The 51,486-nt window shown below is 61.9% G+C and carries 48 protein-coding genes and 3 tRNA genes (1 of these 51 only partly in view); 15 read left to right on the top strand and 36 right to left on the bottom strand.

The features are described from left to right. Window positions 1-247: 247 nt before the first annotated feature. The 4 genes from NKJ84_RS06875 to tig all read right to left on the bottom strand — a co-directional run bounded on the left by NKJ84_RS06875 (window position 248) and on the right by tig (window position 4,052). Window positions 248-1,180, bottom strand: a complete 933-nt coding sequence (locus tag NKJ84_RS06875; RefSeq protein WP_352505863.1) for a heme o synthase — start codon at window positions 1,178-1,180, stop codon at window positions 248-250. A 147-nt stretch (window positions 1,181-1,327) separates the two neighbouring features. After that, window positions 1,328-1,681, bottom strand: a complete 354-nt coding sequence (locus NKJ84_RS06870; RefSeq protein WP_502904012.1) for a c-type cytochrome — start codon at window positions 1,679-1,681, stop codon at window positions 1,328-1,330. Window positions 1,682-1,893: 212 nt separating this feature from the next. Beyond that, entirely contained in the window at window positions 1,894-2,415 is a 522-nt protein-coding gene (locus NKJ84_RS06865) for a hypothetical protein (RefSeq protein ID WP_352505861.1), read from the bottom strand. Between the two features lie 161 nt (window positions 2,416-2,576). After that, window positions 2,577-4,052: a trigger factor gene (gene tig / locus NKJ84_RS06860; RefSeq protein ID WP_352505870.1), complete on the bottom strand. Its 1,476-nt coding sequence runs from the start codon at window positions 4,050-4,052 to the stop codon at window positions 2,577-2,579. 343 nt (window positions 4,053-4,395) lie between these two features. On the opposite strand from tig, the gene NKJ84_RS06855 reads away from it, so the two are divergent. After that, window positions 4,396-4,480 (top strand) — tRNA-Leu (locus NKJ84_RS06855). A gap of 91 nt (window positions 4,481-4,571) precedes the next feature. Here the strand turns inward: NKJ84_RS06855 and NKJ84_RS06850 are convergent. After that, complete coding sequence (locus NKJ84_RS06850; protein ID WP_352505860.1) at window positions 4,572-5,156, bottom strand: GDYXXLXY domain-containing protein; 585 nt, start codon at window positions 5,154-5,156, stop codon at window positions 4,572-4,574. Next, complete coding sequence (locus tag NKJ84_RS06845) at window positions 5,153-6,271, bottom strand: DUF2157 domain-containing protein (RefSeq protein ID WP_352505859.1); 1,119 nt, start codon at window positions 6,269-6,271, stop codon at window positions 5,153-5,155. The genes NKJ84_RS06850 and NKJ84_RS06845 overlap by 4 nt, the downstream gene beginning before the upstream one ends. 223 nt (window positions 6,272-6,494) lie before the next feature. Between NKJ84_RS06845 and NKJ84_RS06840 the strand changes: the two genes are divergently transcribed. The 5 genes from NKJ84_RS06840 to NKJ84_RS06820 all read left to right on the top strand — a co-directional run bounded on the left by NKJ84_RS06840 (window position 6,495) and on the right by NKJ84_RS06820 (window position 9,283). Beyond that, window positions 6,495-6,635: a DUF1127 domain-containing protein gene (locus NKJ84_RS06840; protein ID WP_254818335.1), complete on the top strand. Its 141-nt coding sequence runs from the start codon at window positions 6,495-6,497 to the stop codon at window positions 6,633-6,635. Between the two features lie 47 nt (window positions 6,636-6,682). Beyond that, window positions 6,683-6,823 carry a DUF1127 domain-containing protein gene (locus NKJ84_RS06835; RefSeq protein ID WP_254818334.1) on the top strand — a complete coding sequence of 47 codons (141 nt, stop codon included), beginning with the start codon at window positions 6,683-6,685 and terminating at the stop codon, window positions 6,821-6,823. 372 nt (window positions 6,824-7,195) lie between these two features. Further along, window positions 7,196-8,605 (top strand): methylenetetrahydrofolate--tRNA-(uracil(54)-C(5))-methyltransferase (FADH(2)-oxidizing) TrmFO, encoded by a 1,410-nt coding sequence (gene trmFO / locus NKJ84_RS06830; protein WP_352505858.1) that lies wholly within the window; start codon window positions 7,196-7,198, stop codon window positions 8,603-8,605. Between the two features lie 71 nt (window positions 8,606-8,676). Beyond that, on the top strand, window positions 8,677-8,967 hold the full coding sequence (locus NKJ84_RS06825) for a type II toxin-antitoxin system ParD family antitoxin (RefSeq protein WP_352505857.1): 291 nt from the start codon (window positions 8,677-8,679) through the stop codon (window positions 8,965-8,967). After that, window positions 8,951-9,283 (top strand): type II toxin-antitoxin system RelE/ParE family toxin, encoded by a 333-nt coding sequence (locus tag NKJ84_RS06820; RefSeq protein WP_352505856.1) that lies wholly within the window; start codon window positions 8,951-8,953, stop codon window positions 9,281-9,283. Before NKJ84_RS06825 ends, NKJ84_RS06820 begins: the two co-directional genes overlap by 17 nt. A gap of 63 nt (window positions 9,284-9,346) precedes the next feature. On the opposite strand, the gene NKJ84_RS06815 is transcribed toward NKJ84_RS06820, so the two are convergent. The 5 genes from NKJ84_RS06815 to yajC form a co-directional block, all read right to left on the bottom strand. Then, a complete protein-coding gene (locus NKJ84_RS06815; RefSeq protein ID WP_502896052.1) occupies window positions 9,347-10,174 on the bottom strand; it encodes a phytoene/squalene synthase family protein in 828 nt (275 codons plus the stop codon). A gap of 25 nt (window positions 10,175-10,199) precedes the next feature. Next, complete coding sequence (locus NKJ84_RS06810; RefSeq protein WP_352505854.1) at window positions 10,200-10,589, bottom strand: Mth938-like domain-containing protein; 390 nt, start codon at window positions 10,587-10,589, stop codon at window positions 10,200-10,202. Window positions 10,590-10,604: 15 nt separating this feature from the next. Further along, window positions 10,605-13,157 carry a protein translocase subunit SecDF gene (secDF, locus tag NKJ84_RS06805; protein WP_352505853.1) on the bottom strand — a complete coding sequence of 851 codons (2,553 nt, stop codon included), beginning with the start codon at window positions 13,155-13,157 and terminating at the stop codon, window positions 10,605-10,607. Between the two features lie 88 nt (window positions 13,158-13,245). Next, window positions 13,246-14,292, bottom strand: a complete 1,047-nt coding sequence (locus NKJ84_RS06800; RefSeq protein ID WP_254818329.1) for a SecDF P1 head subdomain-containing protein — start codon at window positions 14,290-14,292, stop codon at window positions 13,246-13,248. A 76-nt stretch (window positions 14,293-14,368) separates the two neighbouring features. After that, window positions 14,369-14,710 carry a preprotein translocase subunit YajC gene (yajC, locus tag NKJ84_RS06795; protein ID WP_254818328.1) on the bottom strand — a complete coding sequence of 114 codons (342 nt, stop codon included), beginning with the start codon at window positions 14,708-14,710 and terminating at the stop codon, window positions 14,369-14,371. Window positions 14,711-14,999: 289 nt separating this feature from the next. Between yajC and NKJ84_RS06790 the strand changes: the two genes are divergently transcribed. Further along, window positions 15,000-15,875, top strand: a complete 876-nt coding sequence (locus NKJ84_RS06790; protein WP_254818327.1) for an ATP-binding protein — start codon at window positions 15,000-15,002, stop codon at window positions 15,873-15,875. A 97-nt stretch (window positions 15,876-15,972) separates the two neighbouring features. Here the strand turns inward: NKJ84_RS06790 and NKJ84_RS06785 are convergent, their stop codons facing one another. The 13 genes from NKJ84_RS06785 to NKJ84_RS06725 form a co-directional block, all read right to left on the bottom strand. Next, a complete protein-coding gene (locus tag NKJ84_RS06785; RefSeq protein ID WP_352505852.1) occupies window positions 15,973-17,505 on the bottom strand; it encodes a peptidoglycan DD-metalloendopeptidase family protein in 1,533 nt (510 codons plus the stop codon). Window positions 17,506-17,768: 263 nt separating this feature from the next. Beyond that, the gene (locus NKJ84_RS06780) at window positions 17,769-18,434 is read right to left on the bottom strand and encodes a protein-L-isoaspartate(D-aspartate) O-methyltransferase (protein WP_352505851.1); all 666 of its coding nucleotides are present in this window, start codon (window positions 18,432-18,434) and stop codon (window positions 17,769-17,771) included. Beyond that, window positions 18,431-19,189, bottom strand: a complete 759-nt coding sequence (gene surE, locus NKJ84_RS06775; RefSeq protein WP_352505850.1) for a 5'/3'-nucleotidase SurE — start codon at window positions 19,187-19,189, stop codon at window positions 18,431-18,433. Before surE ends, NKJ84_RS06780 begins: the two co-directional genes overlap by 4 nt. Beyond that, window positions 19,189-20,493 (bottom strand): serine--tRNA ligase, encoded by a 1,305-nt coding sequence (gene serS / locus NKJ84_RS06770; protein ID WP_352505849.1) that lies wholly within the window; start codon window positions 20,491-20,493, stop codon window positions 19,189-19,191. The genes surE and serS overlap by 1 nt, the downstream gene beginning before the upstream one ends. A 414-nt stretch (window positions 20,494-20,907) precedes the next feature. Beyond that, on the bottom strand, window positions 20,908-21,771 hold the full coding sequence (gene tatC / locus NKJ84_RS06765; protein ID WP_254818322.1) for a twin-arginine translocase subunit TatC: 864 nt from the start codon (window positions 21,769-21,771) through the stop codon (window positions 20,908-20,910). Continuing rightward, complete coding sequence (tatB, locus tag NKJ84_RS06760; RefSeq protein ID WP_352505848.1) at window positions 21,768-22,454, bottom strand: Sec-independent protein translocase protein TatB; 687 nt, start codon at window positions 22,452-22,454, stop codon at window positions 21,768-21,770. Before tatB ends, tatC begins: the two co-directional genes overlap by 4 nt. A gap of 28 nt (window positions 22,455-22,482) precedes the next feature. Continuing rightward, window positions 22,483-22,704, bottom strand: a complete 222-nt coding sequence (locus NKJ84_RS06755) for a twin-arginine translocase TatA/TatE family subunit (RefSeq protein ID WP_352505846.1) — start codon at window positions 22,702-22,704, stop codon at window positions 22,483-22,485. A 178-nt stretch (window positions 22,705-22,882) separates the two neighbouring features. Beyond that, complete coding sequence (gene scpB, locus NKJ84_RS06750; protein ID WP_352451389.1) at window positions 22,883-23,662, bottom strand: SMC-Scp complex subunit ScpB; 780 nt, start codon at window positions 23,660-23,662, stop codon at window positions 22,883-22,885. Then, window positions 23,659-24,459: a segregation and condensation protein A gene (locus NKJ84_RS06745; protein ID WP_352505869.1), complete on the bottom strand. Its 801-nt coding sequence runs from the start codon at window positions 24,457-24,459 to the stop codon at window positions 23,659-23,661. Before NKJ84_RS06745 ends, scpB begins: the two co-directional genes overlap by 4 nt. A gap of 58 nt (window positions 24,460-24,517) precedes the next feature. After that, a complete protein-coding gene (gene nagZ / locus NKJ84_RS06740; RefSeq protein WP_352505845.1) occupies window positions 24,518-25,537 on the bottom strand; it encodes a beta-N-acetylhexosaminidase in 1,020 nt (339 codons plus the stop codon). Between the two features lie 117 nt (window positions 25,538-25,654). Continuing rightward, window positions 25,655-29,332, bottom strand: coding sequence for an SPOR domain-containing protein (locus NKJ84_RS06735; RefSeq protein WP_352505844.1), 3,678 nt, complete (start codon window positions 29,330-29,332; stop codon window positions 25,655-25,657). A 103-nt stretch (window positions 29,333-29,435) separates the two neighbouring features. Next, window positions 29,436-31,193 (bottom strand): arginine--tRNA ligase, encoded by a 1,758-nt coding sequence (argS, locus tag NKJ84_RS06730; protein WP_352505843.1) that lies wholly within the window; start codon window positions 31,191-31,193, stop codon window positions 29,436-29,438. 61 nt (window positions 31,194-31,254) lie between these two features. Next, window positions 31,255-32,469, bottom strand: a complete 1,215-nt coding sequence (locus NKJ84_RS06725; RefSeq protein WP_352505842.1) for a deoxyguanosinetriphosphate triphosphohydrolase — start codon at window positions 32,467-32,469, stop codon at window positions 31,255-31,257. A 73-nt stretch (window positions 32,470-32,542) separates the two neighbouring features. On the opposite strand from NKJ84_RS06725, the gene erpA reads away from it, so the two are divergent. The 5 genes from erpA (at window position 32,543) to NKJ84_RS06700 (ending at window position 35,019) form a co-directional block, all read left to right on the top strand. After that, window positions 32,543-32,890, top strand: a complete 348-nt coding sequence (erpA, locus tag NKJ84_RS06720) for an iron-sulfur cluster insertion protein ErpA (RefSeq protein ID WP_254818314.1) — start codon at window positions 32,543-32,545, stop codon at window positions 32,888-32,890. Between the two features lie 37 nt (window positions 32,891-32,927). Next, the gene (locus NKJ84_RS06715) at window positions 32,928-33,407 is read left to right on the top strand and encodes a hypothetical protein (RefSeq protein WP_352505841.1); all 480 of its coding nucleotides are present in this window, start codon (window positions 32,928-32,930) and stop codon (window positions 33,405-33,407) included. Between the two features lie 2 nt (window positions 33,408-33,409). Then, a complete protein-coding gene (locus NKJ84_RS06710; protein WP_352505840.1) occupies window positions 33,410-33,799 on the top strand; it encodes a VOC family protein in 390 nt (129 codons plus the stop codon). A gap of 30 nt (window positions 33,800-33,829) precedes the next feature. Then, window positions 33,830-34,624 (top strand): exodeoxyribonuclease III, encoded by a 795-nt coding sequence (gene xth, locus NKJ84_RS06705; protein WP_352505839.1) that lies wholly within the window; start codon window positions 33,830-33,832, stop codon window positions 34,622-34,624. A gap of 77 nt (window positions 34,625-34,701) precedes the next feature. Next, complete coding sequence (locus tag NKJ84_RS06700) at window positions 34,702-35,019, top strand: hypothetical protein (protein ID WP_254818311.1); 318 nt, start codon at window positions 34,702-34,704, stop codon at window positions 35,017-35,019. A gap of 24 nt (window positions 35,020-35,043) precedes the next feature. On the opposite strand, the gene NKJ84_RS06695 is transcribed toward NKJ84_RS06700, so the two are convergent. From NKJ84_RS06695 to NKJ84_RS06660, 8 genes are all read right to left on the bottom strand, one after another. Next, window positions 35,044-35,880, bottom strand: coding sequence for a tetratricopeptide repeat protein (locus tag NKJ84_RS06695; protein ID WP_352505838.1), 837 nt, complete (start codon window positions 35,878-35,880; stop codon window positions 35,044-35,046). Next, entirely contained in the window at window positions 35,867-37,591 is a 1,725-nt protein-coding gene (ilvD, locus tag NKJ84_RS06690; protein WP_352505837.1) for a dihydroxy-acid dehydratase, read from the bottom strand. Before ilvD ends, NKJ84_RS06695 begins: the two co-directional genes overlap by 14 nt. Before the next feature lie 276 nt (window positions 37,592-37,867). Continuing rightward, window positions 37,868-39,088 carry an OmpP1/FadL family transporter gene (locus tag NKJ84_RS06685; protein WP_352505836.1) on the bottom strand — a complete coding sequence of 407 codons (1,221 nt, stop codon included), beginning with the start codon at window positions 39,086-39,088 and terminating at the stop codon, window positions 37,868-37,870. 381 nt (window positions 39,089-39,469) lie between these two features. Continuing rightward, the gene (locus NKJ84_RS06680) at window positions 39,470-42,253 is read right to left on the bottom strand and encodes a valine--tRNA ligase (RefSeq protein ID WP_352505835.1); all 2,784 of its coding nucleotides are present in this window, start codon (window positions 42,251-42,253) and stop codon (window positions 39,470-39,472) included. A gap of 392 nt (window positions 42,254-42,645) precedes the next feature. Then, window positions 42,646-43,557 carry a DUF2497 domain-containing protein gene (locus NKJ84_RS06675; RefSeq protein ID WP_352505834.1) on the bottom strand — a complete coding sequence of 304 codons (912 nt, stop codon included), beginning with the start codon at window positions 43,555-43,557 and terminating at the stop codon, window positions 42,646-42,648. A gap of 198 nt (window positions 43,558-43,755) precedes the next feature. Then, window positions 43,756-45,147: a TolC family outer membrane protein gene (locus NKJ84_RS06670; protein WP_352505833.1), complete on the bottom strand. Its 1,392-nt coding sequence runs from the start codon at window positions 45,145-45,147 to the stop codon at window positions 43,756-43,758. Between the two features lie 185 nt (window positions 45,148-45,332). Further along, window positions 45,333-46,001, bottom strand: coding sequence for a protein-L-isoaspartate O-methyltransferase family protein (locus NKJ84_RS06665; protein ID WP_352505832.1), 669 nt, complete (start codon window positions 45,999-46,001; stop codon window positions 45,333-45,335). An 89-nt stretch (window positions 46,002-46,090) separates the two neighbouring features. Further along, window positions 46,091-46,164: transfer RNA gene (locus NKJ84_RS06660), tRNA-Cys, on the bottom strand. A gap of 216 nt (window positions 46,165-46,380) precedes the next feature. On the opposite strand from NKJ84_RS06660, the gene NKJ84_RS06655 reads away from it, so the two are divergent. Beyond that, a complete protein-coding gene (locus NKJ84_RS06655; protein ID WP_352505831.1) occupies window positions 46,381-46,581 on the top strand; it encodes a hypothetical protein in 201 nt (66 codons plus the stop codon). A 64-nt stretch (window positions 46,582-46,645) separates the two neighbouring features. On the opposite strand, the gene NKJ84_RS06650 is transcribed toward NKJ84_RS06655, so the two are convergent. After that, entirely contained in the window at window positions 46,646-46,906 is a 261-nt protein-coding gene (locus NKJ84_RS06650; RefSeq protein ID WP_023676401.1) for a hypothetical protein, read from the bottom strand. A 220-nt stretch (window positions 46,907-47,126) separates the two neighbouring features. Between NKJ84_RS06650 and NKJ84_RS06645 the strand changes: the two genes are divergently transcribed. Further along, window positions 47,127-47,201, top strand: a tRNA-Asn gene (locus NKJ84_RS06645). A gap of 93 nt (window positions 47,202-47,294) precedes the next feature. Then, on the top strand, window positions 47,295-48,671 hold the full coding sequence (locus NKJ84_RS06640) for a tyrosine-type recombinase/integrase (protein WP_352505830.1): 1,377 nt from the start codon (window positions 47,295-47,297) through the stop codon (window positions 48,669-48,671). Window positions 48,672-49,276: 605 nt separating this feature from the next. On the opposite strand, the gene NKJ84_RS06635 is transcribed toward NKJ84_RS06640, so the two are convergent. The 3 genes from NKJ84_RS06635 to NKJ84_RS06625 all read right to left on the bottom strand — a co-directional run. Continuing rightward, window positions 49,277-50,110 (bottom strand): trypsin-like peptidase domain-containing protein, encoded by an 834-nt coding sequence (locus tag NKJ84_RS06635; RefSeq protein ID WP_352505829.1) that lies wholly within the window; start codon window positions 50,108-50,110, stop codon window positions 49,277-49,279. 290 nt (window positions 50,111-50,400) lie between these two features. After that, a complete protein-coding gene (locus NKJ84_RS06630; protein WP_352505828.1) occupies window positions 50,401-51,330 on the bottom strand; it encodes a hypothetical protein in 930 nt (309 codons plus the stop codon). 68 nt (window positions 51,331-51,398) lie between these two features. After that, window positions 51,399-51,486 carry the 3' portion of a DUF982 domain-containing protein gene (locus NKJ84_RS06625; RefSeq protein ID WP_352505826.1) on the bottom strand. Its footprint extends 113 nt past the window's final position, so the window shows 88 of its 201 coding nt (coding positions 114-201); its start codon lies off the right edge, out of view; the stop codon is at window positions 51,399-51,401.

Genomic DNA, 51,486 nt, shown 5'->3' with positions numbered 1-51,486 from the left:
GCGACGCATCCACACCAGATACGACCGATGTGCTCACACCTTCCTGTCGGCGATCGCCTTCGCTGCAGCCTTCATCTTCTGGATCAATGAGTCCTGACCCTAGCTACGGACGTGGTTCTTCGATATGCTCTTCTAGTCGAAGGTGAAGGTCATGGACGGAAGGACAGTTCTCATACTCGGCCTTGGCGTCGTTATTCTGCTGTTGCTGGGATTTTGTGCTCTGCCAACGTGATTTTTTGAGCCGGGGTCAATAGCCGGCTGAAGCGATCACTCGCATTGCAATGGTGTCGGCAAGCAACGCCGCAAATATTGCGAAAAGATAAACAATCGAATACGCAAACAGCGCCTTTGCCGGCTTCATCTCCTTGTCGGCGACGAGAACCTTCCAGGCCTGCCAAATGAAACCTGCACCCAACGCGGCTGAAGCAGTGCCGAAATATCCGCTCGCGAAGCCGAAGCCCCAAGGGAGCACGCCGATTGGCGCCAAGAGCAACGAATAGGCGAAGATTTGTTTTCTGGTCGAGTGCTGGCCGGCCACATTCGGCATCATCGGGATGCCGGCCGCGGCATAGTCGCCGACCTTGAAAAGGGCCAGCGCCCAGAAATGAGGCGGCGTCCAGAGGAAAATAATCAGAAACAGAATGAGACTTTCAATGCCGATTGCGCCTGTTGCGGCCGCCCATCCGATCACCGGAGGAAGGGCGCCTGCCGCGCCGCCTATGACGATATTCTGTGGCGTCGAGCGCTTCAGCCACATTGTGTAGATAACGACATAGAAAAAGATGGTGAACGCCAACAACGATGCGGCGAGCCACCCCACCAACACGCCGAGCGTCATGACCGACAGTGCGGAAAGCACCAGACCGAAGCCGAGAGCTTCGCCAGGCGTGACGCGACCGGACGGAATTGGTCGCTTGGACGTGCGAGACATCAAGGCGTCTATGTCTGCGTCGTACCACATATTGAGCGCGCCGGCGGCTCCCGCTCCAACCGCGATTGCGCCGATGGCGATTACGGCGATAACTGGATTCATCACGCCGGGCGCCATCATCAGGCCGACGAAGGCAGTAAACACTGCAAGCGCCATGACCCGTGGTTTCAAGAGCGCAATGAAATCACCCGCCGTCGCCTCCGAGAGGCGGATGCCGGTATCCTTGAGACGGCTTTCTTCAGTCGACATTCAGACGACCACCGATGGGAACGGCAGCCTAGCCGGCCAATGTCTTTTTTGCAACGAGCCGCCCTCCCCACCGACACTGCCGACAGATTGCGGCCGAGGCTATGCCTCGACCTGTTTGCGATACCAAGATCCGGCGGAAGAGCCGCGTTATTTGGAGAATTGCTTCAGGTAGGCAATGACATTGGCGATGTCCTCGTCTTTCTTGAGGCCGGGAAACGCCATCTTCGTTCCTTTGACCATCGCCTTGGGATCGCGAAGATAGGTCGTCAGCGTGGCTTCGTCCCATTTGACGCCCGACTTGCCGGCCTCGGTCATCGCCTTGGAATAGCTGAACCCCGGATGAGTCCCGGCCGTTCGGCCGATGACGCCGTTCAACGACGGACCGACCTTGTTCTGGTCCTTGTCTGCGACGTGGCAGACCTTGCATTTGGCGAAGACCTTCTCACCCGCCGCCGCATCCTGTGCCCGCGAGGGGCCGGCAATGACGGTGGCGACGGACATTACGATAAAAAACACAATGGCACGCATGGCATTTCCTCCCTGATCGCCAATTTGCCCTGGCTGACCTGCGCAGGCCCACCTTTAGTCCGCTGGCATGCGCTCTTGAATGGCAGAACGGATATCCACTGCCTGGAGTTGCGGCACCTACATACCACGGAACCCGGCCGGCAGGTAGAGTTCGATCATGCAATGGATTAATGCGGACAATCCGCTCAAGGCAATTTGGTGTTGCAGGTGGCGGCGATCCGGCCGACCGCCTCTTCAACTCCGGCGAGGTCAAACTCGGCTTTGCCGCGCCCCGACAGCAGCCCGAACCGCCAGGACAGCAGCAGCCGGTCCGCGGAAATCAGTCGCCTGATGCCGTCAGCACCGTCGCGGACCAGCATCCTGCTGTGCGGCCCGACCAACCAGCTTTCGTTGAGCTTGGCGGATTGATCGACAGTCACCGACATGGCGATGGTTCGGCTGGCGGAAACGGTGTCGCTCAGCTGCAGCCATTCGCTCCAACGCGGTTCGCCGGCTGTCCGGCAGGCGATCGTCAAAACCGGGCTGTAGCTCAATGCGCCGCCGCCGGTGATGAGCTTGTTGGTCGCGTAAAGCGAGGCGGTGACAAGGCCATCGCTGCTCTTGTCGAACCGCCAGTTGGCGAGAACCGTATCAGCCTGGGCACTGCCGCAGACCGACGCAAGCAGGAACGCCGCCGCCACGCTTCCGATACCGAAGAACTGTCTCAACGATGCCTCCAACAACCGCTGCGATTCCGCAACCCAGCGCAGATAATCATCAAAGTTTCGTATCGCTACCTCGACCGCCAGATACGTGAAATCCGTTGCGTCTGCGCCACAACGAAAAAGGCCGCCTCGAGAAGGCGGCCTTTCGGAATACAACAGGGACGTTATTCAGGGTCCTTGGCGGCCTTCTTCTTCGGCGCGGCCTTTTTCTTCGGCTCTTCGGCGTCGTCGTCGGCCTTCTTTGCGTCCGCTTTTTTCGCAGCCGCCTTCTTCGCCGGCTTGGCCTTGGTTGTCTCCGTATCCTCGTCGTCGGCCAGCAGCTCTTCCTTGCCGACCTTGACATCGGTGACCGAAATCTGGCCGAGCAGATGGTCGACCACCTTCTCTTCGAACATCGGCGCGCGCAACGTGTTCAGCGCTTCGGGATTGTTGCGATAGAATTCGAAGGCTTCCTGCTGCTGGTTGGCCGGATAGCGGCGTACCTGCTCGAACAGGCCGCGCTGCAGTTCCTCGTCCGTCACCGTGACGCCGGCCTTCTCGCCGATTTCGGCGAGAACCAGGCCGAGACGCACGCGGCGCTCGGCAAGCCGCATATATTCAGCACGCGCTTCTTCTTCCGTCGTCTCTTCGTCGGCAAAGGTGCGCCCGGCAGCTTCGAGATCGCGATTGACCTGATTCCAGATGTTGTTGAATTCGGCCTCGACGAGCTTGGACGGCGCCTCGAACGAGTAGGCAGCGTCGAGCTGGTCGAGCAACTGCCGCTTGACTTTCTGGCGCGTTATCGAGCCGAACTGGTTCTCGATCTGACCGCGCACCACCTCGCGCAGGCGCTCCAGCGATTCCAGGCCGAGATTCTTGGCCATCTCGTCGTTGATCTCAAGCGCGCCGGGCTTCGACACTTCCTTGACCGTCACGTCAAAAGTGGCTTCCTTGCCGGCCAGATGCGCCGCCTGGTAGTTTTCCGGGAAGGTAACCGTGACCTGCTTCTCGTCGCCGGCCTTGCTGCCGACCAGCTGGTCCTCGAAGCCGGGGATGAATTCCTTCGAGCCGAGCACCAGCGGCTGATCGGTGCCGGCGCCGCCGTTGAAGGCTTCGCCGTCGATCTTGCCGACGTAATCGATGGTCACGCGGTCGCCCTCGGCGGCCTTGCCGGTCTTCGGCTCGTAAGTGCGGGCAGATTCAGCGACACGCTTGACCTGCTCATCGATCTCTTCATCCGGCACGTCGAACACCTGGCGCGTCACCTTGATGTCGGAGAAATCCTTGATCTCGATCGGCGGAATGACCTCATAGTTCAGGCGGAACTCGAAGTCGGCACCGCCTGCCAGGATCTTCTCGGCTTCCTTCTCGTCCTCGGTCATGATCACTTCGGGCTGCATGGCAGCCTTTTCGCCGCGCCCAGTGATAATCGAACGGGTCGAGTCATTGAGGATCTCGTTGACCACTTCGGCCATGAACGATTTGCCGTAGACCTTGCGCAGATGCTGCACCGGCACCTTGCCGGGGCGGAAGCCGTTGATGCGGACCTTGTTCCTGGCATCGGAGAGCCGCGCCATCAGCTTGGCTTCCATGTCACCAGCCGGCACAGTGATCTTGATCTCGCGCTTGAGACCGGAGTTGAGCGTTTCGGTGACCTGCATCATAAAACCTTTGTTTCCACCAATGAGGCTGTCAAACGGCCCCTGCCGCTTACAGCCTGCCGGTATGATCTTGCCGGGAATGGCTTTTGGTGCGGGACTTGGCGATCTGTCCGCTCAACGCGGCACAAATCCTCCAGAAATACGCTCCAAAATGTGAATAAGTCTTTGTTTTTCCTACTTCTTATCACATTCTGCAGAAGCGGATCGTCGCGTCCCGTCACATTCGACACGCCTTTTGTCACAGGCGACGCCGATTTTCAACCATCTTTGCATTCCGGCCAATGATGCCGATGTGGGCTCTGACATTGACAGAATGATGGCTACATGGGATTGGCCGGGCAATGCGGATGTGGCGGAATTGGTAGACGCCCTGGATTTAGGTTCCAGTGCCGAAAGGCGTGGGGGTTCGAGTCCCTTCATCCGCACCATCCTTCGCTCTTCGAGCTTCGGGTGGCAGGCCACTCGAAGCTCCTCCGAAGCCCTGGCGAAGGAGGGTCATTGGCAAGGCAGTAGCGCGATCTAATAAAGCGGCTCCTCGAACAGTGTCTTGTCGCCGTCCACCAGCGCCTTGATCTGCGCCGTGCCGTTGGCCGCGATCGCCACGCGGATGCCGAACGGCCGCACCCGCATATCGTTCTGGATCGTTATCCCCTCGCCTTCCGGCAGATAGAAGCGCTCGATGCCGTACTCCGGCGCGATCGTCGTTGCTCCCTGGCTGATATCCCAGCCCTCGGAGACGTGTCCGACGATATCGGCTTCGCCGGATGCTGCCGGCGCCGGCGCTTGCCCGAACCAAGCCGCGGTCGGCCCCCAATAGCCATCACCGCCCTGCTTCAGCCTGACCACGATCGACGTTTCCTCGCTGGAAAGCTTGCCGGCCGGAATGTTGCCGATCAGTTTCACCGGTATGCGCGAAATATCGTAGCCGAGCAGAATGTAGTCACCGCGCAAGAGATCGCGCGGATCGATCGGCTCGACCCTGAGCAGGACCTGCTTGCCATCGCGCAGGATCGCCGCGCGTCCGGCGATGATCCAGCTCAGAAAGCCGATCTGGACGAGCGCCAGGACCAGCGCCGAGATGATCAGTCTTTTGCCGGTCATCATGCCGCCGCTCCTGTCATGTTCGAGGCGTTCATGCGCTTTTCTATGCGGATAATAATGAAAGCAAGAACGGCGAGAAGCACCGCCGCCGCAAGGAAGAAGCCTGCCGTGTCGAGCATTGATTGCAGCATCACCACATAGATGACGGCGAGTTCGAAGGCGAAGCCGGCATAGGCAACCCAGCGCAGTCCCCGGCTCTCGCGGCCGCCCAGCACGATCGCCGCGACGATGCCGGCCAGCGCAACAGCCGAGGCAATGGCGAAGCCGCTATTGTAGCTGCTTTCATCCGCCAGTTCGAATTGGATCATCGCCAGGCCGGTGAGAAAGCCGATCAGCGCGTGCAAGGGTAACCTGCCGCCGAGTTGCAAAACCCTCTCGACCGGCCCGGCAGCAAAGATCGCAGCGGTAAAAAGCAGCACCGACGCGGCAACGAGCGGGATGGCGACTTGCAGCGTGTCGTATTCCATGGCCAACAGCACGAGGTAGAAAAGGACCGACAGGATGATCAGGTGGCGCGCCGCCTGGCTGCGCGTCCAGAACGAAACGGCGAACAGAATTAGCGCCATGACCACGAAGAGATGCGGAAATTCCGTGCGCCAGAAGTAGTCGAACCCTCTCAGGAACAGCCAGGCATCGGCGATGCCGACGGCAGCGACGGTCAGCGGGTTTGAGCGCAGCGCCACCGCCGCCAGCGCCGTGCCGGCGCCCCAGGTGATCAAGGCCGAGGCCTCGTCGCCCGACAAATGATACATCTGGCCGATCAGCGCGATCGATCCGCCGAACGCTGCTGCCGCGACGATCCACAGCGCCTCGCCGATCGCCGCATGGTCGCGCATCTTCAGCACCGCCCCGCCGACATAGCCGGCAAGGATAACCGCAAAAAGTGCCGCGACCCGCACCAACCGCGGGATGACTTCCCAGTTGGCGGCGATGAAGATCAGGATAGCGGCGCCGAACAGCAGCGCCGCCATCATCGCCAGGATCGAGCCGAAACTCAGCGATTTGCGTTCGTTTGCCTCGACGTCGCGCGTCAGCGCAACGGCTGTCGGCGCGTCGATCAGGCCGGCCTGTTGCCATCGTGCGATATCCGACCTGACCCGTGACGAATAGCTCGCCATGCCCCTCCCCCTCTGCTTGGTTCCTTTTAGCTTGTCCGGCCAAGCGTTTGACCTAACGGCATTTTCCGATCTGGGCGGAAAACCGGACGCGCGTTAATGTTGCATTGCACAAATTGCATTGCTGCCATGCACCAATAGCGCTTTTAAATCGATATGACCCCACCTATTTTCACGGTGCACACAAAGACGGAATGATCCGAAAGAAAGACGAAACGAGACTACCATGAACCTGATCCGCAACTATCGCAACTGGCGCCGCTATAGGGACACCGTGTCCGAGCTGAGCCGCCTGAGCACCCGTGAACTGACCGATCTCGGCATCAGCCGCAGCGACATTCACTACGTCGCCCGCAAGTCGGTCTAATCCTTCGGGCCGCAAATGGTCCGAACCAGTTTGAAAAGAGAACGACAATGAACCTGATCCGCAACTACCGTAACTGGCGCGTCTACCGCGAGACGGTTACCGAGCTGGGTCGCCTGTCGAACCGCCAGCTCAACGATCTCGGCATCGTCCGCGACGAAATCAAGATGATCGCTCGCAAGGCGATCTAACCACAAGAATTTCGCCAGGGTCGACCTCCTCCCCGACCCTGACGGATACGGTCAGCCTTCACCTCCTCCCGAGGGTTGACCACAAAAACGGCGCCCGCCGGACCTCCTCCCCCGGCGGGCGCTGTTTCCAGGTTGTTTCTAAAAGGGTTTCGCGCCCTTCAAATGGCGAAAAGAATTTCGTCAAAGCCGACCTCCTCCCCGGCAATGACGAATACGGTCGATCTTCACCTCCTCCCGAGGATCGACCAACAAAACGACACCCGCCGGACCTCCTCCCCCGGCGGGTGTTGTTGTTTTGAGGCGGCTTCCCCCGTCAGCCATTCTCCCGCGTGGCAATTGCAATCCTTGCGCCAAGCGACTATTTCGGCGCTCATGAGCAACAATCCCATTCACGTCATCGGCGGCGGTCTCGCCGGCTCCGAAGCCGCCTGGCAGGCGGCCGAAGCCGGCGTTCCCGTTGTCCTGCATGAAATGCGTCCCGTCCGCGGTACCGACGCGCACAAGACCGACGGACTGGCCGAGCTCGTCTGTTCCAATTCCTTCCGCTCCGACGATGCGCAAACCAATGCCGTCGGCCTGCTGCACGCCGAAATGCGGCTGGCCGGTTCACTGATCATGAGCGCCGGCGATGCTCACAAGGTGCCGGCCGGCGGTGCGCTTGCCGTCGACCGCGACGGGTTTTCTGACGCGGTGACCAGAACGCTCGAAACCCATCCGCTCATCACCATCCAGCGTGAGGAAGTGCCCGGCCTGCCGCCGACGGAGTGGGACCAGGCGATCGTTGCCACCGGACCGTTGACAGCGCCGTCGCTCGCCCAGTCGATCGCGGAAGCAACCGGCGCCGACGCGCTCGCCTTCTTCGACGCCATCGCGCCGATCGTCCATTTCGACACGATTGACATGGACATCTGCTGGTTCCAGTCGCGCTACGACAAGGTCGGCCCCGGCGGCACCGGCAAGGACTACATCAACTGCCCGATGGATAAGGAGCAGTACCTTGCCTTCGTGCAGGCGCTGGTCCACGGCCAGAAAACCGAATTCAAGCAATGGGAAGGCACGCCCTATTTCGACGGCTGCCTGCCGATCGAAGTGATGGCCGAGCGCGGCGTCGAGACATTGCGCTACGGGCCGATGAAGCCGATGGGACTGACCAATGCGCATAATTCGTCTGTAAAGGCGTATGCCGTCGTTCAGCTTCGCCAGGACAATGCGCTGGGCACGCTCTATAACATGGTCGGCTTTCAGACCAAGCTGAAGCACGCCGAGCAGGTGCGCATATTCCGCACCATCCCCGGGCTGGAAAACGCCGAGTTCGCCCGCCTCGGCGGCCTGCACCGAAACACCTATATCAATTCGCCGACGCTGCTCGACGCTTCGCTGCAGTTGAAGTCGCGGCCCGGCTTGCGTTTTGCCGGCCAGATCACCGGCTGTGAGGGCTATGTCGAGAGTGCCGCCATCGGCCTGCTCGCCGGGCGTTTCGCCGCCGCCGAAAGGCTTGGCCATGCGCCGTCCCTGCCGCCCTTGACCACCGCTTTCGGCGCGCTGCTCAACCACATCACTGGTGGCCATATTGTCTCTGACGACGAGCCGGGAAAGCGCTCTTTCCAGCCAATGAATGTCAATTTCGGCCTGTTCCCGCCCGTGGAGGCGCCAAAGATCGAAGGCAAGCGGCTGCGCGGCAAGGACAAGACGGTCGCCAAGCGGCACGCGGTGACATCGCGCGCGCTCGCCGACTGCCGCGAATGGCTGGGGCTGCCTGCAACAGCGCAAGCTGCGGAATAGATCTCGGTTTTTGCGGATTTCGCGGCGGAGAAGTAGGATAATATCCTACTTTGTATCGCGAGCCAAATCCCATGGAATCCGCTGAGAAACTGTCCGTCACCGTAACACCCGCCATGGCGCGAATGATCCGCGAAAAGGTCGAGGACGGCTCCTACGGATCGGCGAGCGAGGTCGTCCGCGCGGCTCTTCGCGCCTTCCAGCGCGAAGAGGAAGAACATGCCGAGCGCATGGCCTCGATCCGGGCGCGCGTGAAGGCCTCGATCGAGGACACAAGGCCAAACCTTTCAGGCGAAGAAGTTCGTGCCCGTCTTAGGGAATTCGTCGCGCAGTATTCGAGCCGCGCCGATGATTCGGCGCCTTGAGGTCGAATATCGCGAAGACGCCCAAAATAATTTGGCCGATATTTTCCGGCATATTGTTGAGACTGGTGGAAATCCTGACGTTGCATTGAAATCGTCCTGCGCATCGAAGATCGATGTCAAAACATCGGCAATGCACCGCGTGGCGGCCAGCCGCGCGGCGACATTGCGCCAGGATTGCGAACGGTGCCGTTCGAGCACTCGGCTATCACCCGCCTATGTTGTCGACGATGATGTCGTCCGCATCGTCAACATCTTCTATGGCGGTCGCGACTATGAAATGCTGATGCGCGATGGCGGATCAAGTGATCCATCATGATGGAAACTACTCAGCCGGGCCGATGCTCGCCGCAGGCCGGATTTCCTCATTAGCAATCAGCCTTCACACAGCCGGCCAGCCTTGCGTCGCACGCCGGAACAAGAGCCAATGCCGGCGCAAGGCCGAAAGCCGTACCGCGCCATCAAGCGGTGAATGGCGGGAGCCGTCCATCTGGTCGAGATAGGCGCGCGTCAGAGCCAGCGGCAGAAAGGCCGGGCGCAGTGAAACCGGCAGAGCGAACGCCCCCTGCTCGAAAGCGGAAAGATGCTCGCGTGCCAGCGCGATCATCGCGGCGACCGCGCGTTCCGCGCCCGGCCCGCCGTCACCTGTAACGAACTCTTGCGGCGACGATCCCGCCGCAGCCAAAATATCGGCCGGGACAAAGCACTGTCCCCGCTTGCGATGCAGCGGCAGCAGAAGCAGGAGACCGGTCATCGCCTGCGCACAACCTGCCCTGCCGGCAAGATCGGCAAAGCGCGGCGCTTGGACCGGATCGAGCACCATCGCCGCAAGCTGGATGAGTGCTGCGGCAGTCTCGCCGCAATAGCCTTCGAGGTCGGTGCGTGACGGCATCGGATCGTCATAGAGATCGAAGATGCGCGCTTCGAGCATATTGTCGAAAGCGGCCTTAGGCAGGCGGTGAGCGGAAATCGCCGTCCTCAGCGCGTCCGCCACGGGATGGCCGATCTGAGTCCGATCCTCTTCGGCGGCGATGACGTCGCGCCACCATTGCAGCCGCACCTCGCCCGGCAGCGCCTCGTGGATGCGATCGCGTACGCCGGCGATTTCGGCGTTGAAGGCATAGAGCGAAAACAGCGCGTCACGCTTGTTCTCGGGCGCATAGAGCACGCTGAGATAGCGGTCATGGTCGGCGGCACGCACCGTCTCCATGACGAGTTTGGTGTTTTCGGCCACGTCAGTCGACGGCGATGAGCGCTGCGGCCACGGCGCGATCTTCCGCCAGCAGCACATTATAGGTCCGCACCGCCGCCCCCGTCGACATCGGATCGGCGGAAATGCCCGCTTCTTTCAGTGCCGTACGCAGCGCGGCAGGCAATGGTCTCAGATCCTTGCCGCTGCCAACCAGCAGGATCTCAACCTTGGCGGCCTCGTTGAACAGCTTGGCGAAATCCGCTGCCGTCAGCGCCAACGGATCGGCCGGCTCCCAGCCATAGATGCCCGAAGGCAGGCACAGCAGCGAGCCGCGATGCGACATGTCGGCAAAGCGGAAACCGCCATTGCCGTAAGCCTCGATCGGTGCGCGGCCCGGGAAATGCGCCTCGCGGATGACGATGCCCTTGGCCACTTTTGAGGCAAGCCGTCAGGTAGCTATGGCTTTGCCGCCGCCCACCGGCTTTTCCTCATCGGACGCTGTGGCCTGCGGCCGCAGCTTGAACAGGATAAGCAGTGGCGCGGCGATAAAGATCGACGAATAGGTGCCGAACACGACGCCGAACAGCATCGCCATGGTGAACGAGCGGATCACCTCGCCGCCGAACAGCACCAGCGCCAGCAACGCCAGGATCGTCGTCACCGAGGTCAGCGTCGTCCTCGACAGCGTCTCGTTGATGGCGTTGTTCAGCAGTTGCGGCAGCGGCATTCGCTTGTATTTTCGCAGATCCTCGCGAACGCGGTCATAGACGACGATGGTGTCGTTGAGCGAATAACCGATGATGGTAAGGATCGCCGCCAGCGACGACTGGTTGAATTCCAGGCCGGTGATAACGAAGAAGCCGATCGTCATGACCACGTCGTGCACGGTCGCAACGATGGCGCCGACCGCGAACTGCCATTCGAAGCGGAACCAGACATAGATCAGGATGCCGAGCAGCGCGATAAGCATGGCGATGGTGCCTTGCTTGGCAAGCTCGCCCGAGACCGTCGGCCCCACCACTTCGACGCGGCGGAAATCATACTGATCCTGCAGCTCGCCGCGCACCTTGTCGATGACGGTCTGCTCAGCGTTCTCGCCGCCCGCCTGCGTGCCGACGCGGATCAGCACGTCGTTCGGTTCGCCGAACTGCTGAACCTGCACCTCGCCGATATTAAGTTCCGTCAGCCTGCCGCGGATGTCGGCCAGATCGGCATTGCCGACCTTGGACTGCACCTCGATCAGTGAGCCGCCCTTGAAATCGATGCCGTAATTTATGTCGATGGTCATGAAGCCGATGACCGACAGCACCGAAAGCACGCTGGACAGTGTGAACGTCCAGCGCCGGATACCCATGAACGGAATTTTCGTGCCTGGTGGAATGAACGTCACAGGCGCCCGCGGCAACTCCTTCGGACGGGCGCGGCGAAGCCAGATCGACACGAGCAGGCGTGTGAAGGTGAAGGCGGTGAAGACCGTGGTCAGGATGCCGATGGCATAGGTGACGGCAAAGCCCTTCACCGGCCCGGTTCCGAGCCAGAACAGCACCACGGTCGCGATCAGTGAGGTCACGTTGGAATCGACGATGGTCGCCAGCGCCTTGCTGAAACCGGTATCGATTGCCTGAATGACCGAGCGGCCGGCACGTCGCTCCTCGCGGATGCGTTCATAGATGAGAACGTTCGAATCGACCGCCATGCCGATGGTCAGCACGATACCGGCGATACCGGGTAGGGTCAGTGTCGCTCCAAGCAGCGACAGCAGCCCGACGATCATCGCCACATGCACCGCCAGCGCGATGTTGGCGAGGAAGCCGAGGAAACCGTAGGCGACGAACATGAATGCCACCACCAGGATCGACCCGATGATGCCGGCGACCTTGCCGGCATGGATGGAGTCCTGGCCAAGTCCCGGCCCCACCGTCCGCTCTTCGATTACCGTCAGCGTCGCTGGCAAGGCGCCGGCGCGCAGCAGCACGGCGAGATCGTTGGCGCTCTCGGCGGTGAAATTCCCCGATATCTGTCCGGTGCCGCCCGGGATCGGTTCACGGATCTGCGGCGCCGAAATCACCTGATTGTCGAGGATGATGGCAAACAGCTTGCCAACATTCTGTGCCGTCGCCTGGCCGAACCGCTGCGCCCCTTTCGAATCGAACCGGAACGAAACAACCGGCTCGTTGGTCTGGGAATTGAACGTCGCCTGGGCATCGACCAGGTTTTCGCCGGAAACGATGACGCGGTTCTCGATCAGGTACGGAACCGGCGGGTCGTCCTGCGAATACAGCACCGAGGATCCCGGCGGCGGGCGGCCGTTCAGCGCATCCTGCACCGGCATCGACTGGTCGACCATCTGGAAGGTCAGCTTGGCAGTCTGGCCAAGAATTTCCTTCAGCCGTTGCGGATCCTGCAGACCAGGCACCTGCACCAGGATACGGTCGTCGCCTTGGCGCTGCACGATCGGCTCGGTGGTGCCGAGTTCGTTGACACGACGCTCGACAACCTGGATCGCCTGCGTCAGCGCCGTCGAGGTGCGATATTTGATTCCCGCATCGGTGACGGAGAATTTGAGCAGGCCGGGCTCGGAATCATCCAGCGTCATCTCCTGGATGGAGCCGCCGCTGAACAGGCCTGCGGCCACCGGATTGGTCAATGGTTTCAAGGCTGTCTTGGCAGCGTCGATCTGTGCGGGATCGGTGATGCGGACCTGCACCGTGCGGCCCGTTCCGGAAAGGCCGGTATAGCCGATCTTGGCATCGCGCAGCAGCGTCCTGATTTCGTCGCGCGTCGTCTCCAGCCGATCCTTGATCAGATCGTTCGGATCCATCCTGAGCAGGATGTGCGAGCCGCCCTGCAAGTCGAGGCCGAGCGTCATCTGCCGCTTCGGCACCCAGTCGGGCAACTTGGCCAGCGTGCTGGCGGAAAAAAGGTTGGGCGCAGCGAGGACCACTGTGGCGGCCACGGCCAGCCAGATCAGGATCATCTTGAAGCGCGAAAAATAAAGCATCAGTTCTTATCCGTTCAGGCGTACAAGCGGCAGCATTCCGCCATCGGTCGGTTTGCGGGCATATTTCTAATTCTGACCACGGCCGGCCCTATCGTGCTTCCTCGGCGATTGTCAATCTTGCTGGCAAGGGGCCGGTGCGCAGCAGCAGGGCGAGGTCATTGGCGCTTTCAGCGGTGAAATTTCCCGATATCTGACCGGTGCCGCCTTCAATGGGCTCTCGGATAACAGGCGCCGAAATAACCTTATCGTCTAATATAACCGCAAACGGCTTGCCGATATATTGCGTCGTAGCCCATTTGAAACGCGCCGTACCCCGGGAATCAAGCCGGAATGAGACGACGCGTTCATCGGTCGCCAAATTGCGGGTTGCTTGCGCATCCAGCACATTTTTACCTGAAAGGATAACCCGATTTTCGATCAAGTAGGGAACCGGAGGATCGTCCATCGAATAAAAAACCGCCGAGCCGACGGGCGGGCGGCCGCTGATTGCCTCGTCGACTGGCATCGACAGATCAACGAGTTGGAAGCTCAGGTGACCGGGCCGGGTGAGAATTTGTCCTAGCCTTTGCGGATCGGCAACGCCCGACGTGCGGACCAATATGCCGTCTTCATTCGTTGACCGAACCACCGGGTGGGTGGCGCCCAGGTCGCGGATACGATCTTTGATGACTTCAACCGACTGTGCAAGCGCGGCCGAAGTTCGATACTTCAAACCTGCATCCGTTACGGTGAATTTGAGCAGGCCGGGCTCACTGTCGTCCAGGGTCATTTCCTGGACGCCGCTGTCCGCGACAGGATCGGTCACCGTTTTGATTGCCGCCTTGGCGAGGTCAAGCTGAGCCGGATCTGTTATGTGCACCTGAACGGTCCGAGCCGAACTGGCAAGGCCGGTATAGCCGATCCTTGCTTCGCGTAGCAGCGACCGGACCTCGTCGCGTGTCGCTTTCAGCCGGCCCTCGATCACGTCGGTCACATCCAACCTGAGCAGGATGTGTGGACCATCTTGCTGGCTTGCTTCAACTATTGACTGGCTTTCGGCAAGCCATTCGGGTCGCGTGGTATGCAAACCGGCGGCGAAGATATTAGTCGCGTGGAAGACAACCGTGCCGGCCAAGGCAAGCCACTTCAGGATCATCTTCAGGCGCCAAAGGTGGAACATATGCCGTCGTTCGTCAGAGCCCTGCCCGCGGATCGTTCCGCCGACAATTCGGTTATTTCTTGGCGTTCTGGTTCGCCACCGGCTCGCCCTTGACGCGCACGTCGGCGATCGTCGATCGCAGCGCCGTCACCTTGGTGCCACCGCCGAGATCGATCTCGAGCTCGTTGTCGTCGATGACCTTGGTCACCTTGCCGACAAAGCCGCCGCCGGTGACGACGGTGTCGCCACGGCGAACCGCCGCCAGCATCTCGCCGCGCTTCTTCAGCTGCGTGCGCTGCGGCCGGATGATCAGAAAATACATGATCACGAAAATCAGAGCAAACGGCACGATCTGGATAAACATTGCGGACGAGTCCCCGCCGATGCCTTGGGCGTATGCCGGCGTCACGAACATCGAGGTACTCCTGAATTTTAAAAACAGCCGCAAACCGTTCTGGGAATTTGACGGCCCCGCCAAATTTGGCCGGAATATAGTCGGTAACGTTGCCAATGCAACTGCGCGGCCGGGCAAATCGGCTGCTTTTCCGGCCTGGTGAGCCGTGTTAGAGGGTGATCCCGAAAAGCGACGCTCGGTTTTCGCAAAAGATGATGCCCGAACAAATGCTTGGGACGAGTTTCGAAACCGCTGAAATCAGGTAGGTTGGCCTGCCGCACCGTCCCGAATGCGAACAAAAAGACAAGAGATGACCGACAGCACCATCGATATCCTGAGCCAGAAGCTCGACCGTCTGATCGAGGCGATCGCCCGCCTCGCGCCGCCGCCGGTGCCGCAAACCGACCTCGGCGACGCCGATTGCTTCGTCTGGCAGGCCGATCCCGGCTATCTGGAGCCGGTGCTCAAGGTCAACCGCGTCGACATCGGCCTGATCCGCGGGGTCGACCGCGTCCGCGACATATTGGTCGACAACACCGAGCGCTTCGCCTCCGGCTATGCCGCCAACAACGTGCTGTTGTGGGGCGCGCGCGGCATGGGCAAATCGTCGCTGGTCAAGGCCGTGCACGCCGCGGTCAACGCTTCGACCAAGCTCGACCTGCCGCTCAAGCTCATCGAGATCCATCGCGAAGACATCGACACGCTTCCGAAGCTGATGAGCCTGCTGAAGGCAGCGCCCTTCCGCTTTATCCTGTTTTGCGACGACCTGTCATTCGACCATGACGACACGTCCTATAAATCGCTGAAGGCAGCGCTTGAAGGCGGCGTCGAGGGCCGCCCGGCCAACGTCATCTTCTACGCCACCTCGAACCGGCGGCATTTGTTGCCGCGCGACATGATCGACAATGAGCGCTCGACGGCGATCAATCCGTCCGAAGCGGTCGAGGAGAAGGTTTCGCTGTCGGACCGCTTCGGCCTGTGGCTTGGCTTCCACAAATGTTCGCAGGACGAATATCTCGACATGATCGACGGCTATGTCCGCCATCACGATCTCGCCATCGATCCCGAGACGCTGCGCGCCGAGGCGCTGGAATGGGCGACGACGCGCGGCAGCCGTTCGGGCCGCGTCGCCTGGCAGTTCACCCAGGACCTGGCTGGCAGGCTCGGCAAGCCGCTGAAGGATTAGCCGCTCAAGGGCTAACAGCAGAAGAAGCCCGCACCTTGCGAAGCGGACTTCCTCGGCGGGCTGAAGGTCAGGTGGCCCGCAAATCGCTTTTCGTCGTCTATTCGAGATAGGTCGAAGGATCGACCGGCGCCGAGTTCTTGCGCACTTCGAAATGCAGTTTCGGCGAGTCGGTGGTGCCGCTCATGCCGGACAGGGCGATTTCCTGGCCGCGCTTGACCTTCTGGCCGCGCTGCACCTCGATCGAGCTGGCGTGGCCGTAGACAGTGACCAGACCGTTTTCGTGCCGCACCAGCACCGTGTTGCCGAATTCCTTGAGGCCGTCACCGGCATAGATGACGACACCGTTTTCAGCCGCCTTGACCGGCGTCCCCTCGGGCACGGCAATGTCGACGCCGTCCTTGCCGCCGCCGAAGCTTGAGATCACGCGGCCGCGCACCGGCCAACGCATCTTGCCGATGCCGGTCGCGTCCGGCGCCACCGCATCGTCGTCCTCGGCCTGCTGGATGACTTTCGCATCCTTCTTCGGCGGCGTGTAGGAGGCGAGCGTCTGCGTCGGCGTGGCCTTGGCCGGCGGCTGGGTGGTAGCCGTCGTCACCGGATCGACCTTTGCCGGCTTCACGCCGGCGACGACAGCGGTTCCGCCTGCCGGCACTTTCAGGGTCTGGCCGATCTTGAGCAGTCCATCCTGCATGCCGTTCGCCTGCTTCAGCGCAACGACGCCGACGCCGGTCTTTCTGGCAATGGCGGACAGCGTATCGCCTTGCTGAACCGTGTAAGTGCCGCCGGTACCGGCCGGTTTGGCCGTCGCCGAAGCCACCTTCGCCGCAGTCTTTCCATCCTTCGGCTGGCTCGCGGCAGCCGAGGCGTCCACCTGCGCGGCAGACTTGCCTTCCCTGAGCTTCGGTTGCTGCGGCAGCACGGCCACCTTCGCCGGCGCCTCGGCCGGCTGGTCGTGCCTGGTGCCGTTCGCGGGCTTGGCGTCGGCGACTTTCGGCGCGGCGCCGTTGCTCGAATACGCATAGGCCGGGATGACGAGCTTCTGGCCGGTCTTCAGCCCCTTGGTCGCGCTCAGCCCGTTGACTTTCATGATGGCATCGGCCGGCACGCCGTAGCGCCGTGACAGGCCGGAAATGGTCTCGCCGTCCTTGACGACGATCTCGGTTGCATGCGGCGCGCCGGCGGCCGTCGCCATGCGCGGCGCGTCGGGCTCGGCGTTCTTGAACGGCCTTGCCGCCGGAGCGACGGTGCCGGTTGCCGTCCTGTCGACACGAGGAGCGGCAGGCGCCAGGGCCGGCGCGGCAGCGGTACGCACCGGCCGGGCGGCAGGTGCCAGGGCGGGAGCCGGCGGTGGCAATTGCTGCGCCGTGACCGGTTCGAGGCTTGAGCGGCTGACCGACTGGGTGTGGCTGCCGTCGATCGGCGCGGCCGCAACATCGCCCGGATAGGGCTGGGCAGCATCCTGCTTGTCGATGATGGCGCGCTGGTTGTTGGTCGAGGCGGTGAACACGTCGTCGACGCTGTTGAACCGCGCCACCTGGGAACTACACCCCGTCGCAGCGCCTGCGATCATGAGGACGGCGCAGCCACGCGCCAGATTGCGTCCGTTTGCCTTCAAAACACTGAATTGCATCGCACTAACCCGCACAGACCCGGTACAACTGAGTGTGATTAAAGCGCGTTAATGTTACCGGTCGGTTAAACCTGTAGAATCAGGCGCAAATTTTCTTAAAATATTCCAGGATCCGGGCGCCGGGTGTGCCGAGATTCAGGTCAGGCCGAGCCGAAAATGGTAGGTTCCGAGAACCGGAGCGGAGCGTACTTTTGGGTACATGAGCACCGGAAGCGGAGCAAACCGCCATTTGCAGGCCGACCTCACCTGAATATCGACACAGCCTAGATCACTGCGGCGACACCGTGCAGGATCGGCTGCAGGCGCACCAGGCCGATATCCTCGCGTTCGAAGCGGCTGCCGACCTTGGTAAGCTTGGCCAGCACCTGCTCGCCCTCGTCGGGTCCGATCGGCGCGATGACGATGCCGCCGCTCGACAATTGATCGAGGAGAAAGCGCGGCAGGCTGTCGAAGGCCGCCCAGGCAACGATGCGGTCGAACGGCGCTTCGTTGGCCAGTCCGTTGGAACCGTCCGCCTGACGCACGATGACATTGCCGATGGCGAGTGCCTCAAGGCGCTGCCGGGCCTGTTCGGCCAGCGTCTTGTAACGGTCGATGGTGACGATCCGCGCGGCAAGCCGCGACATCACCGCCGCCGTGTAGCCCGACCCGGTGCCGATCTCGAGCACGCGGTTGCCCGGCTCGATCGCAAGTGCCGCGATCACCGCCGCCTGCAGGTCGGCGCCTTCGATGGCCTCGCCGCATTCGATCGGCAGCATACGGTCCGACCAGGCTATGGAGTGAAAATGCGGAGACAGAAAGCCGCGCCGCGGCGTCGCCTCAAAGGCGGCGATCAGCGCCTTCGGCGCCGTGCCCCTGCCGCGCAGGCGAAGCAGGAAGGCAGCGAAACCTTCGCGCTCGTCGACCGTTGCAGCGTGGTTTGAGTTCATGCGAGCGCCTTGGCCAGTTGATCGCGGATTTCATGCGCGGTGAGATCGAGCTGCAGCGGCGTCACCGACACCAGCCGATTGCGCAAGGCATGGAGGTCGGTGCCTTGCTTGCCCTCGACCGGCTCGCGGCCGAAGCGCAGCCAGTAGTAAGGCAAGCCGCGCCCGTCGCGCCGCTCGTCGACCCACAGGCTGTGGACCAGCTTGCCCTGCGAAGTAACCACAGTTCCGGCGATCTCTTCCGGCGTACAATTCGGAAAATTGACGTTGAGCAGCACGCCGTCCGGCAACGGCATGGCGACGAGCTTTTCGAGCAGCGCCGGCGCCAGCGCTTCGGCGGTCTCGTAGGGAACGACGCGGTCCTCGCCGACATAGGAATAGGCCTGGCTGATGGCGATCGAGCGCACGCCGAGCAGCGCGCCTTCCATGGCGCCGGCGACCGTGCCCGAATAGGTGACGTCGTCGGCGATGTTGGCCCCGGAATTGACGCCGGACAGGATCAGGTCAGGCGCTTCGGGCAGGATCTTCTTCACGCCCATGATGACGCAGTCGGTCGGCGTGCCGCGCACCGCAAAGTGCTTTTCGCCGATTTTCCTGAGCCGCAGCGGCTCCGAGATCGACAGCGAATGCGCATAGCCGGACTGATCCTGTTCCGGTGCCACCACCCAGACGTCGTCCGACAGCGTGTGCGCGATGCGTTCGAGTGATGCAAGGCCCTCGGCATGGATGCCGTCGTCGTTGGTCAGAAGGATGCGCATTATGTCGATTCGATCTTTTCCAGACCGCCCATGTAAGGCCGAAGCGCTTCAGGAATGGTTACGCTGCCGTCCTCGTTCTGGTAATTTTCGATGACGGCAATGAGAGCGCGGCCGACGGCGGTGCCCGAACCGTTCAGCGTGTGGACGAAGCGGTTGCCCTTGCCGTCCTTGTCCTTGTAGCGGGCGTCCATGCGCCGCGCCTGGAAATCGCCGCATACCGAGCACGACGATATCTCGCGATAGGCATTCTGGCCGGGCAGCCAGACCTCGATGTCGTAGGTCTTGCGCGCACCAAAGCCCATGTCGCCGGTGCACAGCGTCACGGTGCGGAACGGCAGGCCGAGCCGCTTCAGCACCTCCTCGGCGCATTCGGTCATGCGCTCATGCTCGGCAACCGAAGTCTCCTGGTCGGTGATCGACACCAGTTCGACCTTGTAGAACTGGTGCTGGCGCAGCATGCCGCGCGTGTCGCGCCCGGCCGAGCCCGCCTCGGAGCGGAAGCACGGCGTCAGCGCCGTATAGCGCAGCGGCAGTTTTTCGTGCGGCGTGATCTCGTCGCGAACGAGATTGGTGAGCGGCACTTCGGCGGTTGGGATCAGGCCAAGCCTGCCGTCCCCGTGCCGAACGAAGAATAAATCCTCCTCGAATTTCGGCAGTTGCCCGGTTCCGAAAAGCACCTCGTCGCGCACCATCAACGGCGGCTGGATCTCTACATAGCCGTGCTCGGTGGTGTGCAGATCCAGCATGAACTGGCCGAGCGCGCGTTCCATCCGCGCCAGGCCGCTTTTGAGTACGGTGAAGCGCGAGCCGGAAAGCCGTGCTGCCCGCTCGAAATCCATCATGCCGAGCGCTTCGCCGATCTCGAAATGCTCCTTCACCCAGTTCGGCCGCGTCGGCACCTCGCCGACGACGCGCTTGACGACGTTGTCGTGCTCGTCCTTGCCGACCGGCACGTCGTCGAACGGCACGTTTGGCAGCACAGCCAACACATCGTTCAGCGCCTTGTCGAGCTCGCGCTCGCGCGCCTCGCCATTCTGGATGAAGGCCTTGATCTCGCCGACCTCGGCCTTCAGCCTTTCGGCAAGAGCGGCGTCGCCCGAGCGCATGGCATTGCCGATCTCCTTCGAGGCGGCGTTGCGGCGTTCTTGTCTGGCCTGCAGCTCGGTCAGATGCTCGCGCCGCGCCTCATCCGCCGCGATCAAGTCGTCGACCGTGGACCGCGCATCCTCAGCCGACCACGAGCGCTTCTGGAGCGCTTCGACAAGGGCCTTCGGGTTGTCGCGAATCCATTTGATGTCAAGCATGGTCTGTTCGTCCTTGAGTAGGCCAGAGGGGGTAAACCGCATCGATGCAAGGCGTCAAGGCAGAGTTCCTTCGCGCCCCCCTCTGTCCTGCCGGACATCTCCCCCACGGGTGGGGAGATCGGCCGTCACTGCGGCTTTCGCCAATCTCCGGCGCTGAAAAAGCAAGCCATCGGCGAAGTTGCCATCTCCCCCCAAGTGGGGGAGATGTCCGGCAGGACAGAGGGGGGCGCTGTCCCGCCGACCTCAGGCGGCAACACCGGAACTTCAAAAGGAAGAAACAAAAAAACCCGCCCTGAGTGGGCGGGTTTTTGGAGCCAATTGGCACCATAGCCAAATTAGTAGCATAGCTGCCGGCACAAAGCAAGAACAAAGTTGCAGCGGCCGGAAGAAAGATGCTGTCCGCTTCAACCGAACCTACGTCGAAGACGCGTCCGCCGGCTTGTCGGCCACCTCTTCCGTGGCGTCCTGTTTTTCGCGAGCCACACGGTCGCGCTCCTTGCTGCGTTCGATCAGCCGGGCCGACCAGATCGAGACCTCGTAGAGCAGGATCGTCGGAATGGCGAGGCCGATCTGGCTCATCGGGTCGGGCGGCGTCAGCACCGCCGCCACGACGAAGGCGATGACGATGGCCCATTTGCGCTTCTCGGCAAGGGCCGTGGACGACAGCATGCCGACCCGCGTCATCAGGCTTGTCACTACCGGCAACTGGAACACCAGGCCGAAGGAGAAGATCAGCGTCATGATCAGACTGAGATATTCGGACACTTTCGGCAGCAGCGAAATCTGCACCTGGTCATTGGTGCCGGTCTGCTGCATTGCGAGGAAGAACCACATCACCATCGGCGTGAAGAAGAAATAGACCAGCGACGCGCCCATCAGGAACAGGATCGGCGAGGCGATCAGGAACGGCAGGAAGGCATTGCGTTCGTTCTTGTAGAGGCCGGGCGCGATGAATTTGTAGATCTGCGTGGCGATCAGCGGAAAGGCTATGACCATGCCGCCGAACATGGCGAGCTTGACCTGGGTAAAGAAGAATTCCTGTGGCGCCGTATAGATCAGCTCGACCTTGTGCGGGTCGAGCCCAGCCCATTGCGTGGCCCATTTGAACGGAATGACCAGAAGGTTGAACAGCCGCTTGGCGAAAAAGAAGCAGACCAGGAAGGCAACAAAAAAACCGCCGATCGACCAGATCAGGCGCCGGCGCAGCTCGATCAGGTGCTCCATCAGCGGAGCCGACGATTTTTCGATCTCGTCCTTTTCCTTGTCCGAAACGCTCACTTGGCGGCTCCCGCCGTTTTCCTGGCGGCCGGCTTCTTCGCTGCTGACGCCGGCTTCTTCGCTGCTGGCGACTGCGGTTTCGGCTCAGCTTTTGCGGCGGCCTTTGGCGCAGCGGTCTTTGCCGGCTTGGCCGGCGCGGCGGCCGCGGCTTTCGCGGGCGCCGGCTTCTTCCTTGCCGTAGATGCTTTTTGCGGCACTGCCGCCGCAGCCGTTTGCGCCTGCACGGCCGGCGCCACGACGGACTCGTCCGTCATCGCCGGAAAGATCGGCGTGGCCGGCGTCGGCTCCGGCGGGCTGACGCCCGGCATCGTCGTTGCGCCGTTGTTCAGCGGCTCGGCTGCCTGCTCCGTCGAAGCGGCGGCATCGACGGCCGGCTTGGGTTTCATCACGGCGTCGACGCCGGAACGGACGTCGGCGGCGGCCTGTTCGAATGGATTGAGCTGCTTCCTGATCTCGGCTGCCGGATTGAGACTTCTCAGCGAATCGACCGACTTCTTGACGTCGTCGAGTTCGGCTTCCTTCAACGCGTCGTTGAACTGCCGCTGGAAATCGGACGCCATGGCGCGCAGCTTCGCCGTCGTGCGACCGAAGGTGCGCAGCATGTTGGGCAAATCCTTGGGCCCGACGACCACGATCATGACGATCGCGATCACCAGCATCTCGGTCCAGCCGACTTCGAACATGGCTATACGTTCCGACTAAAGTTTGGGCTCAGCCTTTGCTGGCCTTTTCCTTCGGTACCGAAACGGTTTCGTCGGCACGGTGTTCGACGGTACGCTTGTCGTCGGCAGCGTCGTCGTCCGCCATGCCCTTCTTGAAGCTCTTGATGCCCTTGGCCATGTCGCCCATCAGCTCGGGGATCTTGCCGCGGCCGAAGACCAGCAGCACGATCACCAGAACGATCATCCAGTGCCAAATCGAAAATGAACCCATAGCAAATCTCTCTCGAACGGTTTCCCAGACGCTGATCTATGCGCTTTCGGGTTCGGATTCAAACAGAACTGCGACAGAGTTCATGAATGAGTGGCCGAAGTCACGCACTTTCGGCACAGCGGCCCGCTACCAATCGGCGCAGTTCCATCCTGCCTGTGGCTTTAAGATGGCGCTTGGCTCAATCTTCCGTGACGCGCGGCGTCAAAAGGCCGAGTTCCTCGAGGTCGATATCGGTCAGCGGATCCTCGTCGTCGGTGAGCGCATCGGGGTCGGCCGGCGGCAGCGGCACCGAGAAATTCGACGGCATACGGCCGGACAGCAGCCCCGCACCCTTCAATTCCTCCATGCCGGGGAGATCGCGTATCTCCTCCAGTGCGAAATGGTCGAGGAAAATATCGGTCGTGCCATAGGTGACGGGACGGCCGGGCGTGCGGCGCCGGCCGCGCATCCTCACCCATTCGGTCTCCATCAGCGTGTCGAGCGTCCCCTTTGACGTTTCGACGCCGCGGATGTCCTCGATCTCGGCGCGCGTTACCGGCTGGTGGTAGGCGATGATCGCCAGCACTTCGAGGGCAGCGCGGGACAGTTTGCGCTGCTGCACCGTGTCGCGGCTCATCAGGAAGGCGAGGTCGCCGGCGGTGCGAAACGCCCAGGCATCGCCGACGCGCACCAGATTGACGCCGCGCCGCGCATAGATCTGCTGCAGTTCGGCCATTGCCGCGGCAATGTTGATGCCGTCGGGCAGCCGCGAAGTGAGCTGTTTTTCGCTGACCGGCTCGGCGCTGGCGAATACGATCGCCTCGGCCATCCGTACGGCCTCCGCCATATGCAGCCGCTCGCCAGGATTCCGCGACAAATTTTGCCCCTGATTTTGTGCCGGGTTCTCGGCGACCGCGCCTTGCTCGGCGTCGTCGTCGACCTTGAACGGAATGACCGAAGCGTTGGCGCGTTCGCTCATGATGTCACCTCGACTATCTTGATGGCCTGGGCGCGGCCGCGCAGATAAAGCGGCGCGAAAACCTGGTCCTGCCGCATTTCCATCTTGCCTTCGCGCACCAGTTCCAGTGTCGCCGCAAACGAGCTGGCAACCGCGGTGCGCCGGTCTTCCGGGCCGGCCAGATATTCGACCAGGAAACTGTCGAGCGCCGTCCAGTCGCGCAGCGACCCGATCAGCCTGGTCAGCACGTCGCGCGCATCCTTGAGCGACCACACGCCGCGCCTGGCAATCGTCACATTGGTGATCGCCTGCTTCTGGCGCTGCTGGGCATAGGCGGTCAACAGGTCATAGAGCGAGGCCGAATAGGCATTGCGCTTCTCGACGATCACCATCTCCGGCATGCCGCGTGCAAACACGTCGCGTCCGAGCCGGTTGCGGTTGACCAGCCGTGCCGCCGCGTCGCGCATGGCCTCCAGCCGCTTCAGCCGGAACTGCAGTACCGCCGCCAGTTCCTCGCCGCTTTCGCCTTCGTCGCCGGGCTGCTTGGGGATCAGGAGCTTCGACTTGAGAAACGCCAGCCACGCTGCCATCACCAGATAGTCGGCGGCAAGCTCCAGCCTCAGCGCCCTCACCTTCTCGACGAACGCCAGATACTGTTCGGCCAGCGCCAGGATCGAGATGCGCGACAGGTCGACCTTCTGATTGCGGGCAAGATGCAGCAGAAGATCGAGCGGACCTTCGAAACCGGCCACATCGACGACCAACGCCGGATCGCCGGTCAGCCGGGAATCGTCGTTCTCGGCCCACAAGCGGTCCATCGGTGCGGCCTTGCCGGCCTTCAGGTCCAATGCTTCCGCCACTTCGCTTCCTTCGATGCTAGGCTACCGCGTCGAAATAACTGGCAAATTCGGCCCGAATCTCGGTCTCGTCCGCAACGTCACGGTTCCTGATATAGGTCAGCGCCCGCTCCGCGCGCTCAAACGACTTGCCTTCAAGCCCGGTCGTTCGCGATGCAATGCCGGCCATCTCCTCGAACACGCCGTTGCAGTGAAGGACCAGATCGCAGCCCGCCGCAAGGATAGCGGCCGCCTTTGACGGGAAATCCCCAGAAAGTGCCTTCATCGAAGTGTCGTCGCTCATCAACAGACCGTCGAAGCCGATTTCGCCGCGGATGATCTTTTCGATGACCTTGCCGGATGTGGTGGCCGGGTTCTTCGGGTCGATCGCGCTATAGACGACATGCGCCGTCATCGCCATCGGCAAATGGTTGAGCTCCCTGAATGGCGCAAAATCATGCCGCTGCAGGTCGCCGATCGAGGCGTCGACGGTCGGCAGTTCGAAATGCGTATCGGCGAAGGCCCTTCCATGACCGGGAATATGCTTCATCACCGGCAGCACGCCGCCCGCCATCAGGCCTTCCGCCGCGGCGCGACCCAATTCGATGACGGCGCGCGGCTCCTTGCCATAGGCGCGCGCGCCGATGACGTCGCTGGCGCCCTCGATCGGCACGTCGAGCACCGGCAGGCAATCCGCCGTGATGCCGTAGCGCAGTAGGTCGAAGGCATGCAGCCGCGCCATCAGCCATGCGGCACGGGTGCCGGCGTCATGGTCGTCGCGCCACAAGGCGCCGAGTGCACCGGCAGCCGGATAGTTTGGCGCCAGCGGCGGCCGCAGGCGCTGCACGCGGCCGCCCTCCTGGTCGATGAATACCGGCGCGTCCGCACGCCCGACGCAGTCGCGCATGGCGGCGACCAGATCGCGGATCTGCTCGGTCTCGCCGATATTGCGCGCAAACAGGATGAAACCCCACGGGCATTCGTTGCGGTAGAAACGGATCTCGTCGCGGCTCAGTGATTTCCCGGCGCAGCCGAGGATCATGGATTTTGATTCGGTCATGCGGAACAGTTTAGAGCTTCGCGACGACAAAGGGAATCGCCCGCGATTGCCTCCAAAGGTTTCCTTTCACGCAAAAAAGCCGGCGCGGGCGCCGGCTTTTCGAGGGCTTTGGTGCCGCTAGTGGGACACGAAGCAATTGCCGCCGGCAGCCTTGTAGCTGGTGCACAGTTTGATCGCCTCGTTGCGAGACTGCGCCGGAACGCGGACGCGGTAGAAGGTGCCCTTGCCGGCAATCTCGGCCTTGACGATGTTGGCGGTGCGGCCGGAAAGCACGCTGCCGTAGCGGCGCTGCAGATCCTGGTAAGTCGCCTGGGCGCTTTCGACTGTCGGCTGCGAAGCGATCTGTATCGACCAAGAACCAGCGCCGGCCGCGGCCGGATCGATGGAAGCAACCTGATCGGGCTTGACCTCGCCGACCACGTCGACCGGCTGGTCGGACGGGCGCTGCGGCGCCACCGGAACCGTGGCCGGGGTGGTGGCCGACTGCTTGCTGGCTGACGCCTGGGCCTTGGCTTCAGCCTTTGTGTCGGGCTTGGGCGCCGGCTGCAGCTTGGAGGTTTCGGCCTGATCGCCGCTCGCCCGATCGCCGCTCGCCTGATCGCCACTCGGCTGGTCGCCAATCTTCGGGTCGCCAATCTTCGGATCGCTTGTCATTTGGTCGATCAGGGGCACGGTGCCGGTCTGCGCGGCGGCGTCGGCCTGGGCGGCCGGAGCCACGTGCTGCGGCGCCGGATCGGCCGGCTCGGCAGCAGCCATCTGCGGGGCGGCTGGCGCCGGATCTTCGCGCGCCACCAGCGAGCCGTCAGGTTTCACGACCATGGTCCGTACCTTGCGCGGCGCAACGGCGACGGTCTCGGCACCCTTCTCGGCCTCCTGCAGAACCTGCGCGATGCGATCCTCGGACTTGGGCGCCGGTGCGGCGGCTACGGTATCGCCAGCCGCGGTGCCAAGCGCATTGGTGTCAGGCGCGCTGGTGTCACGCGCGTTGGTGCCAGACGCATTGCTATCAGACGCCTCGGTGCCGAGCGCGTCGATATCGTCTGCGGCATCGGGGTCATTGGGCGAAAGATCGACGACGCGGCTCTCCGGTTCGTTGGCCTTCAGGTCGACAGGCTCTTCGGTGTTGGTGACCAGCTTCTGCTGAACCGGCTCGGCGGGCTTGGCGCCCTTGGCCACAGCGTCATAAACCTTGTTGTCCTGGTTCGGCACGACAGTGCCGCCTGGATTTTCCGGCTTGATCTTGATCGGCCTGTTGTCGGCTTTGACGATGACCGGCGCATCGCCGCCGCTCTTGCCGCCGAGGGTCAACGCAAAGGCGCCAAGGCCGCCGGCGATCGCAACGGCGCCGACCACCGCACCTATCAGCAGCCCGCGCCTGCGCGGCTGCCTTTCGGCCTCGCGTTCGGCGAGGCCGGGAACCGACATCTCCTCGTCCAGTTCGGGATCGTAGTCGAGCTCATCGAAGGTGAAATCGTCGGCTTGCGAAACCGGCTGGCCGCCGGGCAACGAGCCCAGATCGAAACCGTCCGCTGCATCCGCATAGGAAGCGGCTGCCGGGCTGACAGGGGCTTCCGCAGGCTTGGTGCCATAGGCGCGCGTCTCGCCGCGATCTTGCTTGTAGCCAGACGCGAGGCCGGCATCGTATTCATCGTCATAGCCAGCACTGCGCACCGGGGCCGGCGCTATATCCGTGGCATTCATTTCGGTGAGAAGGCTGGCAAAATCGGCATCGAGATCGTCGTAGGCGGGCGCCACCGGCTCGTCATCGTCGAAGTTGAGCTCCGGAATGTCGAGATCGTCCGCCAGCGCCACGACGCGCTCGGGCACGTCGACCGTCTCGACATCGGGCATCTCGTCATAGGCGGAAGGCTGTTGATGCGAGCTTGGCGCAGCTTCCATGCGGGCGGGCCGACCTTCATACGATGACCTATCTTCACGGGATGCCTGGCCTTCATAGGACGGCCTCTCTTCGACCGGTGCGGCCCGATAGGACGGCGTTGCAGCCGGTTGCGGTGGTGGTGCCGGACGCGCCACCGGCTGGCTTGCAAAGGCGGGTTGAGGCTGTGCAACCGGTGTCACGCGGCTCCACGAGCGGGCCGGCTCGGGCGGCGTGGCGCGTGTCGTCAGCCAGTTCAGCGCATCGAGCGGGTCTTCGTCGGCAGCAGCTGCCGCACTCTTGTCGGCCGAGTCGTGATCCAGGCCGATGTTCCTGGCGAAGTCGGCATCGAGCGCATCGTTGTCTAGATCACCCGCAGGTCCGGCAGCGGCTTCAATACCGAAATCCTCGCCTTCAAGCTCATCGAGGAGGACACTGCCAAGATCGGCGTCATCGGCGGCACTGGACTGCGGCGGCTCAGCGGGCTCGCGCTCGTCGAGTTCCCAATCCAGCTCGTCGACAGCATGCACCGGGTCGTTGGCGACGTCTTTGACCGCCGCCATTGGCTGTTCAGCAGCCACTGCTGGCTTCTGAATTACCGGCGCGATGGGCTGCTGAACAGCCATCACGGGCTTCTGGGCAGGCTGCTGGCTTGTCTGACGTTCCTGCTGGCTTGTCTGAGGTTCGTTGACCGCTTGTGCCGGCCGTGTGCTCATCGCACCCAACAGCGCGTTCAGTTCGTCCTCCAGGCTGCGTTCCTCGGCCACTGGGGCCGTTGGGACGACAGCGGCGGCCTGGGCCGCGGGTTCGGCTGCAACGACCTGGGCTACGGGCTGTTCGGGGTGCTCGGCAGGCGCATCGTCGAAGCTCAGATCGAAATCGTCGTCGAGCGCCGCTTCAGCGGCCGTGCCGGAAAGCCGGGCGGCCTCTGGCTCTTCGATCGACAGCTCTTCGATAAACTCTGGTTCTTCGATTTCGGCAGGCTCGTTCGCGCGAACGTCGAAGTCCATGTCGACATCGGCCATGGCATCATCGGCATGGCCGGCAAAATTCTCATCGGCCGCCTCAACCGGCGATACCGGGGCGGCGTTATCAGCCGGCTCCTGCTCGTCGAACATCAGCTCGTCTTCAAGCGAGCTTGCAACCGCGTCGTCGAACTCGTCATCGAACGCAGGCGCGGCCGCTTGCGCCGCCGTTTCAGCGGCGACCGCCTGCTCCATCGGCTCATGCTCTTCGAGCATTAGTTCGTCTTCGAGCGAGCTTGCCACGGCGTCGTCGAACTCGTTGTCGAAGGCGGGCTCGTCGACCAGCTCGATCGCCTCGGCCGCGGCCCTGGGTTCGTCCTCGCCGGTCACATCGTCGTCGAGCCGAAAATCCTGGTCGAGCGAGGCGGCAAGTTCGTCGTCACTCGAAAGGTCGTCCTCGAACGGCGACACGTCTTCGAGCGAGCCGGCGACGGCGTTATCGAACTCTTCATCGAACTCCGGCTCGACAGCGGGAGCGAACGCCCTTTCGGGGCCGGAGGCAATTTCGTCGGCGGCAACAGGAGCGGCCGCAACAGGAGCAACATCATCCACCGCACTGTCGTCGAACGCGAAATCCTGTTCGAACGAGGCGGCAAGCGCGTCCTCCATCTCATCCGTGGTAGCCGGTTCGGGTGCCGGCTCGCGAAGCTCGACAGGGAAAGCATTGTCATTGGCGTCGGCGCCGAATTCGCCCATCAACTCCTTCTCGAGATCGATCTCGAAATCGCCCTCGCCCACCGACGGTTCGGCGGCAGCGGTTTTCGGCTGGGCCGGCGTTTGCGGTTTGACCGGCTGGCGCGGGTCGAACCCCATGATCCTGGTCAGTTCCGCGAACGGATCATCGCTGGCGATGTCGTTGTGGTCGGCTGCTCTCAGCTGGGTTCTGTCTGCCATTATTGTTCCCGAACTCGCACTCATTCGGACGCCATGGACGTCGCGTAGGGTTGGCCCTTACCAGCGCAATGTGGGCAAAAGGTGACAGGTTTTTTACTCAAACCTAACGCATTTCGGTGGGCGCATTGGCTCCGATCAGCGTCAGGCCGGACGTCAAAACGTCCGAAACAGCCTGCACCAGCCCTAGTCTGGCATGCGTCAATTGTCGGTCGTTAACCTTAACAAAACGTAAGTCGGGATTGTCGGTGCCCCGGTTCCAGTGTCCGTGGAAGCTGGAAGCGAGTTCGTAGAGGTAAAATGCCAGCCGGTGGGGCTCGAGCGCGAGGGCCGCGGCTTCGATCAGCCGAGGATATTCGGCGAGCTTCCTAATCAGGCCGATCTCACCCTCGTCGGTCAGCAAAGCCACTTCGGCGGCCAGCTGGTTGCGGTCGAACATGGCCTCGCCCAATTGCTCGCTCGCCTGCCGGAACACCGAATGGCAGCGCGCCGAGGCATACTGCACGTAGAATACCGGATTATCCTTCGACTGCTCGGTCACCTTGGCGAAGTCGAAGTCGAGCGGCGCGTCGTTCTTGCGATAGAGCATCATGAAGCGGATCGGGTCGCGGCCGACCTCCTCGACCACTTCGCGCAAGGTCACGAACTCGCCCGACCGCTTCGACATGCGCACCGGCTCGCCGGCGCGAAACAGCCTCACCAGCTGGCAAAGCAGCACGGTAAGCTTGACCTCGTCGCCGGCAATCGCCCGGGCAAGCGCTTCCAGCCGTTTCACATAGCCGCCATGATCGGCGCCAAGCACATAAATCAGATCGACGAAACCGCGATCGACCTTGTCCTTGAGGTAAGCGACATCGGCGGCGAAATAGGTGAAGGTGCCGTCCGACTTGACCAGCGCCCGATCCATGTCGTCTCCGACTGCGGTCGAGCGGAACAGCGTCTGCTCGCGGTCCTCCCAGTCGTCCGGCTTCTCGCCTTTGGGCGGCGGCAGCTTGCCCTTGTAGATGTGCCCCTTCAGCGTCAGGTCGTTGATCGCCGAGCGGATCTTCTTCGCATTGTTGGCATGCAGCGTCCGCTCGGAGAAGAAGACGTCGTGATGCACGTTGAGCAGCGCCAGATCCTCGCGGATCATCGCCATCATCGCATCAATCGTCCTGTCCTTGACGATGGCAAGCGCCTCCTCGTCCGGCATCTGCAGCAGGGAGCGGCCGAATTCGCTGGCCAGCGCTTGACCAACGGGGATCAGATAGTCGCCTGGATAAAGCCCGGCCGGAATGTCGCCGATCTCATCGCCAAGCGCCTCGCGGTAGCGCAGCATAACCGAGCGTCCGAGCACGTCGATCTGCGAACCGGCATCGTTGATGACATATTCCTTGGTCACGTCGTAACCGGCGAAGGCCATCAGATTGGCGAGCGCGTCGCCGACCACGGCACCTCGGCAATGGCCGACATGCATCGGCCCGGTCGGGTTGGCCGAGACATATTCGACATTGGTTTTCTTGCCGCCGCCGATCGTCGAGCGGCCGTAATTGCGGCCTTCGCCGAGCAGCGCCGTCAGATGCGCCTGCCAGAAGCCGTCCTTGAGCCTGAGATTGACGAAGCCCGGGCCGGCGATCTCGGCGGCCGCGATATCCTCGTCGGCGCGCAGCGCCTCAGCCAGCCTTTCGGCCAGCGCGCGCGGATTCTGGCCGGTCGGCTTGGCCAACACCATGGCAGCGTTGGTCGCGAGGTCGCCATGGCTGGCATCGCGCGGCGGCTCGACAGCTATGCGCGACAGGTCCGGCGACGCGCCATCCTTGTCTTTCAAATCAAGCGCTTCGACGGCCTTTATGATTCGCTCGTTGAAATCGGCGAAGATGTTCATTGCTGTGGCTCTGACGGTTTTGCAGGGGTCCGGCTCGCTGGCCGGCAAAATCGAGCCCGCCCTAGCTCAAATCCGGCGTATGGTCAAACAAACGCCTGTGTTCCTTGAGCGCATAAGTGTCCGTCATGCCGGCCAGGAAATCGGCAACACTGCGCGCTTTGACGCGGTCCTCAGCCCGGTCGAGCCCTTCGCGCCAGCCATCCGGCATGGCGCGCGGATCGGCGAAATAGACGTCGAACAGGTCTCGGACGATCTGGTCGGCCTCGGCGCGCACCCGCATGACGTCCGCGTGCCGGTAGAGATGCTTGTAAAGAAAGGCCTTCAGCTCCTTTTCCCATACGGCCGTCTCGGCGGAGAAGCTCACCATCGTCTCGCAGGCCGCCCTTACCGCTTCGGCGCTGTCAGGCTTGATGCGCGCCAGATTGGCCGTTGTCGAGACGATCACGTCCTCGACCATGATGGTGATCTGCCGGCGCATCAGCTCGTGGCCGGTGCGTACGTCATCGAGCGCCGGATAGCGCTGACGCACGCCCTTGAGGATCGACCCCGGCAGCGAAACGCCCTCCAGCATATCGAGCGTCAACAGCCCTGCCCTCAGCCCGTCATCGATGTCGTGGGTGTTGTAGGCGATGTCGTCGGCAATCGCCGCGCACTGCGCCTCGATACCGGCGAAGCGGTCGAGCTCGAGGTCGTGCAGTTCGGAATAGTCGCGGATTGCCTGCGGCACCGGCCCCTTCAGCCCTTTGCCCTTGGCATCGGTCAGTGGGCCATTGTGCTTGACCAGCCCCTCCAGCGTTTCCCAGGTGAGATTCAGCCCATCGAACTCGGCATAGCGCCGCTCCAGCCGCGTCACCACACGCAGCGACTGCGCATTGTGGTCGAATCCGCCCCAGGCGGCCATCTTCTCATTCAGCGCGTCCTCGCCGGTATGGCCGAAGGGCGTGTGGCCGAAGTCGTGCACCAGGGCCACCGCCTCGGCCAGGTCCTCGTCGCCGCGCAGCGCCCGCGCCAGAGCGCGTGCGATTTGCGCGACCTCGATCGAATGCGTCAGCCTCGTGCGGTAATGGTCGCCTTCGTGTGCGACGAACACTTGCGTCTTGTGCTTCAGCCGGCGGAACGCCGTCGAATGGATGATGCGGTCGCGGTCGCGCTGGAACGGCGTGCGCGTCGGGCTTTCCACCTCGTCGAACAACCGCCCGCGCGACTTTGCCGGGTCGCTGGCATAGGCCGCGCGCGGCCGATAGCCGAATCCGATGTCGCCCAACTCGTTGGTCATAGCGTATGCCGCAGTTGACTTGCCCCGTCGCGCTTCATACCTATCATACGAAACCGAATGCAAGGTGACGCCCATGGGCGCTGATGCCAAGACTGCCATGAAAGTCGAGATGACCGACGCCGCCGCCAGGCGAATTGCCAAGATTGTGGCGAGCGAAGCCGGTAAGACGGCGCTGCGCGTTTCGGTCGAGGGCGGCGGCTGTTCCGGCTTTTCCTACAAGTTCGATCTGGTCGACAGGCGCAATGATGACGACGTCGCCATCGAAAAGGACGGCGCCACCGTACTTATCGACGACCTGTCGCTGGTCTACATGGGCGGCTCGGTAATCGATTTCGTCGACGATCTGATGGGCCAGTCGTTCCAGATCAGAAACCCCAATGCGGTCGCATCCTGCGGCTGCGGCACCAGCTTCAGTATTTGAAAATATGAAGCCGCTCCTCGAGGGCCTTGAGGATCCGATGACGGTCCTTGTCGTCCGCGAGATAGAAGCAATTTCCGATGTCGATATCGTTGGTTGGGCCAACCGTCACAAGGTAGCTCGGGTCTACTCAGACGATGCTGACTATGTGCAGCTCGTGCGGTGCAATCCGCGGAATGCTGTTAATCTTGCGGAAGCTCATGGTCATTTGAGGTCGCTGATCGCGCGGTATTTTCCCGATTTCAACGACAAGTCCGATGAAGCCAAGGAAATAGCACGTAAGCTGCTCCTTCGACGCATTCGGACTTACCTTGACAGCGACCTGGAACCCTTTCAGGTCTGCCGCATGGTCTCCCCTATCGAGCAGAAATACGACTTCCCGGTTTGGCTTGGCTGCCTCTTTGATGCCTGTGATTGGATGCACGAAAGCACGACGCGCGAGCAGGCATTGCATCTGCGGCAGGCAATTGAACAAATACTTGCGGAAAATGCCGAGCGCCAACCTTTCGGGAGCGAATGAACATGGGCCGCATAGGCGCGGTCCGTCAGGTCGCGCTTTCCGCCGGGCGCGACCTCGATGCGACGCTGGCGTTCTGGCGCGAAGTGCTCGGCATGAGCCTGCACGCGCGTTTCGACCCGCCGGGCATCGCCTTCATCCTGGCCGGTGACGTGCGCCTGCTTTTCACCGACGGCCTGTCGGCCGGCACCGTCTATCTCGATATATCGGGCCTCGAAGAATTCCACGCTTCGGCAAAGGCCGCCGGCATCCCCTTCACCGCGCCGCCGGCGCTCGTTCATCGCGACACCGAAGGCCTGTTCGGCCAGGCCGGGGAAAGCGAATGGATGGCCTTCCTAAAGGACCCGGCAGGCAATACGATCGGCCTTGTCGAACGTCATCCACCGGATCGCTAGTCTCCGGATCACCAGCCTATCGAGGCCGCCATGAAAATCGTCACCTGGAACATCAACGGCGTTCGCGCCCGCATCGGCAATTTGACCCACTGGCTGACGGAAAGCGCGCCCGACATCGCCTGCCTGCAGGAGATCAAGACGGTCGACGAGCAGTTTCCTCGCGCCGAGATCGAGGCGCTCGGTTACAATGTCGAGACTTACGGCCAAAAAGGCTTCAACGGCGTCGCTATCCTGTCGAAGCTGCGTTTCGATGAGGTCAATCGCGGCTTGCCGGGCGACGATGCCGACGAACAGGCGCGTTTCATCGAGGGCGTGTTCTCGACCGACAAGGGCGCCTTGCGCGTTGCCTCGATCTATCTGCCGAACGGCAACCCGATCGACGACGAGAAGAAGTTCTCCTACAAGCTTTCCTGGATGGCGCGACTTGAGCGCTGGGCTGAGGAGCGGCTTGCTCTGGAAGAGCCGCTGGTCCTGGCCGGCGACTACAATGTCATCCCCGAGCCAATCGACGCGAAATATCCGGAAAACTGGCTAAGCGATGCACTGTTCCAGCCCGCGACGCGGCAGGCGTTCCGGCGGCTGAAGAATCTCGGCTTCACCGAAGCCGTGCGTGCCGTCACCGACTCCGCGGACGTCTTTACGTTCTGGGACTATCAGGCCGGCGCCTGGCAGAAGAACAACGGCATCCGCATCGACCATTTGCTTCTGTCGCCCGAAGCCGCCAACTGGTTTTCCTCGGCTTCGATCGAGAAGCAGGTGCGCGCCTGGGAAAAACCCTCCGACCACGTGCCGGTGGCGATCGATCTGGCGCTGCGGCCAGCCTGACGGGACCTGCCGTCCGGCGGCACATTGATAAGTTGACCTCTTATCGCCACAAATCGCGCGCTTGATGCGAAATCATCATGGTGGCTGGGGTTCCCATGACTACTCGATTTGCACTCTGCCCGATTGGCTGCGCGCTTGCGATGGCGGTGGCGACGCCGGCTTTTGCCGATGCAGAGTGCCTTGCCAACGGCAAATCATTCCAGATCGGCCGGGTCGCCTGTCTGACGCCTGCCGGCCAAAGCTACCTCGCCCGTTGCGAGATGGTGCTCAACAACACGTCCTGGACAAAGCAGCGGGATGGATGCCCGGAGGACACGCCGGCCCCGCATTTGCAAGGCACACCGATCTCAACGCCGGCGCCCAGCGGCATGCCGGCGGAACCGAACGAGAATTGATCTCAAAACGGAATTTCTGCCGGCCTACTGGTCGCCGCCACCCTTGGTGAGGATGTCGTCGGCCAGCGAGATCGCGGTGCGGCGGTCGGCTTCGCCGGCGGCGGCAAACGCTTCTTCCTGCATGCCACGGATCCATGGCTGGTCGGCAGGTGAGGCCCGTTCGAGCGCCGCGGTCATCATCGCCAGCCCTCGCACGATCTTGCCGCTTTGGAAGAGCAGATTGCCGAGCGTCGCCTGCGCGCCCGCATGGCCCTTTTCGGCCGCCAGCTGGAACCAGCGTCCTGCCTGCTTGACGCTGGCCTTGACGCCGCCCTCACCCTTGAGGAACATCTGGCCCATCTCGAACTGGGCATTCGGATTGCGGTAGTTGGCGGCGGCACGCATGTAATATTCCTGGGCCGCCACCTCGTTCTCCTCGACGGGGCTGCCGGGAATGCCCTTCCTCAGATAGTCGCCAAGCGCCACCAATGCGTCCGAAACATAGCTTTCCTCGGGCGAACCGGGCTCGACATCCTGGTCGACGATCTCTGAGAAGAACTTGAACGCCGCGTAGTCGTCTCGCGCCACGCCATCGCCTTCGGCATACATGCGCGCAAGCTTCCAGGTGGCGCCGATCTGGCCGTTCTCGGCGGCATATTTATAGGCTTCCGCGGCCTGCTCCTTATGGCCGTTCTTGTAGGCGGAAAAGCCGAACTGGAACACCGCCCACGGGCTCGACTGCGGCTTCACGCCGGTCTTGTCGTCGAACACCTTGTCGTCAAAGGCCATGGCCTGGCCGACGGCGCCCAAGGTCGCGCCAAACGTGGCGAGCGCGACCATTGCCGAAAGGACAGACGACCTCAACAACTCAGATGTCCGCATAGCAGTGTGTTTCTTTGGCACCGCCGGGATGGGTGACCGCGCCGTCGCGGGCAGATCCGACCGTCTGTGCGTATTTCCAGATCGCGCCCGATTGATAGTCGGTCGTGCGCGCCTTCCATGCCTTTGCCCTCGCCGCCAGTTCGGCTTTGGACAATGCAACCTCGATCGTGCCGTTCACCGCATCGATCGAGATCAAGTCGCCATCCCTAAGCAGCCCGATCGGGCCGCCCACTGCCGCTTCCGGCCCGACATGGCCGATGCAGAAACCGCGCGTTGCGCCCGAAAAACGCCCGTCGGTGATGAGCGCCACCTTGCCGCCCATGCCCTGGCCGTAGAGAGCCGCCGTCGTCGACAGCATTTCGCGCATGCCCGGGCCGCCGCGCGGACCCTCGTAGCGGATGACGAGAACCTCGCCTTCCCTATAGTTGCGATGCGTAACCGCTTCGAAACATTCCTCTTCCGAATCGAAGCAGCGCGCCGGACCCGAGAATTTCAGCTCCGTCATGCCGGCGACCTTCACGATCGCGCCTTCGGGGGCAAGGTTACCCTTCAAGCCCACGACCCCGCCGGTCTGGGTAATCGGCCTGTTGGCGGGACGGACCACATCCTGGCTGTCATTCCAGGAAACATGTTCCATATTTTCGGCCAAAGTGCGGCCAGTCACCGTCAGGCAATCGCCATGAAGGTAGCCATGGTCGAGCAGCGTCTTCATCAAGAGCGGAATGCCGCCGGCCTCGAACATGTCCTTGGCGACGTACTTGCCGCCCGGCTTGAGGTCGGCGATGTAGGGTGTCTTCTCAAATATCCTGGCCACGTCGAAAAGATCGAACTTTATCCCGGCCTCGTGCGCGATCGCCGGCAGATGCAGCGCCGCGTTGGTCGAGCCGCCGGTGGCCGAGACCACGGTCGCGGCATTTTCCAACGCTTCCATGGTAACGATGTCGCGCGGGCGGATGTTCCTTGCGATCAGCTCCATGATCTTTTCGCCGGAAGCGAAATTGAAGCGGTCACGCATCTCGTAGGGTGCAGGCGCGCCGCAGGAATAGGGCAGCGCCAGGCCGATGGCCTCAGCGACGGTGGCCATGGTGTTGGCGGTGAACTGGGCGCCGCAGGAGCCGGCCGAAGGACAGGCGGCTTGCTCGATCTCGAGCAGCTCGGCGTCGCTGATGGTGCCGACCGAGTGCTGGCCCACCGCCTCGAACACGTCCTGCACGGTGATCTGCCGGCCACGGTAGCTGCCGGGCAGGATCGAGCCGCCATAGATGAAGATCGACGGTACGTTGAGGCGCACCATGGCCATCATCATGCCGGGCAGCGACTTGTCGCAACCGGCCAATCCAACCAGCGCATCGTAGCAATGGCCGCGCATGGTGAGTTCGACCGAGTCGGCGATGACCTCGCGCGACACCAGCGACGACTTCATGCCCTGATGGCCCATGGCGATGCCGTCGGTGACGGTGATGGTGCAGAATTCGCGTGGCGTGCCGTTGGCCGCCGCCACGCCCTTTTTGACCACTTGCGCCTGGCGCATCAGCGAGATGTTGCAGGGTGCGGCTTCGTTCCAGCAGCTGGCGACACCGACCAGCGGCTGCGCGATCTCGGCCGCCGACAGCCCCATAGCATAGAGGTAGGAGCGATGCGGCGCCCGCTCGGGACCAACGGTCACGTGGCGGCTCGGCAGCTTGGCCTTGGAGATCGCTCTGGTGTCCATACTCGTCCTTGCCGCGGGCGGTGCGGCCTGCCTCTTCGCCTAGCCTTTTGGCGCGTGTCCCGAGACAAATTCGAGGTGCGCCGCGTTTATGGCGGGAAATGGGCAATGTTCCCGGGCGGCCGGGTGGCGCGAGGGTTGTTCAGAAACTGTTGCCAAAACGTCACAATTACAGGAGCGAACATCTTGGGGGCAATTGTTGCGCCGCCGAATGCCGGACGAGCGCCGAACGAACCGACCGGGCAGTGCCCGGCCGTTTTGTCGTTTAAAAATCCGTAGTTAGAACTTGATCTTAACGGAAGCCGAACCGGCGAGAAGCAGGTCGTTGTCGTAAGTGTAGGTGACGGCATTTGCCTCGTCGCCGACACCGCTGAAAGTCGATGACCCGCTCGTCAGCACACCGATCGAGCCGCCGAGCCTGACCTCGATCTGGTCGTTCGGCGAATAGGAGACGCCGCTGGCCACGGCCCAGGTATCCGACTGATAGCCGGAGGTCGTCGAGGTGCCGCGATCCCAGGTCAGCGAAACCACGCCCGACAATTGATCGGTGAACTTGTGACCGATGCCGCCGGTGACCGTCCAGCCGTCGCGATAAAGCAGATCGAATGAAACGGGCGAGGGAGCACCGGTTACCGGACTGCGCACGCCATTGATGGCAATGACGCCAAGCTTGCTCCACTCCTGCCAGCGGACGGAACCAAAGGCCAGCCAGCCAGGAGCTATGCCGCTCTGCAGCTTGAATTCCAGAGCTTGAGGTATCTCAGCCGACGCCGAGACTGGGTACACGCCGGTAGAGCCGGGAATCAGATCCGCTGGAAAGGCGCCCCTGAAGCCGGTCGTGTCGACGGTTCCCGACAGCCCGTCATATTTGTAGCTCGAAGAGTACATTAGGCTGGCGCGCAGAGCGATCTCGGGGATCTCATAGGCTGCGCCTGCACGCCAACCCCATGCCTCGTCGGATAGTTTGAAGACGCCGAGGCCGGTATTGCCGAAGGCGAGCAGTGTCTGACGGGAAAGAAACGCGTCTACCTGCTGGTAGGAGACACCGCCGATGAATCGTATGGCGCCTTTGCCGACGTTCACCTTATAGGAGCAGGTGAGACCGAAATCGTCTGTGTCGACGGCGTATTTGACCGCTGTCGGCGAATAGGCGTTGTTCAGGCCGAAATTCGCGTCCGCACCATACGGTCTCGTATAGGTGGCAAGACAGTCTACGGGCTCAAAGATGTTGGCTTTGATACCGACATGCGGCACCGCATAATCGCCACCAACGTCCACCGCCGATGTCGACAAACCCGAGCCATCGAGACGCTGCACATTCTTGAGTTTGCGCTGTGGCGAAACATAGGTGACGCCCGCATCGAACGAATATGGCGCCGCGTCGAACAGCTGGTCGATGTTGACGCCGCCCCGGTCAAAGCCCCCGGCTTGCACCGTCCCAGCAAAAGCCAGCGAAAAAGCCCCCGCGCCCAGCAGCACTTTCAGACGCGAACAACACATGAATCTCCTCCCCGAAATGTCCTTGCATCAAGCTAGAACCAATTCAGGTTAACGGCGCAACAACGAATTCGCCGTGCGTACATGTATACCTTGGCGGACCGCATTTCCGACAAGGTGTCGGCCTTCTTACCGAGGCAGGAAAATGGCCGCCTCAATGCAAATCGACGAGAAAACTTGGTAAAACCGCCTAAATCACCAGGGAACAGGGAATTTTGCCTGCCCAGCCGGCCATTGTTACATTATGGCAACAATGGGGCAAAAACATTCAGTTTGCCTCAAGATTTACGCTGCGGAATGCCTGTTTTCGTGGCAGGCGGCCTAGCTGGAAAGCAGATTCGTGACCGGCGAATCTATTGCGGCCAGCCGGCCCGGTTTGTTTGATCAGCCCGCATCGCGCACCCGCGCCAATGCCACCGAAAGCTTCTCTTGCGCCTCGCGATATTCGGCGAGTTTTTCACGCTCGGCCTCCACTACCTCTTCCGGCGCGTTGGCGACGAATTTCTCGTTGGACAGCTTCTTGTAGAGCCGCGCTATTTCCTCGGTCACCTTGGCAAGCTCCTTGTGCAGGCGCGCTGCCTCGGCGGCAAGGTCGATCAGGCTGCCGAGCGGCAGGCAGATGGTCGCCTCGTTGACGACGATCTGGGCGGATCCCCTGGGTGGCGCCTCCGCTAGCGAGATGTCGCCGACCCGCGCCAGACGCTTGATGGCCGAGCCCTGACGCTCGAGCCTTTCGCGCGTCGTTTCGTTGGCGCCGATCACCACGAGCGGTGCGATCGCCGCCGGCGGCACGTTCATCTCCGAACGCACCGAGCGGATGCCGGAGACGAGATCGACCAGCCAGTTAATATCGGCGGCGGCCGCCTCGTCCTCGAAGTCGGGCGACGGCCAAGCCGCATGACAAAGCAGCGACGGCCGTTGCCTGCCCTCGCCGGCGGTTTCGGCCCACAGTTCTTCGGTCATGAACGGCATCATCGGATGCAGCAGCTTGTAGATCTCGTCCAGCACGAAGGCCACGCATGCCCTGCTCTCGGCCTTGGCGGCCTCGTCGGCGCCCATGAACACCGGCTTCAGCAGTTCCAGATACCAGTCGCAGAACTGGTTCCAGACGAACCGGTAGGCAGCACCCGCCGCCTCGTTGAAGCGATACGAGGTGATGCCGTCGGTTATGTCGCGCGCGGCTCGCGTCAGCTCCGTCAGGATCCAGCGGTTGACCGCCAGCTTGGCGTCCTGCAGCCAGAAATCGTCGTCGCGCGCCACTTCGTTCATCTCGGCGAAGCGCGTCGCGTTCCACAGCTTGGTGCCGAAATTGCGATAACCTGCAATGCGGGCCGGATCGAGCTTAACGTCGCGCCCTTGCGCTGCCATCACCGTCAAGGTGAAGCGCAGCGCATCGGCGCCGTATTCGTCGATGAGCTCGAGCGGATCGATGACGTTGCCTTTCGACTTCGACATCTTCTGCCCGTTCTTGTCGCGAACCAACGCATGGACATAGACGGTATGAAACGGCTCCTGATCCATGAAATGCAGGCCCATCATCATCATGCGGGCGACCCAGAAGAAGATGATGTCAAAACCGGTCACCAGCACGTCGGTCGGGTAATAGGTCTTCAGCTCCGGCGTCTGATCCGGCCAGCCAAGCGTCGAGAACGGCCACAGCGCCGACGAGAACCATGTATCGAGCACGTCCTCGTCGCGGGTCAGGATCTCGCCAGGCTGGAAATTCTCGAGCTTGTCCTCGACCCAGGCCTTCCACGGCCCTTCCAGCGCCAGATAATATTCGACGGCGGCACCGAGTGCCTCTTCCTCGGTCTTTTCGACAAAGACATGCCCGTCCGGCCCATACCAGGCAGGGATCTGGTGGCCCCACCAGAGCTGGCGCGAAATGCACCAGGGCTGGATGTTCTCCATCCAGTCGAAATAGGTCTTTTCCCAGTTTTTGGGCACGAAATTGGTACGGCTCTCGCGCACCGAGGCGATCGCCGGCTTGGCCAGTTCCGCCGCATTGACATACCATTGGTCGGTCAGAAACGGCTCGATCGGCACGCCGCCGCGGTCGCCGTGCGGCACCGTGTGGCGATGCGGCTCGACCTTCTCGAGAAAGCCGCCCGCCTCCATCAACTCGACGATCTTCTTGCGCGCATCGAAACGGTCCAGGCCGTCGAGGCTGTCCCATACGGCCTGGTGCTCCGGCGTCACTTCCAGCCCGGCGAGAAAGTCCTCATTGTCCTTGAGGCTCACCGCCGCATTGACGGCGAGGATGTTGACCGCCGGCAGCCGGTGGCGCTTGCCGACCTCGAAATCGTTGAAGTCATGCGCCGGCGTGATCTTGACCGCACCGCTGCCTTTTTCAGGATCGGAATACTCGTCCGCGACCACCGGGATCCTGCGGCCGACGATCGGCAGGATGAGTTTCTTGCCGACAAGATGCCGGAAACGCTCGTCGTCGGGGTGGACTGCGACAGCCGTATCGCCCAGCATCGTCTCCGGCCGGGTCGTCGCAACGGTGATGAAGGTCTTCGGATTTTCCGGATCGAAGGTCATGCCTTCGACCGGATAGCGGAAGTGCCAGAGGTTGCCGTTGACTTCCTGCTGCTCGACCTCGAGATCCGAGATGGCGGTCAACAGCTTCGGGTCCCAGTTCACAAGGCGCTTGTCCTTGTAGATCAGCCCTTCCTTGTAGAGCGTCACGAACACTTCGAGCACGGCCTTGGACAGGCCCTCGTCCATGGTGAAGCGCTCCCGGCTCCAGTCGGCCGAGGCCCCGAGCCGCTTCAGCTGGTTGAGGATGGCGCCGCCGGATTCTGCCTTCCACTCCCACACCTTGTCGATGAACTCATCGCGCGTCAGGTCGCGGCGGTGGATCTGCTTTTCCATCAGCTGGCGCTCGACCACCATCTGCGTGGCGATGCCGGCATGATCCATCCCCGGCTGCCACAGCACGTTCTTGCCGCGCATGCGCTCGAAGCGCACCAGAATGTCCTGCAGCGTGTTGTTGAGCGCGTGGCCCATATGCAGCGAGCCGGTGACGTTCGGCGGCGGGATGACGATCGTGAAGGCTTCAGCCCCCTCCTCGGCCCCGGCGCCGGCCCGAAACGCGTCGGCCTCTTCCCAGATCCTGGCAATCTTCGGCTCGACGGCTTTGGCGTCGTAGGTCTTTTCGAGCATGGGAAAACGGTCCGCGCTGTCCGGAATCTGTGGTCCGGTGTAAATCGGAAGGTTGTTGCCAAGTCAACCGCAACGGCGGCATGGCCAATAGATAGCGCCGGGATGGTTCGGTGCAACTCGCGCAACTGAATGTTGCAAGGCAATCGCTTCAGGTTTGCGCCGCCCTCATTGCCCTGCCGGGCATTTCTCCTCGTATGGTGACGGGGAGAAAGACGCCTGTACCGAAGCTTTCGCCAATCACAAACGTTGCGGAAAAGGCGCCCCAGGTTGCGGCCAATCCCTTCTCCCGCTCACTATGCGGGGAGAAGGTGCCGGCAAGGCGGATGAGGGGCAGCGCCGACTTCGACAATTCGCCGGTCGAGCCGCCTATCGGCGGCGTTTCCTCCGAACTGCTATTGTGCGCCGCGCGCGACGCGCTCGATTTCCTCGCGCACCAGCCGCTCGACCAGCGTCGGCAGGTTGTTGTCCAGCCAGTCCTGCAGCATGGGCCGCAGCATCTCTTCAGCCATCTCGTCGAAGGTCTTCTTGCTGCGGCTGGCAAACGCGTCGGAAAGCTCGCCGAAGGCGGCGGCAACCTGCCGGCCCGTATGCTCCGAAAGGATCGCCGGGCGTGCGGGCGGCGGCTCGCTCGCCGCCGGACGCGCCAATCCGACTTTCGAAGATTCCGGGCCGATTTTCGAAGATTCCAGGTCGATTTTCGAAGGTTCCGGGCCGAGTTCCGAAGGTTGCGGGCCGCCCTCCGAAAGCTCCGGCCCAATTTCCGAATGCTCCGGCGCAGGTCCAGCAGTCGCCTCGTCCTCGAAAACCTCGGCTTTCGGCTCGGCGTCCGGCGTCCGGGGTGGCTCGGCGCGCTCCGGCTTGGCCATCGCGTCGCCGACCGCGGCGATCTCGCGCCGCCAATCGGCAATGATGGTGTCGGTCGTCTCGCCAGCGTTGGCCATCGCAGGCCGATCCGGCTTTGCAGCCGGTGCGGGAGCGGCGTTCACCTCAGCCAGCGTCACCGGTGCTTTTACCGGGCCGGGGCGGAGCGGCGTTTCCAGGCGCTCAATAACCGGTGCGGCCGTTGGCTGCACCTCGGCCCGCGTGGCCGGCTTGGCGATCTCCAGTCCGCCGCGCAGTTCGGAGCGGAACGCATCCGCCTCTGCTGTGCGTCCGGCTGCCGGTGCCGGTTGCAGATCCTGGCGCAGCTCGTCCGCTTCGCCCGGCTGCTTGCGGCCGGTATCGCTGTCCTCGATGATCCTTCTGATGGAAGCCAGTATCTCTTCCATGGAAGGTTCGCGCTGTACGCTGCTCGCCGTCGCCATCGTCACATCCGCCGCCCTTGTGACTGGTTCTCAGATTTCCTGTCCGGCAATGCCGGATTCGAATCATGGCAACAGCGTAACCGACGGAACGCCTTGCGAGAATCCCCAATCTGGCGACATCTCGGATTTCAACAGATTAGGGTCGGGAGTTGGAGCCCGCGCGTCGTTCGAGCGCGGGCTGAAAGCACGGCCTGGCGATCAGCGGCCGTCCGGCGTGCGCAGGCCGATCCACTTGTCCTTGACGGCGTCGTAATGCTCTTCCGGCCTGTACTTCGTCACGTTGAGAGCAAGGCGGTCTGCCGACAAATGGCCAACCGCCGAGAGGATGGCATAGCTTGCCACCACCACATCGCGTTCGGCGCTGACAAGATTGATCTTGGCGGTGATGAGGGTCGCCTGCGCGTTGAGCACGTCGAGCGTGGTGCGCTGGCCGACATTGCGCTCCTCGATGACGCCGTTCAGGGCAAGCTGTGCGGCTGCGACCACCTGCCGATTGGCCGTGACGCTTTGCTGCGCGGCGGTGTATTGCGACCATGCGGAGGTCACAGCCTGGCGCACGGTGTCGCGGCTGACATCGACCTCGATACGGGCCTGGCTAAGTGATTCCTTTGATTGGCGAACCAGTGCCGAAGTGCGGCCGCCGGAATATATCGGTATCGTCAGTGTCGCGCCGATGTTCGCCGAATTGGTTACGCCATCCTGTGTCGAGGAGAGCGAGCCCGGCGCGGTGCCGCGAATGGCACTCGAAACACCCGCCGACGCCGAGAGCTGCGGCAGCAGCGCGCCTTCGGCAGACTTCACCGAAAACGCCGCCGCGTCGACCAGATGCGCGGTGGCGAGGATGGCCGGATGCTCGGCCGATGCGATCGCGATCGCCGCATCGAGGCTCGACGGCAACAGCTTCGACACCGGCGCAGCCGGCCTGAGCTTGCCCGGCTCGTCGCCGACGACCTGGCGATAGGTCGCAGCACTTGCCAGCGCCGTGGCGCGGGCGGCACTCAACTGCGCCACCGCGGAGGCGCGCTGGGCGTCGGCTTGCGCGACGTCGGTGCGCGTACCTTCGCCGACCTCGAAGCGCGAACGCGCCGCACGCGCCTGCTCGGTCAGGAATTGCAGGTTCTGTTCGGTCAGCACGGCGACCTGACGGTCGCGGATAACGTCCATATAGGCACTTGCCGCGTTGAAGAGAGTGTTTTCTTCGGCGTTGCGCAGGCTTTCGAACGAAGCGCGGACCCGCGATTCGGCGGCCGCCACATTGTTCCTGGTCTGAAAACCGTCAAACAGCGTCTGATCGATCTCGACGCCGAAGTTGCCGGTGGTTATCGAGATGTTTCGGTGCAACCGGTTGCTGTGGCTGGCGGTATAATCAATACTTCCGGAACCGGTGATGGTCGGGCGGTAGCCGGACTTGGCAATAGCAACGCCCTCGTCGGTGACGCGGGCGCCGGCGCGCGAAGAATTAAGCGAGGAATTGTTCTGGTAGGCTTTTGACAGCGCCCCGAGAATGGTTTCGGCCGAGGCGGCCAATGGAGAAAGCGCGGTCGCCGAAACGAGGACGGCGGTAAAAAGCAACTTGCGTACAGACGGCACGTTATATTCCCTCATTCGTTTTGCACGGGAACTGCGCCACGCTGGCTTCTCCTTCTGATCAGCCGGCGCCGCGTTTTTTATCGTTCCCCCGCTGAAAGCCCCAGAAACGCCCGGTTATGCAGATCAGCAACGATTGTTCAAACGCAAGCGATCATGACAACGCCTTCGCTGCAAGGCAAAATCACTCAGAATTCGAAGGCGGGAATGCGTTCGAATCCCGGTAGTGGCTTAATTGCCGCATTAAATGCGCGTCTTCCCGTTACAACCCCCCCAGTCTTAAAAAAAAGCCGGGCTACGCCCGAATTGCCCTGCCCTTCAACGGCGACGAGTCGGCCGCCTTCGGCAAGCTGGTCGAACAGCGCCGCCGGCACCTCGCCGACGCTGCCACCGATCAAGATGACGTCGTAAGGCCCATTGGCGGCATGGCCTTGCGGCAACGGTCCCTGGACCACGGTGACATTGCCGGAACCCAGCGCAGCAAGCGTCGAAGTGGCGGTCTCGGCCAGCGCCGGATCGCTTTCCAGCGCGACGACGGACCTTGCCAGCCGCGACAGGATCGCCGCCGCATAGCCGGTGCCGCAGCCGACATCGAGTGCCGAATCGCTTGGGCCGATATCGGCCAGCTGCATCAGCTTGGCCAATGGCGACGGTTCCATCAGATAGCGCGGACCATCGGCCGTATAGGCAATGCGGATGTCCTCGTCGATATAGGCAAGGTCACGCTGGCCGGGGGCAACAAAGGCCTCGCGCGGCACGACAAGCATAGCCTCGAGCAGCGGTGCGCTGGTCACGTCGGTGGTGCGGATCTGGCCGTCGACCATCTTCACCCGGCGTTCGGCAAAATCAGCGCTCATGTTCCAACCATCCGCTTGCCGCGCAAAGGCCGCGGCTGTTTCGACCGGAACTGAAGCCCCCTGGCGCTGACGCGCGGGAGCTCGGGCATTGGAGGCCTCGCCCGGAATCGAACCGGGGTGCAAGGATTTGCAGTCCTCTGCGTAACCACTCCGCCACGAGGCCTCATTGCTCCCGGCGTTCCACCCGGCTCCAATAGGTTGCGGCGAAAATGCCGTCAAGCGGCCACCATGCATTCCCAACGGTTCTTCCGACATCGAGGCTCTGCTTATCAATGCAATGCCATGCTAGCAATAACATATTAGCTTATCGTTAAGGATGATCCTCGGCGACAGGAACCCGAAACCGGCGGCCACGTTGGGCAGAAAGGAGGGTTCCGCCATGGGTCGAGCAGCTACGAAAGACGGCACACCGCGCGGATTGTCGCAGTCTGCAGAGCTTGTGCGCTATGCCATCGACCGCCTCAGCATAGAAGGCGCAAACAGCCTGCCGCCGCGCGACCGGGCGCGGCTGGCATCGGCTACCGCCGTTCTCAAGGAGCTTTGCGAACGTCTGGAGAGCTGCTTCGACCAACCTCGGTAAACGTATGGGCGGAGGACGCCGCTAGCCGACATATGGCAGGCTGGCGGCCGTCAGCGGGGCAATCTCAGTCAGGCCGGCGCCGTCGCTCCCACCAGACGACGAAGCGGCGCCGATGACGACGCACTAGGGCAAATTCGTAGGAGAGCACCAGCAGTCCGATCGGTACCATCCAGAAACCCAGGATCGGCAGGAAGCCGAGAATGCCGCCGATGATCAGCACAACGCCGATCGCAATCCTGAGGCCGCGCGAGCGCGGCATGGTGAACTGGCGGCCGAAGACCGAGATTTTCCGGGCCGGTGGCTGTTCGTCGCTCATTGCCGTCATGTGAAATGTCGATCCGTTTGCATCAGTAGCACCATCAGCCGGAGAAAGCCGCAACGGCCTTTTCTGTTCCGTGACAGGCGAGAGACAGCTCATATGAGGGCGCTCGCCGGCCATTGCCAGCAAGCCCTGCGCCAAAAAGCACCGAAAAAATGCGAAATGCTTCTTTGCAAAGCCGAAACGGGTTTGCTATAGGCTGCCCCACTCACGCAAGAGCCTCTGTTCCCCGGTAGCTCAGTGGTAGAGCAACCGGCTGTTAACCGGTTGGTCGCTGGTTCGAATCCGGCCCGGGGAGCCACTTAATCCAGAAAAGTCTTGAAACCCAAGGATTGCAAGGGTTTCCGCTTCCCCAGAGATACACCGCGAGATACACTGCGGGGTACCTTGAGCTATGAAGATCGACGTGAAGCACATCCAGAAACGTGGCCTTGCCGGCTGGCGCTATCGGCGCAAAATCCCAAAGAAACTTCAGGCCGCTGCGGGCAAGTTGGAAATCCTCGTTCCGCTCGGGGCTACCGAACACCAAGCTCTAAAGGCGTACCCCAAGGTGCATGCCCGGGCAGAGCAGCAGTTGCGCCTTTGGTCACAGCCGCACCGAGTCTCGCAAGGCGGTGGCCATGACAACGTGCCCTCCCCGACCGCGTTTGAGCAATTCAGGCGGAGCCGTTCGCAGCTCAGGGCGCTTAATCTAGATCCCGAGTGGAGCGGCCCCGAGGATGAGGATGATCCGGAGGCGCTCGCACGTGAGGTGATCGCTGAGCAGATTGCAGGGAAGTACCCCGTGGACCCTGATGGCAATCCTGTCGGCATTGCAGTGGAAGACCGCGCCCTCCTCCATGCGCTTCTGCTCAGCCAGCGCCAACAGCGGCCCGATCCAACTCTCGAAGACGCCAAGCGCCTTTATCTCAAGGAGCGTGTCGGGGACGACGAAACGAAGCAAATGGAGCTTGATCGGGTCTTCAAGCTGGTCGGCGAAGCACTTGGCAAGGACCGCAAACTGTCCAGCCTCAAGCGCGAAGACGCCAAGGAAGTCCGTGACCACATGCTCGACGGTCGCAAGGCGTCTTCTGTGGACCGCTATCTGAACGTCGTCCGCGCGGTGATAAACCATGCTGTCAGGGAGTTTGACCTGGCCGGCGTCATCAACCCATTCATGAATTTGGAAGCTGCGCCGAAGGACAAGGCCGAGCCCGATAAGGACAAGCGCCGCCCCTTCACGCAGGCCGAGGTCACAGCCATAACCGCCCGCATCGCGTACCATGCGAAGGCAGACCTTCAACACATCTGGGCAATCCTAAATGGTACCGGATGCCGCCTCGCCGAGGTCTCAGGTCTTCGTGTTGCGGACGTCCATCTTGACCACGCCATTCCGCACATCACGGTCGAGTGGCACGACGACCGACGCATTAAGAACAAGGTTTCTCGGCGAAATGTGCCGCTGATAGGTGGCGCGCTGGACGCTGCAAAGGAAGCCGTCAAAGCTGCCGGCAGCGCAACGATGCTCTTTCCGACCTACGGGCGTCCCAAAGGCGCGTCCTCAGCGTCTGCCGCCTTGGGCAAGCACGTTCGGGCTTGTGTGACCGATCCGAAGGCCACAACCCATTCGCTTCGGCATCTCATGAAGGACCGATTGAGATTGGCCGGGGTCACCAACTCGGACCAAGACATTGTGCTGGGTCACTCCTCGGGCAGCGTTGGGGAGGACTACGGGGGTGACGAGGCGCGGCTTGAGGTCGCCAGACGGGCGCTTGAGAAGGCACTTGCCTGACCCAAACGTGTTGCGTCGTGGCAACAAATCGGCCCTACCCGCAACTTTTTTCGTGTCACATGTCACAGGATTTTTCCCACATCTGTGGCATGGATTGCTGCAAGTCCCTGAAATCACTGATGCGCGCAAGGGATGTTAGATCCAGTGCGTCTACCAAATAGCTGTTTTTGCTGGTATTTTCTGCTTGCGATAGGCTGATCTCGCTGGCATCTATGCATCACCAAACGACATCGTTGTCATGACGGGACCGGGGACACTCCCCGGCGCAGGGGACCTTTGTGCCCCGTACAGCGGAACCAAAGGCCAGACCGGGGAGGAACCGGGCGGCTCCAGCATCGGGACAACCCCGAGCAAGGCGACTAATCCCGTGAAAGTCCGGGGTCTGGGGGCTTCCTATCGACGGATAGCCAGACACAAAGGCAAAGACCTAAACCCACAATTATCAACCCGCCGCGGGGACTGCGGGCAGCGCACGGGCCCGGGCGATGCCGAATCGCTAGAAGCCGTCACGCAGATCACCTTTCCGCACGGACCGTCCATGCCGGGGCCGAAGTGCCGTTGCTGTAGGAACAAGGCCGCAACAGACGCGGCATCTGAACCATAGGCTACAGACCCGCCCCCTGCACTTGAGCCATGCCCTCGTTTCCTGTCTCCATGAGGGTCCGGAGTGTCCGGCCGGTGATTTGAGGTTCATCGAGGGGTAAATGCATCGCGGGCCCTAGCATCGCGCCAAACGCATGCCGCTCGCCTGAAAAGCTCCGACTGACGGCACCACGAATGACCGCTCCTTGGGCGCCAAAAATAGGCGCTCCGCTCATTTTGCCGGGAATTTTTGCGTTGAAATCGAAGCAGGGTCCCGGGGTGGATACGTCTTTCTGCAAATGGTTCTCGGGAAATACTCGCATCACTTCACCTACAGAGACGAAAAGGTCCATTTCGAACTCTTTGATGACCATTCCGCCCTTACCGTAGTCTAAGGGAATGTCGTTCATCTCCGCATAGCCCAGCGAGTACGCTGCTTCGCCCGGTATGAATGGGTTCAACGACAAACTCAGAGGTTGATGCGCAGCGCCGTGGGGCATCTCTGCGATTTTGCAGATCGCAATGTCCGTCGAGTACTCAAACCTATCCTTCTCATAGACGAGGGGACTTTCCTTCCAGCGGCCCCATAGCCAGTATTTCTGAAAGGAAAAGTACCTAAATCCACGCGTCCCGTAGGCAGGGCTATAGGGGACGATGACGCCGAAATTTAGCGCCTCTGCGAAGACCATTTGGTTCCCCTGTCGCGTCGCACCGTAGCCGCTGTCGAAGGGGTCCATAAGAATGTGGGCTGCGGTCATGACGTAGCCAGAGCAACTAATAACGGAACCGGTCCCGATACACCGAATAAAATCGTCGCCCTCCCTCCAGGCAACGACAGGAACGATACTCTGCTTCATGAGAAAGTCTGCGGGTCCAAAAGAAGCCAGAGCTTCATGTATGTTTCGGCTCGGGGTGGAGGTCAGAAGTTCAATGTTGCCCTCAAATGTGAAATAGTCAGAATCGAAACCCGGCTTAGGCGTCAATTCGAGACCTCTAAGATCAGTGACGCCCCACCGTCCATCTGATCGGCGTGACCACAATGATTTCAGTATTGAAATAGGTGGTGTAATCACCACTTTCTCGCCCCCCTATTTTGCTACCCCTTGCGTAGCCTCGGTTGTAAATCCGATTTCGGCCATTCCTATTCTTAGAACGGATACAGCACCGGCGTCAGTCCTGCCGAATGACCATCATAAGGGTGGATGTACGATTCCGAGATCTTCCAATTCGGCTTAGACGCCACTTGGAAGAAGTAGCCAAACTCTGAACGCCAACGAAATGCTTCCATTTGTCCAAATTGGGCGATCAGCATGACGGCGCAGGCAACGACAGCATCGACAGCGTGGGATAGCGTCCCTTCTTCAAAACTTCCCTCGCGATCATGTTTCACTGCGTTGTACGCCCGATACCAAGGGAGCGATTCCGTTGGACGGGCGCTGTCCCAACCCTCAAATGGTCTCACCTCCTTCATCCACGGATAGTATGGGAGCAAGATTCCAAACTCACCCAGGCGCATCGCATTTTGAAGCGCGACGTAGTTCTGCGTGGTGAATTTACCTGACTGCCCATTCGCCTCAAGCACACCACGCCAATGCATTTCCACTTCAGTGCACGCAAGAATGAGGAGGTTTCTTATCTCGTGCCCGTACACTTTGAAGTTTGACGGCGAACGGTGAACAGTTTGGCAAATGTCAGTTAGCTTGTGCGTGAGCGAGACTAGCTGCCCGCGCATGACCGCAAGCTGGGACTCTACGGTATTCGAACCCGGGCAATGGTAGACCGCATTTGGGCTACCAACATGCTGATCAACCACTCTAGACATGCGGGGATAGTACTGCCCCGGTTTGAGGTGTGTATGCTCAAAGGCGAAGGGTGCTGACTCTGGAATGAGTTGCGCCAATTTTGTCCCGACAGCATCGAAGACGTCGCGCCCTGACGGAACCACGACGTGCGCTGACTCGTGATTGAGCGGCTCAGGAATACCGATCCGTGTCGCGACTGTTCCATCGAAATGCCACATCCCTTGGCCCTTTCCGTCTTTGTCGGTGCATCCGAAATACCCGCTTGATTGCGCCATAGTCCCCCGCGAAATTCTATTGAGGACAATCTACATCAAATCCCCGATTCTGGCTCCATGAACTGAACCTACGGGGCATCCCCGAGGCTAGAGCGGGGATAGCAACGTCCCCTTCTCCTGGCCGCCGCCTCGAATGCTCTACGGGCATCCTGAGAG

The organism is Mesorhizobium sp. M0048 (assembly GCF_040323405.1).
GTDB lineage: Bacteria > Pseudomonadota > Alphaproteobacteria > Rhizobiales > Rhizobiaceae > Mesorhizobium.
This window is presented reverse-complemented; position numbering and strand designations above follow the sequence as displayed.

Coding starts and splice junctions, on each gene's coding strand:
- NKJ84_RS06800 (WP_254818329.1), bottom strand. CDS start 14,292: ATGATCCTGAAGTGGCTTGCCTTGGCCGGCACGGTTGTCTTCCACGCG.
- serS (WP_352505849.1), bottom strand. CDS start 20,493: ATGCTTGACATCAAATGGATTCGCGACAACCCGAAGGCCCTTGTCGAA.
- NKJ84_RS06835 (WP_254818334.1), top strand. CDS start 6,683: ATGAACCTGATCCGCAACTACCGTAACTGGCGCGTCTACCGCGAGACG.
- NKJ84_RS06655 (WP_352505831.1), top strand. CDS start 46,381: ATGGGTCGAGCAGCTACGAAAGACGGCACACCGCGCGGATTGTCGCAG.
- NKJ84_RS06665 (WP_352505832.1), bottom strand. CDS start 46,001: ATGAGCGCTGATTTTGCCGAACGCCGGGTGAAGATGGTCGACGGCCAG.
- trmFO (WP_352505858.1), top strand. CDS start 7,196: ATGAGCAACAATCCCATTCACGTCATCGGCGGCGGTCTCGCCGGCTCC.
- NKJ84_RS06825 (WP_352505857.1), top strand. CDS start 8,677: ATGGAATCCGCTGAGAAACTGTCCGTCACCGTAACACCCGCCATGGCG.
- NKJ84_RS06820 (WP_352505856.1), top strand. CDS start 8,951: ATGATTCGGCGCCTTGAGGTCGAATATCGCGAAGACGCCCAAAATAAT.
- NKJ84_RS06695 (WP_352505838.1), bottom strand. CDS start 35,880: ATGCGGACATCTGAGTTGTTGAGGTCGTCTGTCCTTTCGGCAATGGTC.
- NKJ84_RS06685 (WP_352505836.1), bottom strand. CDS start 39,088: ATGTGTTGTTCGCGTCTGAAAGTGCTGCTGGGCGCGGGGGCTTTTTCG.
- NKJ84_RS06875 (WP_352505863.1), bottom strand. CDS start 1,180: ATGTCGACTGAAGAAAGCCGTCTCAAGGATACCGGCATCCGCCTCTCG.
- NKJ84_RS06850 (WP_352505860.1), bottom strand. CDS start 5,156: ATGATGACCGGCAAAAGACTGATCATCTCGGCGCTGGTCCTGGCGCTC.
- yajC (WP_254818328.1), bottom strand. CDS start 14,710: ATGTTCGTGACGCCGGCATACGCCCAAGGCATCGGCGGGGACTCGTCC.
- NKJ84_RS06815 (WP_502896052.1), bottom strand. CDS start 10,174: ATGGAGACGGTGCGTGCCGCCGACCATGACCGCTATCTCAGCGTGCTC.
- NKJ84_RS06735 (WP_352505844.1), bottom strand. CDS start 29,332: ATGGCAGACAGAACCCAGCTGAGAGCAGCCGACCACAACGACATCGCC.
- NKJ84_RS06640 (WP_352505830.1), top strand. CDS start 47,295: ATGAAGATCGACGTGAAGCACATCCAGAAACGTGGCCTTGCCGGCTGG.
- NKJ84_RS06725 (WP_352505842.1), bottom strand. CDS start 32,469: ATGACCAACGAGTTGGGCGACATCGGATTCGGCTATCGGCCGCGCGCG.
- nagZ (WP_352505845.1), bottom strand. CDS start 25,537: ATGACCGAATCAAAATCCATGATCCTCGGCTGCGCCGGGAAATCACTG.
- NKJ84_RS06840 (WP_254818335.1), top strand. CDS start 6,495: ATGAACCTGATCCGCAACTATCGCAACTGGCGCCGCTATAGGGACACC.
- NKJ84_RS06650 (WP_023676401.1), bottom strand. CDS start 46,906: ATGACGGCAATGAGCGACGAACAGCCACCGGCCCGGAAAATCTCGGTC.
- NKJ84_RS06870 (WP_502904012.1), bottom strand. CDS start 1,681: ATGTCCGTCGCCACCGTCATTGCCGGCCCCTCGCGGGCACAGGATGCG.
- NKJ84_RS06680 (WP_352505835.1), bottom strand. CDS start 42,253: ATGCTCGAAAAGACCTACGACGCCAAAGCCGTCGAGCCGAAGATTGCC.
- NKJ84_RS06635 (WP_352505829.1), bottom strand. CDS start 50,110: ATGAAGCAGAGTATCGTTCCTGTCGTTGCCTGGAGGGAGGGCGACGAT.
- NKJ84_RS06710 (WP_352505840.1), top strand. CDS start 33,410: ATGGGCCGCATAGGCGCGGTCCGTCAGGTCGCGCTTTCCGCCGGGCGC.
- argS (WP_352505843.1), bottom strand. CDS start 31,193: ATGAACATCTTCGCCGATTTCAACGAGCGAATCATAAAGGCCGTCGAA.
- secDF (WP_352505853.1), bottom strand. CDS start 13,157: ATGCTTTATTTTTCGCGCTTCAAGATGATCCTGATCTGGCTGGCCGTG.
- NKJ84_RS06845 (WP_352505859.1), bottom strand. CDS start 6,271: ATGGCGAGCTATTCGTCACGGGTCAGGTCGGATATCGCACGATGGCAA.
- NKJ84_RS06630 (WP_352505828.1), bottom strand. CDS start 51,330: ATGGCGCAATCAAGCGGGTATTTCGGATGCACCGACAAAGACGGAAAG.
- erpA (WP_254818314.1), top strand. CDS start 32,543: ATGGGCGCTGATGCCAAGACTGCCATGAAAGTCGAGATGACCGACGCC.
- NKJ84_RS06700 (WP_254818311.1), top strand. CDS start 34,702: ATGGTGGCTGGGGTTCCCATGACTACTCGATTTGCACTCTGCCCGATT.
- tatB (WP_352505848.1), bottom strand. CDS start 22,454: ATGTTCGAAGTCGGCTGGACCGAGATGCTGGTGATCGCGATCGTCATG.
- NKJ84_RS06715 (WP_352505841.1), top strand. CDS start 32,928: ATGACGGTCCTTGTCGTCCGCGAGATAGAAGCAATTTCCGATGTCGAT.
- NKJ84_RS06780 (WP_352505851.1), bottom strand. CDS start 18,434: ATGAACTCAAACCACGCTGCAACGGTCGACGAGCGCGAAGGTTTCGCT.
- surE (WP_352505850.1), bottom strand. CDS start 19,189: ATGCGCATCCTTCTGACCAACGACGACGGCATCCATGCCGAGGGCCTT.
- ilvD (WP_352505837.1), bottom strand. CDS start 37,591: ATGGACACCAGAGCGATCTCCAAGGCCAAGCTGCCGAGCCGCCACGTG.
- NKJ84_RS06755 (WP_352505846.1), bottom strand. CDS start 22,704: ATGGGTTCATTTTCGATTTGGCACTGGATGATCGTTCTGGTGATCGTG.
- scpB (WP_352451389.1), bottom strand. CDS start 23,662: ATGAGCGAACGCGCCAACGCTTCGGTCATTCCGTTCAAGGTCGACGAC.
- xth (WP_352505839.1), top strand. CDS start 33,830: ATGAAAATCGTCACCTGGAACATCAACGGCGTTCGCGCCCGCATCGGC.
- NKJ84_RS06790 (WP_254818327.1), top strand. CDS start 15,000: ATGACCGACAGCACCATCGATATCCTGAGCCAGAAGCTCGACCGTCTG.
- NKJ84_RS06785 (WP_352505852.1), bottom strand. CDS start 17,505: ATGCAATTCAGTGTTTTGAAGGCAAACGGACGCAATCTGGCGCGTGGC.
- tig (WP_352505870.1), bottom strand. CDS start 4,052: ATGCAGGTCACCGAAACGCTCAACTCCGGTCTCAAGCGCGAGATCAAG.
- NKJ84_RS06675 (WP_352505834.1), bottom strand. CDS start 43,557: ATGGCGACGGCGAGCAGCGTACAGCGCGAACCTTCCATGGAAGAGATA.
- NKJ84_RS06745 (WP_352505869.1), bottom strand. CDS start 24,459: ATGGACCGCTTGTGGGCCGAGAACGACGATTCCCGGCTGACCGGCGAT.